40 protein-coding genes and 1 tRNA gene (1 of these 41 cut by a window edge) are annotated in these 42482 nt (G+C 62.9%); 16 read left to right on the top strand and 25 right to left on the bottom strand.

Annotated features, from left to right (window positions below):
• The first annotated feature begins 353 nt into the window (after window positions 1–353).
• The gene (locus BHMPCIPO_RS30675; RefSeq protein ID WP_173520593.1) at window positions 354–2321 is read left to right on the top strand and encodes a M23 family metallopeptidase; all 1968 of its coding nucleotides are present in this window, start codon (window positions 354–356) and stop codon (window positions 2319–2321) included.
• Between the two features lie 179 nt (window positions 2322–2500).
• On the opposite strand, the gene clpB is transcribed toward BHMPCIPO_RS30675, so the two are convergent.
• Both clpB and BHMPCIPO_RS30665 read right to left on the bottom strand, forming a co-directional pair.
• The gene (clpB, locus tag BHMPCIPO_RS30670; RefSeq protein ID WP_173520592.1) at window positions 2501–5107 is read right to left on the bottom strand and encodes an ATP-dependent chaperone ClpB; all 2607 of its coding nucleotides are present in this window, start codon (window positions 5105–5107) and stop codon (window positions 2501–2503) included.
• Window positions 5108–5378: 271 nt separating this feature from the next.
• Window positions 5379–6401, bottom strand: coding sequence for an NAD(P)-dependent oxidoreductase (locus BHMPCIPO_RS30665; protein ID WP_173520591.1), 1023 nt, complete (start codon window positions 6399–6401; stop codon window positions 5379–5381).
• Between the two features lie 129 nt (window positions 6402–6530).
• Between BHMPCIPO_RS30665 and BHMPCIPO_RS30660 the strand changes: the two genes are divergently transcribed.
• Window positions 6531–7115, top strand: coding sequence for a TetR/AcrR family transcriptional regulator (locus tag BHMPCIPO_RS30660; protein WP_173520590.1), 585 nt, complete (start codon window positions 6531–6533; stop codon window positions 7113–7115).
• 192 nt (window positions 7116–7307) lie between these two features.
• Here the strand turns inward: BHMPCIPO_RS30660 and BHMPCIPO_RS30655 are convergent, their stop codons facing one another.
• The 5 genes from BHMPCIPO_RS30655 to BHMPCIPO_RS30635 form a co-directional block, all read right to left on the bottom strand.
• Window positions 7308–7967 (bottom strand): DUF4167 domain-containing protein, encoded by a 660-nt coding sequence (locus BHMPCIPO_RS30655; RefSeq protein ID WP_173520589.1) that lies wholly within the window; start codon window positions 7965–7967, stop codon window positions 7308–7310.
• Window positions 7968–8300: 333 nt separating this feature from the next.
• Window positions 8301–9170: a peptide chain release factor N(5)-glutamine methyltransferase gene (gene prmC, locus BHMPCIPO_RS30650; protein WP_173520588.1), complete on the bottom strand. Its 870-nt coding sequence runs from the start codon at window positions 9168–9170 to the stop codon at window positions 8301–8303.
• Between the two features lie 3 nt (window positions 9171–9173).
• The gene (prfA, locus tag BHMPCIPO_RS30645) at window positions 9174–10256 is read right to left on the bottom strand and encodes a peptide chain release factor 1 (protein WP_173520587.1); all 1083 of its coding nucleotides are present in this window, start codon (window positions 10254–10256) and stop codon (window positions 9174–9176) included.
• Window positions 10257–10326: 70 nt separating this feature from the next.
• Window positions 10327–12594, bottom strand: a complete 2268-nt coding sequence (gene ptsP / locus BHMPCIPO_RS30640) for a phosphoenolpyruvate--protein phosphotransferase (RefSeq protein WP_173520586.1) — start codon at window positions 12592–12594, stop codon at window positions 10327–10329.
• 86 nt (window positions 12595–12680) lie between these two features.
• Window positions 12681–13955: an aspartate kinase gene (locus BHMPCIPO_RS30635; RefSeq protein ID WP_173520585.1), complete on the bottom strand. Its 1275-nt coding sequence runs from the start codon at window positions 13953–13955 to the stop codon at window positions 12681–12683.
• 645 nt (window positions 13956–14600) lie between these two features.
• On the opposite strand from BHMPCIPO_RS30635, the gene BHMPCIPO_RS30630 reads away from it, so the two are divergent.
• Complete coding sequence (locus BHMPCIPO_RS30630; RefSeq protein WP_173520584.1) at window positions 14601–16133, top strand: ABC-F family ATP-binding cassette domain-containing protein; 1533 nt, start codon at window positions 14601–14603, stop codon at window positions 16131–16133.
• Window positions 16134–16204: 71 nt separating this feature from the next.
• Here BHMPCIPO_RS30630 and BHMPCIPO_RS30625 read toward each other — a convergent pair whose 3' ends face one another.
• On the bottom strand, window positions 16205–16720 hold the full coding sequence (locus BHMPCIPO_RS30625; RefSeq protein ID WP_173520583.1) for a class I SAM-dependent methyltransferase: 516 nt from the start codon (window positions 16718–16720) through the stop codon (window positions 16205–16207).
• A gap of 150 nt (window positions 16721–16870) precedes the next feature.
• Here BHMPCIPO_RS30625 and BHMPCIPO_RS30620 point away from each other — a divergent pair, with 150 nt between their 5' ends.
• Window positions 16871–17422, top strand: a complete 552-nt coding sequence (locus BHMPCIPO_RS30620) for a dihydrofolate reductase family protein (RefSeq protein WP_173520582.1) — start codon at window positions 16871–16873, stop codon at window positions 17420–17422.
• A gap of 111 nt (window positions 17423–17533) precedes the next feature.
• Entirely contained in the window at window positions 17534–18280 is a 747-nt protein-coding gene (gene ubiG / locus BHMPCIPO_RS30615; protein ID WP_173520581.1) for a bifunctional 2-polyprenyl-6-hydroxyphenol methylase/3-demethylubiquinol 3-O-methyltransferase UbiG, read from the top strand.
• A 15-nt stretch (window positions 18281–18295) separates the two neighbouring features.
• On the opposite strand, the gene BHMPCIPO_RS30610 is transcribed toward ubiG, so the two are convergent.
• The 5 genes from BHMPCIPO_RS30610 to BHMPCIPO_RS30590 form a co-directional block, all read right to left on the bottom strand.
• On the bottom strand, window positions 18296–18862 hold the full coding sequence (locus tag BHMPCIPO_RS30610) for a GNAT family N-acetyltransferase (RefSeq protein WP_173520580.1): 567 nt from the start codon (window positions 18860–18862) through the stop codon (window positions 18296–18298).
• Between the two features lie 105 nt (window positions 18863–18967).
• Window positions 18968–19396 (bottom strand): DUF1178 family protein, encoded by a 429-nt coding sequence (locus BHMPCIPO_RS30605; RefSeq protein ID WP_173520579.1) that lies wholly within the window; start codon window positions 19394–19396, stop codon window positions 18968–18970.
• A complete protein-coding gene (locus BHMPCIPO_RS30600; RefSeq protein ID WP_173520578.1) occupies window positions 19393–20250 on the bottom strand; it encodes a carbon-nitrogen hydrolase family protein in 858 nt (285 codons plus the stop codon). Before BHMPCIPO_RS30600 ends, BHMPCIPO_RS30605 begins: the two co-directional genes overlap by 4 nt.
• An 87-nt stretch (window positions 20251–20337) precedes the next feature.
• A complete protein-coding gene (gene grxC / locus BHMPCIPO_RS30595) occupies window positions 20338–20595 on the bottom strand; it encodes a glutaredoxin 3 (RefSeq protein WP_173520577.1) in 258 nt (85 codons plus the stop codon).
• 47 nt (window positions 20596–20642) lie between these two features.
• On the bottom strand, window positions 20643–21419 hold the full coding sequence (locus BHMPCIPO_RS30590) for a ComF family protein (RefSeq protein ID WP_173520576.1): 777 nt from the start codon (window positions 21417–21419) through the stop codon (window positions 20643–20645).
• 58 nt (window positions 21420–21477) lie between these two features.
• Between BHMPCIPO_RS30590 and BHMPCIPO_RS30585 the strand changes: the two genes are divergently transcribed.
• Window positions 21478–22356: a class I SAM-dependent methyltransferase gene (locus BHMPCIPO_RS30585; protein WP_173520575.1), complete on the top strand. Its 879-nt coding sequence runs from the start codon at window positions 21478–21480 to the stop codon at window positions 22354–22356.
• A 33-nt stretch (window positions 22357–22389) separates the two neighbouring features.
• Here the strand turns inward: BHMPCIPO_RS30585 and BHMPCIPO_RS30580 are convergent, their stop codons facing one another.
• From BHMPCIPO_RS30580 to BHMPCIPO_RS30555, 6 genes are all read right to left on the bottom strand, one after another.
• Entirely contained in the window at window positions 22390–22563 is a 174-nt protein-coding gene (locus BHMPCIPO_RS30580; protein WP_173520574.1) for a Flp family type IVb pilin, read from the bottom strand.
• Window positions 22564–22620: 57 nt separating this feature from the next.
• Complete coding sequence (locus BHMPCIPO_RS30575; RefSeq protein WP_173520573.1) at window positions 22621–22941, bottom strand: hypothetical protein; 321 nt, start codon at window positions 22939–22941, stop codon at window positions 22621–22623.
• A 179-nt stretch (window positions 22942–23120) separates the two neighbouring features.
• Entirely contained in the window at window positions 23121–23534 is a 414-nt protein-coding gene (mutT, locus tag BHMPCIPO_RS30570; RefSeq protein WP_173520572.1) for an 8-oxo-dGTP diphosphatase MutT, read from the bottom strand.
• Window positions 23535–23538: 4 nt separating this feature from the next.
• Window positions 23539–24354, bottom strand: a complete 816-nt coding sequence (locus BHMPCIPO_RS30565) for a GNAT family N-acetyltransferase (protein WP_173520571.1) — start codon at window positions 24352–24354, stop codon at window positions 23539–23541.
• A 131-nt stretch (window positions 24355–24485) separates the two neighbouring features.
• Window positions 24486–25727, bottom strand: coding sequence for a bifunctional glutamate N-acetyltransferase/amino-acid acetyltransferase ArgJ (gene argJ, locus BHMPCIPO_RS30560; protein WP_173520570.1), 1242 nt, complete (start codon window positions 25725–25727; stop codon window positions 24486–24488).
• Window positions 25728–25946: 219 nt separating this feature from the next.
• A complete protein-coding gene (locus tag BHMPCIPO_RS30555; protein ID WP_173520569.1) occupies window positions 25947–26813 on the bottom strand; it encodes a peptidylprolyl isomerase in 867 nt (288 codons plus the stop codon).
• 243 nt (window positions 26814–27056) lie between these two features.
• Between BHMPCIPO_RS30555 and secA the strand changes: the two genes are divergently transcribed.
• Window positions 27057–29771 carry a preprotein translocase subunit SecA gene (gene secA, locus BHMPCIPO_RS30550; RefSeq protein WP_173520568.1) on the top strand — a complete coding sequence of 905 codons (2715 nt, stop codon included), beginning with the start codon at window positions 27057–27059 and terminating at the stop codon, window positions 29769–29771.
• A 154-nt stretch (window positions 29772–29925) separates the two neighbouring features.
• Here secA and BHMPCIPO_RS30545 read toward each other — a convergent pair whose 3' ends face one another.
• Window positions 29926–30159, bottom strand: a complete 234-nt coding sequence (locus BHMPCIPO_RS30545) for a hypothetical protein (RefSeq protein WP_173520567.1) — start codon at window positions 30157–30159, stop codon at window positions 29926–29928.
• Window positions 30160–30286: 127 nt separating this feature from the next.
• Here BHMPCIPO_RS30545 and BHMPCIPO_RS30540 point away from each other — a divergent pair, with 127 nt between their 5' ends.
• Window positions 30287–31678 carry a lipopolysaccharide biosynthesis protein gene (locus tag BHMPCIPO_RS30540; RefSeq protein WP_173520672.1) on the top strand — a complete coding sequence of 464 codons (1392 nt, stop codon included), beginning with the start codon at window positions 30287–30289 and terminating at the stop codon, window positions 31676–31678.
• The gene (locus tag BHMPCIPO_RS30535; protein ID WP_173520566.1) at window positions 31675–32949 is read left to right on the top strand and encodes a GNAT family N-acetyltransferase; all 1275 of its coding nucleotides are present in this window, start codon (window positions 31675–31677) and stop codon (window positions 32947–32949) included. Before BHMPCIPO_RS30540 ends, BHMPCIPO_RS30535 begins: the two co-directional genes overlap by 4 nt.
• Before the next feature lie 42 nt (window positions 32950–32991).
• On the opposite strand, the gene BHMPCIPO_RS30530 is transcribed toward BHMPCIPO_RS30535, so the two are convergent.
• Together BHMPCIPO_RS30530 and BHMPCIPO_RS30525 are read right to left on the bottom strand one after the other, a co-directional pair.
• On the bottom strand, window positions 32992–34632 hold the full coding sequence (locus BHMPCIPO_RS30530; protein WP_173520565.1) for an AMP-binding protein: 1641 nt from the start codon (window positions 34630–34632) through the stop codon (window positions 32992–32994).
• A 123-nt stretch (window positions 34633–34755) separates the two neighbouring features.
• Window positions 34756–34840 (bottom strand) — tRNA-Leu (locus BHMPCIPO_RS30525).
• A 216-nt stretch (window positions 34841–35056) separates the two neighbouring features.
• On the opposite strand from BHMPCIPO_RS30525, the gene BHMPCIPO_RS30520 reads away from it, so the two are divergent.
• Window positions 35057–35569, top strand: a complete 513-nt coding sequence (locus BHMPCIPO_RS30520) for a disulfide bond formation protein B (protein ID WP_173520564.1) — start codon at window positions 35057–35059, stop codon at window positions 35567–35569.
• A gap of 121 nt (window positions 35570–35690) precedes the next feature.
• Here the strand turns inward: BHMPCIPO_RS30520 and BHMPCIPO_RS30515 are convergent, their stop codons facing one another.
• Both BHMPCIPO_RS30515 and BHMPCIPO_RS30510 read right to left on the bottom strand, forming a co-directional pair.
• A complete protein-coding gene (locus BHMPCIPO_RS30515) occupies window positions 35691–36248 on the bottom strand; it encodes an HNH endonuclease (RefSeq protein ID WP_043623031.1) in 558 nt (185 codons plus the stop codon).
• 107 nt (window positions 36249–36355) lie between these two features.
• Window positions 36356–37003: a DNA-3-methyladenine glycosylase family protein gene (locus BHMPCIPO_RS30510; protein ID WP_173520563.1), complete on the bottom strand. Its 648-nt coding sequence runs from the start codon at window positions 37001–37003 to the stop codon at window positions 36356–36358.
• A gap of 54 nt (window positions 37004–37057) precedes the next feature.
• Between BHMPCIPO_RS30510 and gluQRS the strand changes: the two genes are divergently transcribed.
• Window positions 37058–37939 carry a tRNA glutamyl-Q(34) synthetase GluQRS gene (gene gluQRS / locus BHMPCIPO_RS30505; protein ID WP_246304744.1) on the top strand — a complete coding sequence of 294 codons (882 nt, stop codon included), beginning with the start codon at window positions 37058–37060 and terminating at the stop codon, window positions 37937–37939.
• On the opposite strand, the gene BHMPCIPO_RS30500 is transcribed toward gluQRS, so the two are convergent.
• The gene (locus BHMPCIPO_RS30500) at window positions 37928–38836 is read right to left on the bottom strand and encodes a YihY/virulence factor BrkB family protein (RefSeq protein ID WP_173520561.1); all 909 of its coding nucleotides are present in this window, start codon (window positions 38834–38836) and stop codon (window positions 37928–37930) included. The two genes, gluQRS and BHMPCIPO_RS30500, sit on opposite strands and share 12 nt — an antisense overlap.
• 180 nt (window positions 38837–39016) lie before the next feature.
• Between BHMPCIPO_RS30500 and BHMPCIPO_RS30495 the strand changes: the two genes are divergently transcribed.
• From BHMPCIPO_RS30495 to BHMPCIPO_RS30475, 5 genes are all read left to right on the top strand, one after another.
• Complete coding sequence (locus BHMPCIPO_RS30495) at window positions 39017–39850, top strand: SDR family oxidoreductase (RefSeq protein WP_173520560.1); 834 nt, start codon at window positions 39017–39019, stop codon at window positions 39848–39850.
• Window positions 39851–39874: 24 nt separating this feature from the next.
• A complete protein-coding gene (locus BHMPCIPO_RS30490; protein ID WP_173520559.1) occupies window positions 39875–40078 on the top strand; it encodes a twin transmembrane helix small protein in 204 nt (67 codons plus the stop codon).
• 67 nt (window positions 40079–40145) lie between these two features.
• Window positions 40146–40724 (top strand): cob(I)yrinic acid a,c-diamide adenosyltransferase, encoded by a 579-nt coding sequence (locus BHMPCIPO_RS30485; protein WP_173520558.1) that lies wholly within the window; start codon window positions 40146–40148, stop codon window positions 40722–40724.
• A gap of 63 nt (window positions 40725–40787) precedes the next feature.
• Entirely contained in the window at window positions 40788–41579 is a 792-nt protein-coding gene (locus tag BHMPCIPO_RS30480; RefSeq protein ID WP_173520557.1) for a rhomboid family intramembrane serine protease, read from the top strand.
• Window positions 41580–41870: 291 nt separating this feature from the next.
• Window positions 41871–42482: the 5' portion of an electron transfer flavoprotein subunit beta/FixA family protein gene (locus BHMPCIPO_RS30475; RefSeq protein WP_173520556.1), read on the top strand. 138 nt of this gene lie beyond the right edge of the window; 612 of the gene's 750 nt are visible here — the first part of the coding sequence; the start codon lies at window positions 41871–41873; its stop codon lies beyond the right edge, outside the window.

Genomic DNA, 42482 nt, shown 5'->3' with positions numbered 1-42482 from the left:
GATCGGGCTTATAGACCCACCCCCTCTCACACGTCAACAGACATTTTCAAAAAAAATGACAGATTTCTGACAAAGCCCGGAAACGCAGGACTTTGAGCCCCCAAAAAAGTTTTGCCTCCCCTCTTCGGCCTGTGGAGACACATTTTGGCCCTCACTTTTTCACAATCCGCCGATCTAAGCGAAATCGACGATGCGTCGCAGATTCTCTCGCGCGGGCAGGCTTGGGATAGCTGGGATATCGGCCCCCTCCCCTCCCCCGCGATTTGACTCCGTTACGCGAAAGATGCACATCTTCGCGCAACGTATCGCAGGCAAGAATACGGTTTAGAGAAATCGGGGACCCTCAGCTCGGCATGAACACCGACAAGAACATGGTCAGGTCGCTCGGCGACCAGCCGCCGATCCTTGCGCATGGCCGTCGCGCGCCCGACAGGCGCGAGATCTCCCTACGCTGGCTTTCCGGTACCTTTCTCACTGGCATCACCTCAAGTCTTCTCATGGGCGTTGCGCTTTTTGCCGCCCTCGACGGGCGGCAGCAGCTTGCGATCCCCGCCGAAGCCTATGCGGCGCTCGACGCCGCGCCGAATGGCGACGAACAGGCGCGTGCCGTGCGCGGTGGTCGCATCCTTTCGCCGAAGCTCGTCGCCAAGCCGGCCGACAAGACCGTCATGGAAGTCTCCACCATGACTCATGACGGCGAGAAGGAAGTGGTGCGCAAGCAGCCCTTCGTTCACGTCAAGATGGCGCTCGCCGCCAACCACCAACCCTCGGAAAGCTACCCGGACTTCGATCCGCTGGCGATCTTCTCCACCGACGAGGCGGACGAGGAATCCCCGGTCGCCCGCACCGGTACGCTCTATGGCTCGAATGTCGATTCCGAAGTGGCGCTGAAGACCGTCGATTTCCCGCTGCATGGCGGCGTTGCCTTCGACAGCTCGATGTCGCTCGAGGAGGTCGAGGAAAATGTCCGCACCAATGGTTCTGTCCTGACCGAGGGCAGTACGCAGGTCGCTTCGCTCTATTATGTCGACCCGCAGCGCTTCGCTTCCGAAAGCGACGGGCTTGACCTGCTTCAGGGCCTGACCGCCCGCATCGTCGAGCAGAACAAGAGCGACGCCGCCTACGAGACCATCGACGAGGAAAGCACCGAATACGCCGACGACATCATTCCGGTCAGACGCCAGACCGATATTGCGACGGTCATGATCAATGCCGGCTATGCCAAGGCACAGGCCGAAGACGCCGCCGGCTATATCGGCGACGCGCTCGGGGCGACGGAACTCAACGAAGGCGACGTTCTGCGCATCGGCATCATTCAGAACGGCGAAGCGCAGAAGGGCGAAGAGGCCCGCATCGTGCGCGCCACCATCTATTCGCGCAATCGCCATGTGCTGACGATGGCGGTCGACGACAAGGGGCGCTTCGTTCCGGGTGCGGAACCGCCGAAACTCGACGCGGTCGCCACCGCCTTCGATGACAACGGCGCACCCGTCATGACCAGCGGCCACGATTTGCCGCGGGTCTATGACGGCATCTACCGCGCCGCCCTTTCCTATGGCATGAGCGCCGACATGGTCGGCCTCGTCGTCAAGCTGCTCGCCAGCAACGTCGATTTCCAGGCGCAGCTGAAGCCGACGGACTCGCTTGAAGCCTTCTTCTCCGTGACCGACGAACGCGGCATGGCGACGGAAGATTCCGAGCTTCTCTATGTCCGCGCCAAGTTCGGCGATGCGGTCACGGCCTTCTACCGATTCCAGGACCCGGAAGACAATTCGATCGACTACTTCGACACCGAAGGCAAAAGTATCCGCCAGTTCCTGCTGCGCAATCCTGTGCCGAACGGCCATTTCCGCTCCGGCTTCGGCATGCGCCGCCATCCGATCCTCGGCTTCTCGCGCATGCATACCGGCGTCGACTGGGCCGCTCCGCGCGGCACGCCGATCATCGCCGCCGGCAATGGTGTCGTGGAGAAGGCCGGCTGGGATTCGGGCGGCTATGGCAACCAGACGCTGATCCGCCACGCCAACGGCTACGTATCCTCCTACAACCACCAGAGCGCGATCGCCAAGAACGTCAAGGTAGGCAGCAAGGTCGTCCAAGGCCAGGTCATCGGCTGGGTCGGCACGACGGGTCTTTCGACCGGTCCGCACCTGCATTACGAGTTGATCGTCAACGGCAACAAGGTCGATCCGCTGCGCATCCGCCTCCCCGGCGGCAAGTCGCTTTCCGGCGACGCGCTGGCGAAGTTCGAGAAGGAACGCGACCGCATCGACGAGTTGCTGAACAAGGACGGCGCCGGCGCTGAAGTCGCAAGCAACTAAAGCGGGGTCGCGATCTTTCAGACTCGCTCTTGCGCCTTAGGTTCTTGATATTTCGCATGTCGTTCGCACAAACCGTTGCGCACTTTGCGCGACATGCTCGGGGCGTCCCTCCCCTCTTCAAAAATCTGGCACAAATGAGAAGGCCGCCCCGAAGGACGGCCCCTGTCTTTGATGTCTTGTCAGGCGGCTTCCTTGTCCGTCGTCGCACCGCGCTTGAAGTTGAGGCGGTCGGAACCGGCGAGCACCTTCACGGTCGAACCATCCGGGAACTCGCCCTGCAGCATCTTCTCGGCGAGCGGATCCTGCACGTATTTCTGGATCGCCCGCTTCAGCGGACGTGCGCCATAGGCCGGGTCGTAGCCCTTGTCGGCCAGGAACGCGCGAGCATCGTCCTCGAGTTCCAGCGTGATCTTGCGCTCGGCGAGCAGCTTGCGCAGCCTTTCGAGCTGGATATCGACGATCGCGCCCATTTCCGAGCGGCGCAACCGGTGGAACAGGATGATCTCGTCCACGCGGTTCAGGAATTCCGGACGGAAAGCGGCCTTCACCACCTCCATCACCTGGTCGCGAACCACATCGCTGTCTTCGTTCTCGCCGAGACCGGTCAGATATTCGGCCCCGAGGTTCGAGGTCATGATGATCATCGTGTTCTTGAAGTCGACCGTGCGACCCTGACCATCGGTCAGGCGGCCGTCGTCAAGCACCTGCAGCAGCACGTTGAAGACATCCGGATGCGCCTTCTCGATCTCGTCGAACAGCACGACCTGGTAGGGCCGGCGGCGAACGGATTCAGTCAGAGCTCCGCCTTCCTCGTAGCCGACATAGCCGGGAGGTGCGCCGATCAGGCGGGCCACGGAGTGCTTCTCCATGTATTCCGACATGTCGATACGCATCAGCGCGGTTTCATCGTCGAAGAGGAACCGGGCAAGCGCCTTGGTGAGCTCCGTCTTACCGACGCCGGTCGGGCCAAGGAAGATGAACGAGCCGATCGGCCGGTTCGGATCCTGAAGCCCGGCGCGCGAACGCCGGACGGCGCGGGAGACCGCCTGCACGGCGTCACCCTGGCCGACGACCCACTTCGCCAGTTCGTCTTCCATCCTGAGCAGCTTGTCGCGTTCGCCTTCCAGCATCTTGTCGACCGGAATACCGGTCCAGCGCGAGACCACATGCGCGATGTTGTCGGGGGTCACGACCTCCTGCACCATAGGATTGGCATTGGCGTTTTCCTGGCTTTCGGCATCCGCAAGCTCCTTCTCGAGCTTCGGGATGACACCGTAGGTCAGTTCGCCGGCACGCTGGAACTCACCCTTGCGCTGGACGATCGCCAGTTCGTTGCGGGCTTCGTCAAGCTGCTTCTTGAGGTCAGCGGCGCGACCGAGCTTCTGCTTCTCCGCCTGCCAGCGAGCCGTCAGCGCCGATGCCTGCTCTTCGAGCGAAGCGAGGTCGAGCTCGAGCTTCTCCAGCCGATCCTTCGATGACGCATCGGTTTCCTTCTTCAGGGCCTCACGCTCGATCTTCAGCTGAATGACGCGCCGGTCGAGCTCGTCGAGTTCTTCCGGCTTGGAGTCCACCTGCATGCGCAGGCGCGACGCCGCCTCGTCCATCAGGTCGATCGCCTTGTCCGGCAGGAACCGGTCGGTGATGTAGCGGTTGGAAAGCGTCGCGGCGGCAACCAGGGCCGAATCCGAGATCCGGACCTTGTGGTGCTGCTCATACTTCTCCTTCAGGCCGCGCAGGATCGAGATCGTGTCCTCGACCGTCGGCTCCTCGATCATGACCGGCTGGAACCGGCGGGCAAGGGCAGCATCCTTCTCGACGTGCTTGCGGTATTCGTCGAGCGTGGTGGCGCCGACGCAATGCAGCTCGCCGCGCGCAAGCGCCGGCTTCAGGAGGTTGGAGGCATCCATCGCCCCGTCCGCCTTACCGGCACCGACCAGCGTATGCATCTCGTCGATGAACAGGATGATCTCGCCGTTTTCGGACTGCACCTCGTTGAGAACAGCCTTCAGCCGCTCCTCGAACTCGCCGCGGAACTTCGCGCCGGCAATCAGCGCACCCATGTCGAGCGCCATCAGCCGCTTGTCCTTGAGGCTTTCCGGCACGTCACCATTGACGATGCGGAGCGCCAGCCCCTCGGCGATCGCAGTCTTGCCGACGCCGGGCTCGCCGATCAGCACAGGGTTGTTCTTGGTGCGGCGCGACAGCACCTGGATGGTACGACGGATCTCGTCGTCACGGCCGATGACGGGGTCAAGCTTGCCTTCGCGCGCGTCTGCCGTCAGGTCGCGCGCATATTTCTTGAGGCTGTCGAACCCCTGCTCGGCATTGGCGCTATCGGCGGTGCGGCCCTTGCGGATGTCGTTGATCACCTGATTGAGCTTGGTCGGGGTCACGCCGGCCTTGGCAAGAATGCCGGAGGTTGCGGCCGAGCTTTCGATCGCAAGCGCCAGCAGCAACCGCTCGACGGTGACGAAACTATCACCGGCCTTCTTCGCGGCCTCTTCGGCGCTCGAGAAAACCCGGGCGAGCGGCTGCGACAGGTAAACGGAACCATTGCCGCCGGAAACTTTGGGAAGCTTGGCAAGTGCCGCATCATTGCCGGCACGCGCCTCGCGGGCGTCGCCCCCGGCGCGCTCGATCAGCGAGGCGGCCATGCCCTGATCGTCGTCGAGCAGCACTTTCAGCACATGCTCGGGCGTGAACTGCTGATGTCCTTGCGCCAGCGCATAGGTCTGCGCCGATTGCAGAAAACCGCGCACGCGCTCTGAATATTTTTCAATGTTCATACTTTACCTCCATAGCCCGGCAGGCCCATCTCGTGGCACCCGTCGGTGTTTCAGGATCAAGCTCCCGCATTCGGCAAGCTTGTCAGTGTAGAGCGATCCCCGCCTTGCGCCGGATCAACGCATCCGAAGCGAATATGGGGCACCGATTTTGGAAATTAAAGAGCCGGCCATGGTCCGTGGACGGAAATCTGCAACCGAAAAATGCGGCCGTCTGACGATTTCCCCGCGGCCGCATTTGCCCATTGAGAAAGCGAGAAACTCCGCGGCTTCGCTAAGCCGCGCTCATCGACCGTTCGGTGAAGGACGCGCCGAACTCCTTCATGCGCCGCACATAGTAGGCCGGGTCGATCAGAACCTCCGGGAGATAGAGACCGGGGGCCGACGCGTCGCCCCCTTCAAGGCCGAGCAAGCGTTCCACGGCGAGCGCAATGCCGAGGGCGGTCAGCGGTGCCTGGCCCTCCGGCTGCACGATCTCATGGCGATGATCGAGTGGCTGACCGTCCTTCCCCCGCCCCGCCATCTCGATCACGATTTCGGTCGAAAACGGCTCGCCGCGACGCCTGCTTGCGGATTCGCTATAGGCGAGGTCCAGCCGGATGTTGGCGGCATTCGTCCGGGCCGCAAGCGCCATGACGTCGAAAGGCGAATAGGCAACCGCATCGAGTTCGACACCGTCGACACTGACATAGCGTGCCTTGGAATCCTCGCCACCGGCCCAGTGGAGCCTGCCATCCTTGACCGTCAAAGCCGCCGGCGCAAAGCCGGTAATGCGATTGTAGTCGGCGAGCGCGGCCGGACCGCCCATGTCCTGTTCGTCGAGCAGGACCCCGATGCGGATCCGGTCGATCGCCGCATAGGCTTTCGCAAATTCGAGGATCGGAAAGACCGCGGCCCCGGCGAGCCAATGGCTGGCGAGCAGGATCGGCGCCTTGTCCGGCGCGTGGATATATTGCGCCATCTCCGGCCCCACCTCGAACGTGCCGCTGGACAGGCTGATATAGGGGATCCCGTGGCGCTGGGCGTAGCGCATGGAGCTCAGTTTCTCGTCCTTGAGGAAGATGACGACGGCGCTAAAGCGCGGCTCGTCGCCAAGGCCGAGATCCGGCCGTTCCAGATCGATGCTTACACCGACGGCGTTTCCCACCTCCCGCGCGACGGCCTCTGCCTTGCCGAGATCGCGGCCGCCGACGGCGACCGGCAACGTGGGCTGTAGCCGACGGATGATCTTCGCAGCCTGCGATCCGACGACTCCTGAACCGCCGATCATCAAAACAGGCAGAAACTTGCTTGACATCTTCCTATCTCCTAAACGAAAAGTGCCCGGTTGGCTATCGAACTTACCTTTAGTAAGTTACTATTGGTAGATAAGTTGCCGAGCACGGCTTTCAAGAGACGTGGCGACGCGAAAAGAGGATTGCGATCGATGGCCCCGACGAAAAGTCGAAAGCTCGCCAAACCCGAACGGCGTGCGCAATTGATCGAGACCGCCAAGGCGATCCTGCGCGAATGCGGAGCCGATGCCCTGACGCTCGGCCACCTCGCCGAGCGTGCCGGCGTCAGCAAGCCGATCGCCTATGAACATTTCGGTACGCGCGAGGGATTGCTGATCGCGCTGTCCCAGGAAATCGAGGATCGCCACGCGACCAAGCTGCGGACCGCGCTCGCCGGGGCACCGAAACAGCTCGGTGCGGTCGCCGACATCATCAGTTCGGTCTACATCGACTGTGCCGTCGATAGTGGTGAGGAATGGCAGGCGATTTCCGCAGCGCTGCGCGGCAATGCGGACATGATCGCGACGCAGCAGCAACAGGCCGACGACTATGTCGCCATGATCGAGGCGGCGCTCGGCCCCTTCGCGAAGATCTCCGCCGGCGATTTGCGTCTGCGCTGCACCGGTATCGCGGGGGCTGCGGAGGCGATCGGCCGCGAACTGATCCGAGGCCGGACCAACGAAACAGCCGCCAGTGCCAATCTTGCGGCATTGATCGTCGACAGCGTCGACCATTGATCGCCAACGGCTACTGCATGTCTCCTTTAATCGTAGCCGATTAAAGGACAAAAACATGCAGCACTTCAAAGTGCTACAGCGACCTTTGCGCGTCCGATAAGACGCGCGGCGCTGTAGGCAAAGAAAAACCCGGCCATGCAAAGCCGGGTTTTTGGCATGCCCCTGAATGGGCAAAGTCGTTGTCAGGCTCGCTTACTCGGAAGCGGCAAGCACCGGCGCTTCGGAGGCGGCATCGCCCGAAGGCTGGGCGTCGTCGGCAGCACCTTCCTGCGCGTTGCGGCGCGGACGGCGCGGACGCGGCGTATTGCGGCGGCGCGACGCAGCGCGGCCGGAGGCGGCCGGGGCTTCCTCTTCCATCGCCACTTCCGCCGGCGTACCCTCGATTACCGGCTGCGGACCCGTACCGTCGATAACGACGGGCTGCGGCTCGGCGGCAGGTGCTGCTGCAGGCACGGCAACCGGGGCCGGCATGTCGTCGATATAGACCTGATCCAGATCGTCCTGGTCCTGCTCGGATGCATCGTGGCCGCGGAAATCCTGACGGTCCTCGCGCTGGAACCGGTCCTGCATCTGCGCCTGTGCGGCAGCAATGATGCGGTTGTAGTGTTCGGCGTGCTGCAGGTAGTTTTCTGCCATCACCCGGTCGCCGGAACTCTGGACATCGCGCGCAAGCGCTGCGTACTTCTCGGCGATGTGCTGGGCAGTACCGCGAATCTTCACATCCGGGCCGGAGCTGTCGTAGGTCCGCGTCAGCGGGTTCGAGCCCTTGCGGTTGTGATTGTTGTTGTTTCCGTTGTTGTTATTGTTGTTATTCCGCCCGCGGCCGCGCTTGTTTTGCTGTCCTGGCCTCATAGTACATTCACCCGAATTCTCTTGATAATGATGATCATGTGGTTTCGTCTTCCGGCCGGATCCGTTCACGCCCGACAGAACACGCACCGCTGCGCTCGCACAACGGCGGCTTCGGCGCCGACTGACGTCAAATTAACAGGTACCCGCACAAGGCACTTGTTGAACCCTAGCAACTCTTTCTTGAGAGCAATCCCCGTGGCCAGGTCATACCGGAACGAATCTTAGGTCCATGACCTTCTGCCCAGTGCGCGGGCAAACTAGCCCGCTTCCTCTGGGATTCCAAGCCCTTTCTTTGCCTGAGCAAGAAAGAAGATGCGTCAGTGCAGCATTTTTTCAACGGTTGATGTCGCGTTCGAAGATCAGGACGCGGTCGTTACCGCCGAAATCCTTCGCCTCTTCACGCAGACGGAAATTTTCGGCGTTAAACAGCGCCGTCACCGCCTCTTTCTGGTCGAAACCGATTTCCAAGCCTATCACGCCGTTTGTCTCAAGATGATGACCGGCCCGAGAAGCGATGGCGCGATAGGCATCAAGCCCGTCTGCTCCGCCATCAAGCGCTGCGGCCGGGTCGTGAAGTCTCACCTCCGGCTCAAGCTCACGAACGACACTGGACCGGATATACGGCGGATTTGAGACGATCACGTCGTAGCGTCCGTCCACCTTTTCGTACCAGTTGCTGAGAAGCGGTCGGAACCGATCGGCAAGACCGAGAGCGGCTGCATTCGCCGTCGCCGTTGCCAGTGCGTCCTGCGATATATCGGTAGCCGTGCCCCTTGCTTCAAGAACCTGGGACAGCAGCGCGATACAAATCGCTCCGGTACCGGTGCCGAGATCAAGAAGGGCGCAACTCCCCTTTCGCGCCACCACCGCGCGCAGGTAGGGGATCATGCGATCGACGAGCGTCTCGGTATCCGGGCGCGGCTCCAGCGTTTCCTTCGAAAGCTTCAGCGGCAGGCCAAAAAATTCGCGTTCGCCAAGAATGCGGTAGACCGGTTCGCGTGCCAGTCGCCGCGCCACGGCCGCCCGGATCCTTGCGGCATCCGCCTCTGACACGGGTTCCCCGCCCCGCGACACGACCGCGCTCAGCGACAGGTCGAGCAGGCCGGAGATCAGATGCCGTGCATCGAGCGCCGCATGCTCGATGCCGCCCGCCTGCAGGCGATCGCGGCTTTCGGCGACGAGGCTTGCAAGCGTTTCGGTCATGGCTCAGCCCCGCTGTTCGCCGAGCTGCGCCAACTGGCTCGCCTGATAATCGGCGAGCAGCGCATCGACGACCTCGTCGATCTCACCCATCATCATCCGGTCGAGCTTGTAGAGCGTCAGGTTGATGCGGTGATCGGTCAGCCGGCCCTGCGGGAAATTGTAGGTGCGGATGCGCTCGGAGCGGTCGCCCGAGCCCACCTGGCTCTTGCGGTCGGCCGAACGTTCGCTGTCGGCGCGCTGGCGCTCCAGGTCGTAGAGGCGCGAGCGCAGGACCTGCATAGCCTTTGCCCGGTTCTGGTGCTGCGACTTTTCCGAACTGGTGACGACGAGCCCGGTCGGAAGGTGGGTGATGCGCACGGCCGAGTCCGTCGTGTTGACGTGCTGACCGCCGGCGCCCGACGAGCGCATCGTGTCGATGCGGATATCCTCGGGGCGGATCTCGATGTCGATGTCTTCGGCCTCAGGCAGCACGGCGACAGTGGCGGCCGAGGTATGAATGCGGCCGCTCGCCTCGGTCTCCGGCACACGCTGCACCCGGTGCACGCCGGATTCGAATTTCAGCCGCGAGAACACGCCGCGCCCGGAAACCGTCGCAATGATTTCCTTGTAGCCGCCGGCTTCGCCGTCGCTCGCCGAAAGCACCTCGACGCGCCAGCCTTTGGCGGCCGCATAACGCTCGTACATGCGAAAGAGATCACCGGCAAAGAGCGCCGCTTCCGATCCGCCGGTGCCGGCGCGGATTTCGAGGATCGCACTCTTCTCGTCGGCCGCATCCTTCGGCAGAAGCAGGATCTGGATTTCCTGCTCCAGCGTCTCGATCGTCGCTTCGACCTCGGGCTTTTCCATTTCGGCGAGATCACGCATCTCCCGGTCGGTCGACTTGTCGGCGAGCATGGCGGTGATGTCGGCAAGCTCGGCCGTCGCCTTCTCATAGGCGCGGATCTTCGTCACGACCGGCTGCAGCTCGGAATACTCCGAGGCAAGCTTGACATAAACGTCCGCAGCCGGGCCGGCAGACATGCGGGCCTCGATCTCACCGAACCGCCGTTCCAGTTCGCGCATCTTTTCAACGGGAAGCTTTGCCAAGTCTCACTCCAAATGCGTCTCCCCTCGCCCGGATCGGGTCCGGACGAGGGTCACGACGCGTCATATCAGTCTAAACCGGAATGCCGTTTTCCGCGGCGAAATCCACCAGCATCTGGCGAATAGGCGTCTGGTCGTGCGTGTCGTCCAGCGCCGCGTTCAGCGCGGCAGCAAGCTTGCCGGCGTCGAGCGCCAGCAGCATCGCCTTGACCGGTCCTACCGCCGTCGGCGACATCGACACCGAACGGAAGCCTAAGCCCAGCAACGCCATGGCTGAGAGCGGCTTGCTCGCCATCTCGCCGCAGAGCGTCACCGGGGTATCGTGCCGGTCGCCGGCGCGCACGATGTCGCGCAGGATCCTGAGGAACGGCCGTCCCAACACGTCGAAACGATCGGATACGCGGGCGTTGCCGCGGTCGACCGCCATCGCGAACTGGAAGAGATCGTTGGAGCCGACCGAGACGAAATCCACTTCAGTCATCAGTTCGTCGAGCTGCCACAGCAGCGCCGGCACCTCCAGCATGGCGCCGAACTGCAGCTTGCGCGGCAATTGTTCACCAAGCTTCGACTGCCGCTCGATTTCCTTCTGCAAGAGGTCGCGCGCAATCCTGAGCTCGGAAACCTCGGTGACCATCGGCAACATCAGCTTGAGCTCGGCACCGGCCGCAGCGCGGAGCATCGCGCGAAGCTGGGTCCGCAGAAGACCCGGCCGGTCCAGCGACAGTCGGATCGCCCGCCAACCGAGCGCCGGGTTTTCCTCTTCCGCCGCGCGGAAATAGGGAACGACCTTGTCGCCGCCGATGTCGAGGGTGCGGAAGGTCACGGGCTTGCCGCCCGTCTGTTTCAGCACATTGCGATAAAATGCTTCCTGTTCTTCCGCCTTCGGCATCGTCGAGGCGATCATGAACTGGAGTTCGGTGCGGAACAGGCCGATGCCCTCGGCACCCGCCTCGTTCAGATGCGGCAGGTCGACGAGCAGACCGGCATTCATCTGCAGCGTGATGCGCTTGCCGTCCTTGGTCAGCGGCTCGACATCCTTCAGCGCCCGGAACTGCGCCTGGCGCCGCGCCCGGAAGCGAACCTTTTCCTCATAGGCACGCTGCAGGTCGGCGAGCGGCCGCAAGTGCACCTTGGCATCGTCGCCATCGATGATGATCGCATCGCGGTTTTCCGCGAGCGCCACGGCACCCGTCGCCTGGCCGACGACCGGTATCCCCATGGCACGGGCGACGATCACCACATGGCTGGTGACGGCGCCCTCTTCGAGCACCAGGCCGCGCACGTTTTCACGCGGATAGTCGAGCAGTTCGGCAGCGCCCATGGCGCGGGCGACGATCACCGCATCGGTCGGGAAGTCGCTCGCCGAAAGCTTGGCACCATAACCGGAAAGCTGGCGCAGCAGGCGGTTCGCAAGATCGTCGAAATCGTGCATGCGCTCACGCAGATACGGGTCCGTCAACCGGATCATGCGCGCCTTGGTTTCGCTCTGGACGCGCTCGACCGCCGCTTCCGCCGTCAGGCCGTTGCGGATCGCCTCCTCGAGCTTGCGCACCCAGCCCCGGTCATGCGCGAACATGCGGTAGGTTTCGAGCACCGCCCGGTGCTCGCCCTCCATCGACACGTCGCGGCGCGACAACATGTCGTCGATCGAAATGCGCAGCGACCCCAACGCCTCGGCGAGCCGCTGCAGTTCCTGCTCGGTATCCTCATTGAGGAGGTTCGTGACGACGATCCTCGGCTCATGCAGCACGACATAGCCGAGGCCGATGCCTTCGCCGTAGCTGTTGCCCTCGATCGAGACCGGGCGCGAGAGGTCGAGTTCGAGACCCGGCTTGGTGATCTTCTTCAGTTCACCCGTCGCCACCATCTCCGCGAGAACCATCGCGGTCGTCTCGAGCGCCTCAACCTCGTCCTCGCGGTAGTTGCGCATCGCCTTGTTCTGCACGACGAGAACCCCAAGCGCACGGCCCGTGCGCAGGATCGGCACGCCAAGGAAGGAATGGTAGATCTCTTCGCCGGTCTCCGGCAGGTAGGTGAAGGCCGGGTGCGACTGGGCGTCGGAAAGATTGAGAGGCCGCGCAGAGGCGGCAATGGTGCCGACGAGGCCCTGCCCCATCTTCAACTGCGCCAGGTGGACGGCGGCCTTGTTCAGACCTTCCGTCGCGTAGAGTTCGAGCACGCCGTCGGAACGCAGGACGTAGACCGAACACACTTCCGCAACCATGTTCTGCGCGATCTGGCGCACAATACGGTCAAGGCGCTCCTGCGGCTCCAGCGGTTCCGCCATAAGCTCGCGCAACCGCTTGAGGAGAACGCGCGGACCTGCGGAAAGGTCTCTCATCGCGTAGGGTCTCCGAAATAGAGTAGACGGCGGCAGCCGGACGCGCGGCGTAAACCGCCGCGAATCCCAAATCAGTCGCCTGTCGATTAACTCTTATCGAGACCGTAAGCGGAATGCAAAGTGCGAACCGCCAATTCCGCATAAGGACCGTCGATCAGGATCGAAATCTTGATCTCGGAGGTGGTGATCGCCTTGATGTTGATGCCCTTCTCGGCGAGTGCGCGGAAGGCCGAAGCAGCGACACCGGCGTGGCTGCGCATGCCGATGCCGATGACCGACACCTTGACGAGGCCAGCCTCGGACTGAACGACGTCGTAGCCGATCTTTTCCTTGTTGTCGCCGAGCACCTTCAGCGCCTTGTCGACGTCGCCCGACGGAACCGTGAAGGTCATGTCGGTCTTCGAGCCGTCCTCGGAAATGTTCTGGACGATCATGTCGACGTTGATATGGGCTTCGGCGAGCGGTCCGAAGATCGCGGCGGAGACGCCCGGCCGGTCGGCGAGACGGCGCAGCGAAATCTGGGCTTCATCCTTGGCATAGGCAATGCCGGTTACGACTTCCTGTTCCACGATCTCATCCTCATCACAAATCAGCGTACCGGGCGGGTTGAGAAGGTCACCCATGCCCGGCGCATCGGGATCTTCGAAAGACGAACGCACGAAGGTGCGGACCTTGTGCACCATGGCGAGCTCGACCGAGCGCACCTGCAGCACCTTGGCGCCGAGCGATGCCATTTCCAGCATTTCCTCGAACGCGATTTTCTTCAGCCGCCGCGCCTTCGGCTCGATGCGCGGGTCGGTCGTGTAGACGCCATCGACGTCGGTATAGATGTCGCAGCGGTCGGCCTTGACCGCAGCGGCGATCGCCACCGCCGAGGTATCGGAGCCACCGCGGCCGAGCGTGGCGACGCGATTGTCCGGGCCGAGGCCCTGGAAGCCGGCGACGACGGCCACCTGGCCCTCGCCCATGCGGCGGATGATTTCGGCACCCTCGATGTCGAGGATGCGTGCAGCGCCATGGGCGTTGTCGGTGCGGATCGGGATCTGCCAGCCCTGCCAGGAGCGGGCGTTGATGCCCATCGACTGCAGCGCGATTGCAAGAAGACCCGAGGTCACCTGTTCGCCGGAAGCGACGATCGCGTCGTATTCGCGCGCGTCGTAGAAGGGCGAGTTGGCGCCGGTGGCCTTCGGCATGTTCTGCACCCAGCCGACCAGCTCGTTGGTCTTGCCGGACATGGCGGAAACAACGACGGCGACTTCATGGCCGGCATCGACCTCGCGTTTCACATGGCGGGCGACATTGTGGATGCGGTCCAAATCAGCGACGGAGGTTCCGCCGAATTTCATCACGATGCGTGCCATGTGCCTCTACCGGTACCCAATTTTGCGCGCGCGAGGCGCGCGTGACAGGAAAGCCCCCGCCGGCGCCCGACGGTCAAAAAGCTTGGGAGACTTCTCGGACATCGGCAGTCACCGCTTCGGGGAGCGGAAAGTCGCGGCGTCTCTTAGCGGATCAGGGGGCCGCACGCAATGGCAAGCGGACACAGATTCGGGCCTCGCCGCCGGCTCGGACAGGTCCGTTTCGCAACAATATTGCCAAAGGGACGGCGTGACGGAAATATCCGTGCCGCGGAAGCCTGCAATGCCGCGTTGAAAATTACCGGCGCCGATGCTAAACGTGCACTCGCAACTCGAATTCGAGAAAGGGGGGCTGCGCGTGATTACATTCTTCCGGCACCACCGCCAGCGTGGCCCCGTCCAAGCCCTGCAGATGCGTTTGCAGGGCTGACCGGACATACTTCGCAATCTCGCGAACCTATCCCTGGTCTGCCCAGAGTGATGCAGCGCGGAACCTTATCGGTTCGAACGCCTACATCGTCTTCCATTACCGAGTGACGGCCCGAGTGCAGCAACCTTGCTGTCGCGGGCTCGACCATCCGCCAGCCACGGCATGAGCTTGCCGCCCACGGATCTCTCACCGTCGCTCGCGCAGTCCAGAGAACGACCATGGCCTTGATCAATATCCGCAACCTCGGCGTCAGCCTGAGCGCACCGCTTTTCTCCAACCTCAATCTCTCCGTCGCCGCAGGTGATCGCATCGGCATCGTCGCCGCGAACGGCCGCGGCAAGTCGACCCTTTTGAAATCGATCGCCGGCACCTTCGACCCGACTGCCGGCGAAATCACGCGTTCGCGGGGCCTGACCATCGGCCACGTCGAGCAGAACGTGCCTGCTTCCCTCATGCCTCTCTCCTTCCACGAAGCCGTTCTCTCTGCCCTTCCGGCCGATCAAGCGGAAAACGAAAGCTGGCGCGTCGACATCGTGCTCGACTCCCTCGACGTGCCGGAGGCTCTGCGCCGACGCTCTGTCTCGGAACTGAGCGGCGGCTGGCAGCGGCTGGCACTTCTCGCCCGCGTCTGGGTCACCGATCCGGATGCGCTGCTGCTGGACGAGCCGACCAATCACCTGGACCTCGCCAAGATCGCCCGGCTCGAAGCCTGGCTGAACGCCCTGCCGCGGGACGTGCCGGTGCTGGTCGCCAGCCACGACCGCGCCTTCCTGGATGCGACCACCAACCGCACGCTGTTCTTGAGGCCCGAGCAGTCGCCGATCTTCGCGCTTCCCTACTCACGCTCGCGCGTAGCGCTCGACGAGGTCGATGCCTCCGAGGAGCGGCGCTACCAGCGCGACATGAAGGTGGCACAGCAACTCCGCCGCCAGGCCGCCAAGCTCAACAATATCGGCATCAATTCCGGCAGCGACCTGCTGACCGTGAAGACGAAGCAGTTGAAGCAGCGGGCCGAGCGGCTGGAGGACGCAGCGAAGCCTGCGCATCAGGAGCGTTCCGCCGGCGCGATCCGGCTCGCCAACCGCGGCACCCACGCCAAGATCCTGGTGACGCTCGACGATGTCGCCGTCGAAACGCCGGACGGAACCCCTCTCTTTCGCACCGGCAAACGCTGGATTTGCCAAGGCGACCGCATCGTCCTGCTCGGCGAAAACGGCACCGGCAAGACGCGGCTCGTCAACCTCATCCGCGCTGCGATCGAGGAGCCCGGGCGTGCACCGGAAAGCCTGAAGGCGACGCCCTCGCTCGTGCTCGGCTATAGCGACCAGGCGCTTGCGGGATTGTCCGACGACGAGACGCCACTTGCCGCACTCTCCCGCCGCTTTTCGCTCGGCGATCAAAGGGCACGCACCCTGCTCGTCGGTGCCGGCGTCGGCATCGACATGCAGGAAAAGGCGATCGGCCGGCTCTCCGGAGGCCAGAAGGCACGCCTCGCCATGCTGGTCCTGCGCTTGAAGGAGCCGAATTTCTACCTGCTCGACGAGCCGACCAACCATCTGGACATCGAGGGCCAGGAGGCGCTCGAGGCCGAGTTGCTCAAGCACGAGACGAGCTGCCTGCTGGTGTCCCACGATCGCAGCTTCGTCCGCAATGTCGGCAATCGCTTCTGGCTGATCGAGAAGCGGCGTCTCGTCGAAGTCGAGGACCCGGAGGATTTCTTCGCCTCCGCTGCTGCGAGCGAGCTCGGGTAGCGACCGCGTCAGCGAAGCCGCACTCATCGCATCAGTGACGTCCGCGAAAGGCGGGCGTCACCAATCGGATCCTAGAAAGGCGGCCGGGCGATCACGCAGGCAACCTCGCCACCATCGAAGACATGCGTCAGCCGCGCTTCGACGATCCATCGATGGCGAAGGACCGCGGCTTCGAGCCGCGCGGCGACCTCGTCGGCATCTGTGGACGGCTCGTCATGCAAGAGAAAGAGCCGTCCTTCCGGCTTCAACAGCCGCGCCAGCGCGGCAAACTCACGGATGGGATCGCCCCGCGTGAACAGGCCGACGCGCATCGCGAATGCCTTGTCGAAACGACGACCGCCCAGATCGAGTGCCCCAAGGTCAGCAATCTGCAAAGTGGCCCGACCGGCAGCAACATATCGGTCGTTTCGCCGCGCCGCCGCCGCGATCATGGCGGGCGAACGATCGATGGCCACGATCTCTCCGTCGACGAGCCGCTCGCAAACCTTCGTCACCGCAACGCCATGGCCGCAGCCGATTTCGAGAAGCTGATCCGAAGGCTGCGGCGCAACGACCTCGACTGCCCAGCCGATTCTGTCCAACGACATCTGAATTCCCCTGCATCGCAGATTCGACGAAATTAGCACGGTGACGTGCTTCGACGCGAACCAATCTGATGCAATAATAAAACCACTTGCAAAACGGTATCAGTTTTGACAGTCTCCTCCAAACACACGCACTGCAACGGGAGAAAGACAATGCGCAAGGTCATCATGTGGGACATGGTCAGCGTCGATGGCTTCTTCGAGGCGACGGGGCATGACATCAGTTGGTTCGTCTTCGAGGACGAACTCGCCGCCTATATCGGCGAAACGCAGCTCGAAGCCGACACTTTGCTTTTCGGCCGCGTGACCTATGAAATGATGGCCGCCTACTGGCCCTCCGCCGAAGGCGACATCGCCACCTTCATGAATGGTGTCGAGAAGTTCGTCTTCTCGCGCACGTTGACATCCGCCGATTGGCACAGGACAAGGCTCGTGACCGGCGACGCCGCCAAGGAAGTCGAGCGACTGAAGCAACTCGATGGCGGCACGATCTTCGTATTCGGCAGTGCGGATTTCGCAGCAGGGCTGATCGAGAAGGGCCTCGTCGACGAGTATCGTCTCGGCATCAATCCGGTGCTTCTGGGTAGCGGCGTGCCCCTGTTCAAGCCGGGCCTGAAGCGGACGAAGCTGAAACTGACCGACACACGCCCGCTGAAATCGGGACTAGTCATCCTGCACTACCAACCGGAGGCGGACGCGCTGTAGGGGACAGGGCATCGCTCCCGCCTGATCTGCGCTCATCTGGCCCATCGCCGGCTCTTGACTTCCCTGCCTGATCGTCCGACTTCACCAGGGAAGATGCAAGGAGACGGCGACATGAGCGAGACCGCACGCACGACGATCGACCAGAGCGAGGTGGACCGGTTTTCCGCCATGGCCGCGGAGTGGTGGGATCCCACCGGCAAGTTCAGGCCACTGCACAAGTTCAACCCCGTTCGCCTCGCCTATATCCGCGACAAGGTGGCCGAGCATTTCGGCCGCGATCCCAGGGGCCCGCAACCGCTGAAAGGTCTGCGGCTGCTCGATATCGGCTGCGGCGGCGGTCTTCTGTCGGAGCCAATGGCGCGCATGGGCGCCGACGTCCTCGGTGCCGATGCCTCCGAGAAGAACATCGGCATCGCCAAGACGCACGCGGCCGGAAGCGGCGTGGCGGTCGACTATCGCGCCGTGACCGCGGAAGCGCTCGCCGAAGCCGGCGAGAGCTTCGACATCGTGCTCAACATGGAAGTAGTCGAGCACGTTGCAGACGTCGATTTCTTCATGACCACCTGCGCCCACATGGTTCGCCCCGGCGGCCTGATGTTCGTCGCCACCATCAATCGCACGATGAAGGCAGCGGCACTTGCCATTTTCGCGGCCGAGAACGTGTTGCGCTGGCTGCCGCGCGGCACGCACCAGTACGAAAAGCTCGTGCGCCCGGATGAGCTGGAAAAGCCGCTTGTGGTCAACGGGCTCGAAGTCACCGAGCGCACCGGCGTCTTCTTCAATCCGCTCGCCAATCAGTGGAACCTGTCCAAGGATATGGACGTCAACTACATGATCGTCGCCAAGCGCCCGCTGTAAACGCTGCCGGCGGGTTCAGCCGGCCTGCCGACGCTCCTGCCATTCACGCCTCAGCAGCGCATAGACGAATTCGTCGCCCCAGCTACCGTTGAACCGGTCGTTCTCGATCAGATGCGCCTCCCGGCGCATGCCGAGACGTTCCACGACACCGACGGAACCTTTGTTGAGCGCATCGAGCCGAGCGAAGATCCGGTGAAAGCGCAGCGTCGAAAAACCGAGATCGAGCACGGCCCGCATCGCCTCGGTCGCGTAGCCCTTGCCGGCAAAGACGGGGTTGAAGATGTAGCCGGTCTCCGCCTGCTCCGCCGTCCGGCTTGCGAGCTTCAGCAGCACCTCGCCGATCAGGGCGCCATCCTCCTGCCGCTCGACGGCAAAGACTGCGACATCTCCGTCTTCGTCGAGGCGCGGCTTCGACGCCTTGACGAACTTCGTCCGCGCCGCCACTTCGTCCAACGGCTCGGCATAGAGGTAGCGATAGACTTCCGGCAGCCGATGATAGGCGAAGAAGGCGGGAAAATCGTTGGGCGCGAATGGCCTGATGACGAGCCGATCGGTGGAAATGCGTAGCTCGGACAATGTCATTGACTGAAAATCTCCCATTGCGAAACCGCGAAATGGGAAGCAAGACGTTGTTTTTAAAGAGCCGTCGGCCAAGTTTGCAGCATCGGTCAGGCGTTGGATCGCGCGTCAGTTGGCCTCGTCCGGCAAGATCGGCAGCGGCGCGACCGCAATTCCTTCTTCGAGAAGCTCCACGGCCTCTTCCGCCGTCGCCTTGCCGATCAGTCCGCGTTCCTCCGCTTCGCCATAGTGGATCTTGCGCGCCTCCTCGGGAAAGCGCTCGCCGACATCCTCGGCGTTCTCGCGCACGGTCTTTACCAATTCGCGGATCTTGGCGATCGTTTCCTTCTGCGCCTGGTCCATGATCACCGCCCGCGTTGCCTCCTTCTTGCGTGCGGTCGCGACCGACGGCGCCATCAACTGCTTGGCAACGGACGTTGAATTGCAAGAGGGACAGGAAACCAGCTTGCGGCCGACCTGGCGGTCGAAATCGTCACTCGATGAGAACCACCCCTCGAAGGAATGGCCATTATCACAGGAAAGCGCATAGCGGATCAAGCGGCGACGCCTCCTTTCCCGGTTGGCGCCACTTCGTCGAGCACGAAACTGCGGGCGTTCTTCAAATTCGGTATCTTGGCGCGTGCCGAATGCACGGAGGCGACATCGATTTCGGCAAGCACGATCGCCTCACCGGTCGAGCCGGCCGAAGCAAGCACCCTGCCCCAGGGATCGATGATCATCGAGTGGCCGAAGGTCTCGCGCCCGTCCTCATGCGTGCCCCCTTGCGCGGCAGCGATGACGAAGAGGCCGTTCTCGATTGCACGGGCACGAAGCAGGATTTCCCAATGTGCCTCGCCGGTCTGGCGTGTGAAGGCGGCGGGCACCGACATGATCTCGGCGCCGGCGACCGCCTGCTGCCGGAAAAGCTCCGGGAAGCGCACGTCGTAGCAGATGGTGAAACCAAGCTTGCCGAAGTCGAGATCGGCAATCCGTGCCGTGTTGCCGGGCTGATAGGCGGCGCTTTCCCGCCAGCTTTCGCCGTTGTCGAGGTCGACGTCGAACATATGGATCTTGTCGTAGTCGCAGATCTTCCTGCCGTCCGGCCCGAACAGCAGGCCGCGATTGGCGATCTTGCCGTCGGCAAGCGCGATCGGCGTCGAGCCGACATGGAGATAGATGCCCAGTTTACCGGCAAGCTTCGCGGCTTCGCTGGCAATGATGTCGTTTGCCTCGTCCTTCAGGACCGCGCGCAGAGCCGCCCGGTCTCGCTGGAGCGCGCCGGTCATTTCCGGCGTCTGGACATAGGTCGCGCCCTGGGCAGCTGCCTCGCGCACCAGTCGCACCATCGTCTCCGCATTCTTGCGCGGATCGACGCCGGAACACATCTGAATGGCTGCGGCCTTGAAGGTCATCTTGCTTTAACTCCTGGCGCACGCCGCTGCAGAGCGAACAGACGCTCTCGCTCTAGCGACTTGCAAAACATCGGGTCGTCAGGCGCGTCAGGCGGCAAGCATGGCGTCGAGCTTGCCGGCTCGTTCCAGCGCGTGCAGGTCGTCACAGCCGCCGACATGGATGTCGTTGATGAAGATCTGCGGGAACGTCGTGCCGCCGTGCGCCTTCTCGATCATCACCTGCCGAACCGTCGGATCATAGGTAGCGTCGTGTTCGAGGAAGGACACGCCCTTGGTTTCCAGTAGTTTCTTGGCGGCCGAACAATAACCGCAGAACTGACGCGTATAAATGACCACTGAAGCCATGATCCTGGTTCGCTCCTTCGCCGGCAATCGTGCCGGACAACTGATTGTCATATAGGACCGGATATGGCTCTTGCAAAGGTCAAAACCGTGACCGGCCCGGCTCCCGCCCGTTTCAGCGCGCGGGTCGCTGCCGAGACGGTTGCACCGGTCGTATATACATCGTCTACGAGAACGACGCTTTTCCCACGGAGACCCGCTTTGCCGCTTTCCGAGACCGCGAAGGCGCCGCGCACATTGTCTTCACGGGCCTGCCGGGCAAGACCCACCTGCCGGCTCGTGCGTCGGATACGCATGAGCACATCGGCCTGGTAAGGCCTGCCGGAGAGCCGCGCTATGGCCCGTGCCAGTTCCGCCGATTGGTTGAACCTGCGCCTCCAGAGCCGAAAGGCATGCAATGGCACCGGAACGATCGCGTCGGCCGAGGCCACCGCACCATCGCTCGCCCGGATCATCCACTCCGCCATCATCGGCGCGAGATCGGTGCGGTCGCGATACTTCAGCCCATGCACCAGATCGCGGGCGATGCCCTCATGGATTGCGACCGACCGCAGACGATCGAATGCGGGCGGATTGGCAATGGCTTCCGGCGAAACCGAGCCCGGCCCATGGTCGACCGAAAACGGTGTCCCGAGAACATCACAATAGGGGCGCTCGATCAGCGGCAGGGTCGACCAGCAAGGCGCGCAAACCGCGCGATGATTGCCAACCATTCGGCCGCAGCCGCAGCAGACTGGCGGATAAACGAGATCGACGACCCCGAAGACGAGCCCCCGCAGAACGCGCCCCCACCCCTCCTCCGGAAACCGCGGTCTCTCCCATGCCATGCTGTTGACTTTGAACCTCCGAAGGTCTCTTTGCTGGCGAGCTTGCGGAGACAGTATCGTGGAAAAAATCTTTGACCAGAGCCTCGTTGAGGCACATCGGGCAAGAGCGCTCAGAAACGCCGATCCGAAAGCCGGCTTCCTTCTCGATATCGTCGCACAGGAACTCGCCGAACGGGTCAGCGTGGTCGAACGTCACTTCGACCGCGCGCTGGAACTGCACGGCTATACCGGGCAAACGGCGCGGAACCTCATGGCAACCGGCAAGATCGGTGCCGTTGAGCGCGTGGAAACGGATGCGCGTTTTGGCTCCGACCAGGCACCGGTAACGATCGCCTCGCTCGAAGAGGTTCCGGGCGAAGCGGAGAGCTTCAACCTGGTGGTTTCGCCGCTGTCCCTGCACCTGACCAATGACACGCCGGGCGCCTTCATCCAGGTTCGTCGGGCGCTGCAACCCGACGGGCTCTTTCTCGCCGCCATCCCCGGCAGCGGCACGCTGCAGGAACTGCGCGAGGCGCTTCTGGCCGCCGAGGCGGAGCTGACGGGCGGCGCCAGTCCGCGAGTCATTCCCTTCGCCGACGTCCGTGATATCGGCGCCCTGCTGCAACGCGCCGGTTTCGCGCTGCCGGTCGCCGACACAGAAACCTACACGGTGCGTTACGATTCGCTGTTTGCCCTGATCCGCGACTTGCGCGCCATGGGCATGACCAGTCCACTCACGGCACGAAGCCGCGTGCCCGTCTCGCGGCGCTTCTTCCTGCGGGCCGCGGAAATCTATGCCGAACGTTTCTCCGACCCGGACGGCCGCGTTCGCGCGACATTCTCGATCATCTACCTGTCCGGCTGGGCACCGCATGAAAGCCAGCAGAAGCCGTTGAAACCAGGCTCGGCGAAGCAGCGGCTTTCGACTGCACTCGGCACGAAGGAGCAGCCGCTCTGACGGACGACGGCGGCGTTCGTTCCGGCGAGGTCTTCAGACCTGTGCGTTCTGGAATGTCGTCGCCAGCAGGTTGAGGACGGCGGTGAGCGCGTCGCGGACCTGTTCGAGACCAAGAAGCAGGCTGACGGAGATGATGGCAGCGATGAGGCCATACTCGACCGCGGTGGCAGCGCTTGCGTCGCGAAAGAGGCGTCTCAGCTTTTCCATGCGTCCCCAGTCTGGTTCGTGTTCCGAAACGCACCGGAAAACCCGGATGGCGTTAGGTCAGCACCCGCTCTTGCGGCCGTCCGCATCGATGATGCAGACCGCCCCAGGCATTTCCTGCAGCACGCTGCGCCGTACCGTGTAGCGCTTGGTAGTCCCGCTCGAAGGGATGGAGCCGGTGGAAATGTTGTCGTAGTCGACGGGCGTGTTCGCCATGATGCGCCTGTCGTTCTTTGAAGACAGCATCGGCGTGAGGATCAGCGTCAGCGCGATCACTGCCGTTCCAAACAGCAGGGACAGATTGAGCACACCCGTCCGGCGGGACTGATTGTTCATCAGATCCTTTTCCTGAACCGTGCTCCAGAAATCGTCGTCCACCATCCCAGCCTCACAAACGCACAAAGCACGGCGAACGCAAGCGCCCTTCCCAAGCTTGGTTCCACCCTACTGCCTGAAATCAATACGCCGTTCACCAACTATGCGTACCGAAAATGAATTGAGCTATCTTTGCGCGAGGGAGATAAACGATCGATTAATAATCGATCAGATTTCGGGTAGGTTCAGAGCAAATCCATAAGAAATGGTATCAACGGCTCGTCCGCCGGCGGCATCGGATAGTCGCGCAAGGCCTTCGGCCGCACCCATTTGATCGCCTGGCCTTCCCTCCCCGTCGCCACCCCTTCGTAACGCCGGCAGATATAGAGCGGCATCAGCAAATGGAAGTCCTCATAGGTGTGACTGGCGAAGGTCAGCGGCGCGAGACAGGCGACCTTGGTGCGGATGCCGAGTTCCTCGTCCAATTCACGGATCAGGGTTTCCTCGGGCGTCTCGCCGGCCTCGACCTTGCCGCCCGGAAACTCCCATAGACCGGCCAGCGATTTGCCTTCCGGCCGCTGCGCCAGCAGGATACGGCCGTCGGCATCGACCAGAGCACAGGCGGCAACGAGCACGATCTTCTTTCCGTTGACGTCCATGACCTCAAGCCCCAGGCGCTCTGTAGATGTAGCTGTAGACTTCGGAGAAACCGGCGCCACGATAGAGTGCCAGCGCCGCGCTGTTCTCCGCCTCGACCTGCAGCCAGGCTTTCCTGGCGCCGCGCAGCCGCGCCCAACGCAAGCAGACGTCGAGCATCGCCTTGCCGACGCCGCGCCCGCGGACCCGTGCGTCCACGGCAAACTGCATGATGCCGGCGAGATCGTTGTCCTGAACGACGAGAGCCACGGCGGTAGGCCCGGTCTCGGCATCTTCGAACAGGAAGAGGCCGCTTTCCGGCTTGATCGCACTGATGATCTCGGCGAGCGCGGCCTTTCTCTTCGGATCGCCCTTGGCGATACCGATACAGGCATCGACGAAGCGGCCGGTGTCCTTGATCGGCAGATGGTCAATGCCGCCGCCGAATTCACGCTCGGCAAGATCGGTCGTCATCACCAGGCTGCGACTGAATGCCGTCCAGCCTTCCGCATCCATATGGGCAACGAGTTGCGGCGGGGTCAGCGGCGTCTGGCGCACGGTCAGGGATCGACCGTAGTCGGCAAAACGCCTGGCCGCCTTTTCAAGGCGCGCCGGGATGTCGCGATAGTCGGATGGATCGAGCGGGTTGACGGAGTTGAGACGCTTGGAATCATGCCCAGCATTGAGCCGGATCAGCCAGCTGCCGTCATATTGCACTGACGCTGCCGGCCAAGCCCGGAAGCCCACGGCTTCGAGACGGCGCACGCTCGGGAGATCAACCATTACCGCTTCCCCACCTTCGGCCGCGACGTTGCCCGCCGGCCGGGTATCACTCGATGTCATCTTGTTACCCCTACTGCATGCCTCCTCAAATCGACCACGATTTAAGGAGGCATGTAGAAAATCAAAGTTCTACAGCGACCTTTGCGCGTCTGGTGAGACGCGCGGCGCTATAGTCAGGCTGGACCGGAACCTCAGCTCCGGTAGTCGCCGTTGATCTCGACATATTCCTTCGTCAGGTCGCAGGTATAGACCGTAGCGCGGCCGGACCCGAGGCCCATGTCGACGCGGATGGCGATGTCCTCGGCCTTCATGACGGCAGTGGCTGCCGCTTCCGAATAGGTGGGATCACGCTCGCCTTCGACGGCCACGCGCACATCGCCGAACCAAATCGCCAGCCGATCGCGTTCGGCCATCTCACCGGACTTGCCGACAGCCATGACCACGCGCCCCCAATTGGCGTCCTCGCCGGCGACGGCGGTCTTGACGAGCGGCGAGTTGGCGATGGAGAGCGCGATGCGCTTGGCCGCCGCGTCGTTCTCAGCGCCTTCGACCGTGACTTCGACCATCTTGCGCGCGCCTTCGCCATCACGCACAACCTGAAGCGCCAGGTCGCGCAGCAGGTCGTTCAGCGCCAGGCGGAAGGCGTCAAGGCGCGGATCGGCCGCGTCGGCGATTGCGGGTTGCCCATCGACTGCCGCCGCACCCGTCGCAAAGAGCATCAGCGTGTCGGAGGTCGAGGTGTCGCTGTCGACGGTGACCGAGTTGAAGGTCGGGCCGACGCCGGCCGAAAGCAGAGCCTGCAGCGCTGCCGGGGCAATGTCTGCGTCGGTCACCACGAAGGAGAGCATGGTCGCCATGTCGGGCGCGATCATGCCGGCGCCCTTGGCAATGCCGTTGATCGTGACCTTGACGCCGCCGATCTCGGCCGTGCGGGTCGCGACCTTCGGATAGGTGTCCGTCGTCATGATCGCCTTGGCGGCTTCGAACCAGAAATCTTCCTTGCCGGCAACAGCCAAATCGTCGAGCACGCCGGCGAACTTGGTTGCATCAAGCGGCTCGCCGATGACGCCCGTGGAAGCGAGGAACACTTCGCTTTCCTTGCAGCCGACAGCCTTCGCCGCCGACTTCGCGGTCAGCTCCGTCGCCTCGCGTCCCTTCTTGCCGGTGAAGGCATTGGCGTTGCCGGAGTTGACGACGACGGCGCGGGCGACGCCGCCGGCAAGGTTCTGGCGGCAGAAATCGACCGGAGCGGACGGGCACTTGGAGCGGGTGAAAACGCCGGCGGCGGCGGCCGGCTTGTCGAACACCATCATCAGCACGTCGGTGCGGTTCTTGTACTTGATGCCGGCGGCAGCGGTCGCCATGCGGACACCGCGTAGGGACGGCATTTCGGCGAAGGTTTTCGGAGCGAGCGGGGAGACTGAGCCGGACATGGGAAACCTGCTGTGACGTGTTGGGACCAAGGCACTTCCAGGAAAGCTGCGCAGCGGCCTTCCGTCAGGAAATGCGTAAGAACAAAGATCTGGAGCGGTTTACAACCGAACCCGCTCCCGATCCATCTTGCGACAAATGCCCGAACGGTTTTCACCGCCGGGCATCAGCAAAAAGCGGTGATGGCAGGCCCCGCCAAGGGCAGGACCTGCCGATCGAATTTACTTGGCTTCCTGAGTTCCCTGCGCCTTGTTGGCCTCGTCATAGGCCTTCTTCAGGGCCGGATCGGAAATCTCGACGCTTGCATCCTTCTTGGCGGCAGCAAGCAGCTCAACGTATTTGTCACGCATGACAAGCTGACGAACCTGCGGTTCGACCTGCTCCAGCGTCGGCGGAGCTTGCGGGCGCTTGTCTTCGATCAGGATCACGTGGAAGCCGAACTGCGTCTTGACCGGGGTCTTGGTGTAGGCGCCCTTTTCGAGAGCGAAGGCAGCCGTTTCGAATTCCGGCACCATGCGGCCCTTGGTGAAGTAGCCGAGATCGCCGCCATCGTCCTTGTTCGGATCGGAAGACTTCGCCTTGGCCAGTTCGACGAAGCTCTTGCCGGCGTCGAGTTCCTTGATGATTTCCTTGGCCTCGTCCTCGGTCTTGACCAGGATATGGCGAGCCTTCACCTCTTCCTGCGCCGGGATCGCCGCGATCTCCTTGTCGTAGCGCGCCTTCACCTCTTCCTTTGTGATCGCGTCGACCACGTGCTTCTTGAAGTAGGCGTTGTGCAGTTCGCGCGCGGTCAGGTAGGCGACGCGCTGCTTGAAGGTCGCATCATCCTGCAGACCTTCCTTTTCGGCCGTCTTCGACAGGAGCTTGACGTCGATGATCGCCGACAGCGCGGCGGCGCGCTTCTGCTCTTCCGGCATCTGCTGAAGCTGCGGGTCAAGGCCGCCCAGTGCGAGATTGAGCTCCGACTGATGCACTTCCTCGCCGCCAACCTTGGCGATCACCGGATCGGCGTCTTCCGCCCGCGCGCCACCATGAGCGGCCATCGCCGCAACCAGTGCCGCAGCAGCCAGGGTTTTCAACTTGGACATGCTCACTAACCTTTCACTTTGGCCTTCCGCGCGATTGCGTCCGGCTCGTAGCGGCTGCACACCACCAGAATGTGGCGGTTCTGTAGCCGTCCGGCAGCGCAAGTGCGTTGACATAATTCGACCCCCCTCTTATCTGTCACGCAACCTCGCGTCCAGAACAGTTTCCGGGCGTTTCGCGGCATTGCGCGGTTTTTGCGGCGCGGCCATGGGACCCCAGGCAACAAAAAAGAAAGGACCATCCGTATGGTCAGTCTCGGCGGCCTAGCCCGCAAGTTGTTTGGTTCCGCCAATGATCGCCGCGTCCGCGGCTACCAGGGTCGGGTGGATGCCATCAACGCTCTTGAAGCCGAAACGAAGGCTTTGTCGGATGAGGCGCTCGCAGCCAAGACGGTGCAATTCCGCAAGCAGCTGGAAGAGGGCAAGACGCTCGACGATCTCCTGGTACCGGCCTTTGCGGTCGTGCGCGAAGCCGCTCGCCGCGTCCTCGGCCTGCGCCCGTTTGACGTCCAGCTCATCGGCGGCATGATCCTGCACGAACGCGCGATCGCCGAAATGAAGACCGGTGAAGGCAAGACCCTCGTCGCGACCCTCCCCGTCTACCTCAATGCACTTGCCGGCAAGGGCGTACACGTCGTCACTGTCAACGACTACCTCGCCCAGCGCGACGCCGGCACCATGGGCCGCATCTACGGCTTCCTCGGCATGACGACCGGCGTCATCGTCCACGGCCTGACCGACGAGCAGCGCCGCGACGCCTACGCCTGCGACATCACCTATGCGACCAACAACGAACTCGGCTTCGACTATCTGCGCGACAACATGAAGTACGAACGCGGACAGATGGTCCAGCGCGGTCACTTCTTCGCCATCGTCGACGAGGTGGACTCGATCCTGGTCGACGAAGCCCGCACGCCGCTGATCATCTCCGGTCCGCTCGACGACCGCTCCGATCTCTACAACACGATCAACGATTTCATCCCGCTGCTTTCGCCCGAGGACTATGAAATCGACGAGAAGCAACGCTCCGCCAACTTTTCGGAAGAAGGCACGGAGAAGCTTGAGAACCTGCTGCGTCAGGCGGGTCTCCTGAAGGGTGAAACGCTCTACGACATCGAAAACGTCGCGATCGTCCATCACGTCAACAACGCGTTGAAGGCCCACAAGCTCTTCACCCGCGACAAGGACTACATCGTCCGCAACGGCGAGATCGTCATCATCGACGAGTTCACCGGCCGCATGATGCCGGGACGGCGCTATTCCGAAGGCCAGCACCAGGCGCTCGAAGCCAAGGAAAAGGTGCAGATCCAGCCCGAGAACCAGACGCTCGCCTCGATCACCTTCCAGAACTATTTCCGCATGTATTCCAAGCTTGCAGGCATGACCGGTACGGCGGCGACCGAAGCGGAAGAGTTCGGCAACATCTACGGCCTCGAAGTGGTCGAAGTGCCGACCAACCTGCCGATCAAGCGTATCGACGAGGACGACGAGGTCTATCGTACCCAGGGCGAAAAGCTGAAAGCCATCATCGACGAGATCAAGTCGGCACATGAGCGCGGCCAGCCGATGCTGGTCGGCACGACCTCGATCGAAAAATCCGAACAGCTTGCCGATCTCCTCAAGAAGTCCGGATTCGGCAAGTTCCAGGTCCTGAACGCCCGCTATCACGAGCAGGAAGCCTTCATCGTCGCTCAGGCCGGCGTGCCGGGTGCGGTCACGATCGCCACCAACATGGCTGGTCGCGGTACCGACATCCAGCTCGGCGGCAACGTCGACATGCGCATCCAGCAGGAGCTTGCCGACGTCGAACCGGGTCCGGAGCGCGACCAGCGCATCGAAGCGATCCGCGCCGAAGTGCAGAAGCTGAAGGAGCAGGCGCTTGCTGCCGGCGGCCTCTACGTTCTCGCGACCGAGCGTCACGAGAGCCGCCGCATCGACAACCAGCTTCGCGGCCGTTCCGGTCGTCAGGGCGACCCGGGCCGTTCGAAGTTCTATCTGTCGCTCCAGGACGACCTGATGCGCATCTTCGGCTCTGACCGCATGGACAGCATGCTGCAGAAGCTCGGCCTCAAGGAAGGCGAAGCGATCGTCCATCCCTGGATCAACAAGGCGCTCGAGCGCGCCCAGAAGAAGGTCGAAGCGCGCAACTTCGACATCCGCAAGAACCTCCTGAAATACGACGACGTTCTCAACGATCAGCGCAAGGTGATCTTCGAGCAGCGCATTGAGCTGATGGATGCCGAAAACGTCACGGAAACCGTGACCGATATGCGCACCGAAGTCATCGAGGACATGGTCAGCAAGCGCATCCCAGAGCGCGCCTACGCCGAGCAGTGGGACGTCGAGGGCCTGAAGGCCGACGTTCAGCAATACCTCAATCTCGACCTGCCGGTCGTTGAATGGGCTGCCGAGGAGGGCATCGACGAGGCCGATATTCTCGAACGCGTCACCGCCGCTGCCGAGAAGGAAGCGGCAGATCGCGCCGAACGCTTCGGCCTCGAGATCATGCAATATGTCGAACGCTCGGTCGTGCTGCAGACGCTCGACCATCTCTGGCGCGAGCATATCGTCAACCTCGACCACCTGCGCTCGGTCATCGGCTTCCGCGGCTACGCACAGCGCGATCCGCTGCAGGAATACAAGTCCGAGGCCTTCGAACTGTTCCAGGCCCTGCTCGGCAACCTGCGCCAGGCGGTAACCGCACAACTCATGCGCGTCGAACTGGTGCGCGAAGCAGCCGAAGCGCCGCAGCCGGCACCGCCGGTCATGCATGGCCACCATATCGATCCGCTGACCGGCGAAGACGATTTCGGTGGCGGCGCTGGAACGCTTCTCGCCCCCGCTCCCGTGCAACGCGATGCGAAGGATCCGTCGACTTGGGGCAAGGTCTCGCGCAACGAACTTTGCCCCTGCGGTTCCGGCAAGAAGTACAAGCACTGCCACGGCGTCTACGAGGCATAAGCGAGACAAGGGATAGCTTGGGTTTCGCGCCCATGCCCTTTGCAGGAAATGCCGCCTTCGGGCGGCATTTTCGTTTCCGGTTACCGCGTCCCAAGGCGCAGAGGCGGGCAGCGGCTATCAGAAACTCAAGCGCAAGCAGCCGATCTGAAAGCCCTTACCGATCGAACGACTTGGCGTAGGCGATCAGGTTTTCGAGCGCGTGAATGCCCGTGCGATTGATGTGGCGGCGGCCGAGCGTTGTGTTGATGCGGAAGGCGAGCTCTTCGGCATCGGCCGTTTTCAGATCAGAAAGCCGCTCGATGCCGATCTCCTCGAGATAGCCGATCATGCGTGGGCCGATCGATTTTGCCCGCATCATCCGTTCTCGCTCACCATCGCTTATCGGCATGGCCTCGTCTCGCCAATACAACCGCACTGAACCGTTTGTTAACGCTGTTCTGGCAGTAGTGAAACCCTGTATTGCGTAATCTCAGGGTGTTCTCGTGTTCATGGCGGTATGTCAAACGGCCGGACGAATGCTGCCGTCGGCGATGAGACACCGCTTGTCCGCGATGATCGGCGCGGTTGTTGCCATCTTGAGCGGCTCCGACCTGAAGAACACGGCTCGCCGCATGGCGCTCGTCGCCTTCACGGTTCGCATCCTCAGCGCAGCCATCGCTTTCCTGTCGCAGATCATCCTGGCCCGGATGATGGGCGAGTTCGAATACGGCATCTTCGTCTTCGTCTGGGTCCTGGTGATCCTGTTCGGCAGCCTCTCCTGCGTCGGCTTCCATTCCGTCGTGATCCGCTTCCTGCCGGAATATCAGGCGACTGCCGCGCTCGACGAAATCCGCGGCGTGACGACGACAGTGCGTGTTTTCGCCCTCACCTCCGCCACCGCGGTCGCCGTCGTCGGCTTGCTCGGCATCTGGCTCTTTTCAGAGCACATCGAGGCCTATTATCTCGTGCCGCTCCATCTCGGCCTCTTCACCCTACCCATGATCGCCCTTGGCGACGTCATGGACGGAACGTCGCGGGCCCATGGCTGGGCGCTCTCCGCCATGAGCCCCACCTTCATCATTCGCCCGCTGCTGGTCCTCGCCTTCATGGTGCTGGCGGTCTCGGCGGGCGCGCAGCACACGGCGCAAACCGCCATGGTCGCGGCCATGGCCGCCGCCTATGTCACCACCGTCTCGCAGTTCCTCGTGCTGACCTATCGTCTCCGCTCACGCTACGTGGAAGGGCCCCGGCGGATCGAGCTTGGCCGCTGGCTCCGGGTTTCGATCCCCATCTTCCTGGTCGATGGTTTCGGCTTTCTGCTGACCAATTCCGACGTCGTGATCGTCGGCCTCTATCTCGATCCCGATGACGTTGCGATCTATTTCGCCGCCGCCAAGACCATGGCGCTGGTGCACTTCGTCATGTTCGCCGTCAAGGCGGCGGCCGGCCCCCGCGTTTCGAACGCCATGGCCCGTGACCGCAGGCAGCTCGCGGGTATCGCGATCGAAAGCGCGCGTTGGGCCTTCTGGCCGTCGCTGCTGGTCGGCGCGCTGGTCCTGCTCGCAGGCCCGTTCCTGCTCTCGCTCTTCGGGCCTGCCTTCGTCACCGGCATGCCTTTGATGATGATCCTCTTCGGCGGCATTCTCGCCAAGGCCTTCGTCGGGCCGGCGGAAACGCTTCTGACCATGGCGGGCCAGCAGACACTCTGCGTGATCCTTTACGCCGGCGCGCTGGTCGCCAACATCGCACTCAATCTCAGCCTCATCCCTCTCCTCGGACTGACCGGCGCCGCCCTTGCAACCGCAGGTGCAATGTTCGTCGAGGCGATGTTGCTGCATATCGCCGTCCGGCATACCTTCGGCTTCGCGCTCTTCGCCTTTGCGAGCGTGCGGGCCGGCAATGATAACAACGGGACTGTCCATCCATGATCGGCAATACCAATCTTCCGAGCGATGCAAACAGCCGGGCCGCCCGAGTCCTTGGCGGTCTGGCGCAACCTGGCGATGCAGGCCCGACCGCGGAACATATGATCGAAGTCGGCCGTCCTGGACGCCATCTCGCCATCTACCCGGCGAAGGCCGGCTACGATCTGCAGCGCGAACTCGACTTCCTGTCGAACCGGGCCCTGGAACCGAACGTTTTCTTCACCGGGCGCTTTCTTGCCCCCGCAATGCCCCGTCTCGAAGACCGGGTGATCCGCCTTGCGATCATGCGTGACAACGATGAACGCCGCAGCCGGCTGCGGTTTCTGATGCCGTTTTCGATCGAGAAGCCGGGCTTCTCGATCGGCGCGCCGATCATTCGCGCGTGGTCGAACCCTTTCGGTCCGCTCGGCGTCCCGCTGCTTGACGCAGAGGATGCGGCAGAGACCCTCGACAATCTGTTCGAGGCCTTTGCCGCCCCCTCCGGCGGCTTGCCCTCGGTGCTCGTCCTTCCCGACATGCGCCTCAACGGCAAGGTGGCCCGCCTCACCCGCGCCGTCGCCATCGGCCGCAACCTGCCGCTGACGGTAACGGATACCCACAGCCGCCCCATGCTCGAAAGCCTGCTCGACGGGCCGACCTATCTGCGCAACGCCATCAGCCCGGCGCATTTCCGCGAGTTGCGGCGGCAGTGGAACAACCTGGAAAAACAGGGCGCGCTGAACTATTCCGTCGCCCGCCAACCCGCCGAGATCCGCCTGCGCATGGAGGAATTCCTGGCGCTCGAAGCGTCCGGATGGAAGGGAAAGGGGCGCAGCGCCATGGTGCTCGACCGGTTCCGTGCGGCCTTTGCCCGCGAAGCGATCACCAATCTTGCCGATGGCGACAGCGTGCGCATCCACACGCTCGACCTCGATGGCCGGGCGATCGCATCCATGGTGGTGTTCCTGATGTCGGGCGAGGCCTATACCTGGAAGACGGCCTATGACGAACGCTATGCCAAGTTCTCCCCGGGCAAGCTGCTGCTGGCCGAGCTGACGGAATGGCATCTCGACGATGCCAACATCGCCCGCTCCGATTCCTGCGCCGTGCCGGATCACCCGGTCATGAGCCGCTTCTGGCAGGAGCGCGAGGAGATGGGCACGCTGGTCATCGGCCTTGAGCAGACCCGTGACCGCGAAGTGCGCCAGGTCGCGGCCCAGCTCCACCTCTACCGCAACACCCGCAACATGGCGCGCATGCTGCGCGACAAGATCAAGGCACTGGCCGGGCGCTAAATTGAGAGCCGTTCCGGCTAAGCCGCGCGGCCGGCCGCGGCCTCAGTCGCCGCGCGCCTCCGCTGCTGCCCGTTCACGCAGGAACCGTCTGATAACCTTGCCCGAGGTCGTCAGCGGCAAGCTGTCGACGAAGGTGATTTCGCGCGGATACTCGTGCATCGACAGCCGGGTTTTCACCCACTCGCGAATGGACGCCGCGACCCGCTCGTCACCATCGACGCCGGGCCGCAGGACGACAAAGGCCTTGACGATCTCCGTGCGGACGGGATCGGGTTTGCCGACAGCAGCGGCCAGCTGCACATCCGGGTGACCGGCAAGGCAATCCTCGATTTCGCCGGGACCGATGCGGTAACCCGACGAGGTGATGACGTCGTCATCGCGGCCGAAGAAGGTGAAATACCCCTCCTCGTCCATCACGCCCTGGTCGCCCGTCGTCATCCAGTCGCCGATGAACTTCTTCTCGGTCGCCTCATCGTTCCCCCAATAGCCGAGGAACATCACCGGATCCGGCCGCTTCACCGCCACCTGGCCGACACTGCCGGGCGGCAGTTCGTGACCCTCGCCGTCGATGATCGCCACCCGGTGGCCGGGTGCCGCCTTGCCCATCGATCCAGGCTTGACGACGCCGAGATCGGCGGCCGAAGAGATGACGATGTTGCACTCGGTCTGGCCGTAGAACTCGCTCACGTCGAGGCCGAGCGCTGCCTTTGCCCATTCGTAGGTTTCGCGACCGAGGGATTCCCCCGCCGAACCGATGGTCCGGAGATTGAGCCGGTAGCGCTCGCGCGGCCTCTCCACTGCCTTCATCAGCCGGAGCGCCGTCGGCGGGATGAAGGCGTTGCGCACGTCCATCTCTTCCAAGATACGAAACGCCGTATGGGGGTCGAACTTCTGCGCCGGCGACGACACGACGGGCACGCCATGCAGCAGCGACGGCAACAGTGCGTTGAGCAGCCCTCCTGCCCAGGCCCAGTCCGCCGGCGTCCACATCCGGTCGCCAGGCTGCGGCAGGAAGTGATGATGAAACTCGAATCCCGGCAGATGGCCGAGCAGCACCCGGTGCCCGTGCAGCGCGCCCTTCGGCGGCCCCGTGGTGCCCGAGGTGTAGATCATCAAAGCCGGATCGTCCGGGCCGGTATCCGCCGGCACGAAGCCAACGGGATCACGCGAGGCAAGCGAAGAAAAGGCGATCGTACCCGGCTGCGGCTGATCTTCCGCCAGCACGACCAGACGCAGCTCCGGCAACCGATCCCGGATTGCGGCCACGCGCTCGAAGCCAAAGTTGTTGGTGACGACAGCCGAAACACCGGCGTCACGCAGCCGGTATTCGAGCGCCTCGACACCGAAGAGAAGTGCCAGCGGCAGCGCGATGGCGCCGAGCTTATAGATCCCCGCGTGGGCGATCGCCGCTTCAAAGCCCTGCGGCAAAAGGATCGCGACCCGCTCGCCGGGCGCAATGCCCTCGCCTGAGAGCCCTTTTGCAAAGGCGGAAGATTGCCGGGCGAACGCGCCATAGGTCAGTGCCCGATGGGCGCCATCGGGGTCGAAATGCTGAAGACAGACGCGCTCCGGCTCGCGTGCGGCCCGGGCGTCGCTGACCGCGACGCCGATATTGAACTTTTCCGGGATCTGCCAGCGGAAGGCGCGGTAGAGTTCGTCGTAGGTCTCGATTTTCGGTAACATGACGCTGCCATGACAGATTTGTGCTGCAGCGCACCTAACACCTTCGTCAGCGTCTGTTCAATGACCGCGGTGGCGGTCAGGCATGTGGGACCGACGATGGGATGTGAAGAAAGTGTATTGTGGTGGTGCCCCATGCCGGGGTCGAACCAGCACTCCTTTCGGAACTCGATTTTGAGTCGAGCGCGTCTACCAATTCCGCCAATGGGGCTCAGGGAAATGCGATATCAGCGGCTCGGATTTACACGAAGGATTTCGCGATGGTCAACCATCATTTTCAAGATGCCACGCGGACAATCACGAAAGCGTGCGGACCTGTCGCGGCCACCCACGATTTACAGCGCGCGCGATCCTGCCTAAGAAGACGCCATCCAGTTTGCACTGCGGCAGGTGCCGGTTCCATAGGCCTGCCGCCCCCGAGGTATAGATGATCGACGCCGCCACCCAATCCCGCCAACATCTGCTGATCGCCATTGTCGTGACCCTCGGCATGGCGGCAACCGTCGGCGGGGCGCTCGGCTTCGAGCATATTGGCGGCTATATCCCCTGCGCGCTCTGCCTGCTGCAGCGCGACCCCTATTACTGGGGCATTCCGATCGGCATCCTCGCCATCATCACCAGCGCGCTGAAACTGCCCGTGTGGCTGACGCGCACGCTGCTCGGCGTCGTCGGCATCCTGATGCTCCTCGGTGCCGGCATGGGCGCCTATCACGCCGGCGCCGAATGGCATTTCTGGGAAGGGCCATCCACCTGCGCCACGACGGCGCAGGGCGTGTCGTCCAATGTCGGCGACCTGCTCGGCGATCTCGATTCGAAGCATGCCCCGTCCTGCACGGAAGCCGCATTGCGGGTGTTCGGCCTTTCCTTCGCCGGATGGAACGTGATCGCCAGCCTGATCCTCGCAGCGATCGCGCTTCGCGGCGCTGCAAGGGCGCGCTGATCCCGGATCGCTCCAGGAAAACGGACACCATCGCGTGACAACCCGACGAGGGGTTGGCGAACGCACGCACCTGCCCTGCTCCCGCTTCCGGGCTTGATCCGGCAAGAAGGCACGAACAGCGTCAGGGCTGCAGTTCGACGTCCCAGTAGAGATAGTCCATCCAGCTTTCATGCAGATGGTTCGGCGGAAAGAGCCGGCCGTTGTTGTGCAGGTCCTGTACCGTCGGCTGGTAGGGCCTCTGGTGCGGGAACATGCCGGCCTGCTTCGGCAGCTTGCTGCCCTTGCGCAGATTGCAGGGAGAGCAGGCTGCGACGACGTTGTCCCATGTCGTCTGGCCGCCGTGAGCGCGGGGCACCACGTGATCGAAGGTGAGATCGTCGGGCGAACCGCAATACTGGCATTCGAATTTATCGCGCAGGAACACGTTGAACCGGGTGAAGGCCGGGTGGCGCGAGGGCTGCACGTAGCTCTTGAGGCAAACAACGCTCGGCAGTCGCATCGAGAAACTCGGAGACGACACCGAATGTTCGTACTCGGCAAGGATGTTTACACGGTCAAGGAAGACTGCCTTGATCGCGTCCTGCCAGGACCAAAGCGACAAGGGGTAGTAACTCAGCGGCCGATAGTCAGCGTTCAAGACGAGCGCTGGTAAGGCCTGTGGTGAGACTGCAATCGTCAAGCGTATTCTCCTGATCGATTCGGCATCTGCACCTTCTATATTAGGCCCGTTGCAACAGGATTGTGAAGCCGGAAAGAAAAATGCGCTCGCTGGATTCGCTTTTTCCTTCAAGGTGTCACAGGAACAGCATCGCGGCGCATTTCCTGTGCGTAATAGGCCCAGAAGAGCCGCGCGGCGACGCTGCGCCAGGGCGACCAGGAGGCGGCGAGCGAATCAATTTCGCGTGCGGTCGGGCGCAATTCGAGACCGAGGCCGTGGCCGATCGCGTTCTGCAGCGCGACGTCGCCGGAGGGGAAGACGTCCGGGTGGCCGGCGCAAAACAAGAGATAGACCTCCGCAGTCCAGCGTCCCACGCCCTTGATCGCCGTCAGATCCCGGATCGCCTCGGTCGCTTCGGCGTCGCAGATCGCATCGAGATCGATCTCGCCTCCGACCACCACATCGGCGACACGACGCAGCGCATCCGCCTTGGCGCGTGAAAGACCGATTGCGCGGCAGTCCTCGTCGCTGAGCGAAATCACCCCTGATGCCGTGACCTCGCCGAGCCTCTCCTCCATCCGCCGCCAGATCGCCGCGGCACTCGCCTTCGAGACCATCTGCGACACGATGATGCTGGCAAGGCCGCGATAGCCGGGATCGGTTCGCCGGAGCGGCACCGGCCCGGCCTTGGCGACCACGTGCTCCAGGCGCGCATCCAGCATCACCAGACCGGAAAGCCCGGCTTCGATATCCTCATGTGTCCGGATGATCCGCATGACGCCTCCACAAAGCGGATGATTTTTATACCCCTTCCATGGCAAAGGAAAAGGATGCCAGACACGCCACCCGTTTTCCGCTTTGCCCCCAGCCCGAACGGCCTGCTTCACCTCGGCCATGCGCTTTCCGCGGTGCTGAACCACGACATGGCGAAGGCCACGAACGGCCGCTTCCTGCTGCGCATCGAGGATATCGACCAGACCCGTTGCCGCCCGGAATTCGAGGTCGCCATCTCCAGGGATCTCGCCTGGCTCGGCCTTAACTGGGAGCGCCCCGTGCGCCGCCAGTCGGACCACCTCGATGCCTATGCGTCAGCGCTCGAACGACTGAACGAGCTCGGCGTGGTCTACCCTTCGGTCATGACCCGCGGCGAGATCAAGGCGGCCGTCGCCGAGGCCGAGGCCGACGGCCGGACCTGGCCGCGCGATCCGGACGGCACACCGCTCTATCCCGGTCGCGAACGCATCTATTCAGCAAGCGAGCGAGCAGCCTTGCTCGCAAGCGGCAGAGCCTATGCCTGGCGGCTCGACATGCAGAAGGCGATCAGCCTCCTCGGGGGAATCCCTCTCACCTGGGACGAGAGTGGCGCCGGGCCAATGGGCGAAGCCGGCGTCATCCTGGCCGACCCCGCCGCCTGGGGCGACGTCATCCTGTCGCGCTCCGATGCACCGTCGAGCTACCATCTGTCCGTCGTCGTCGATGATGCGCTGCAGGGCATCACCCATGTCGTGCGCGGCCGCGATCTCTATCATGCGACTTCCGTGCACCGGCTGCTGCAGCGGCTTCTGGACCTGCCGCAGCCGCTTTATCACCACCACCGGCTGATCCTCGGACCGGATGGCCGCAAACTGTCCAAGAGTAACCAGGATACCGGCATTGCGGCTTTCCGCGCCGCCGGCCGCACTCCGGAAGAGGTCCGGGCGTTAATCGTCTAGATCCTGTTCTTCGCGAACGGCCTCGTTTCCATTGCGGAACTGAAAGCTCCGCCGCACCATGCGCTTGACCCGGTATTTCAGGATCGCGGCATTGATCTCGGCGCCGATGATGAAGATGGCCGCGATCATGTAGAGGAACACGAGCACGATCATGATCGACGCTAGGCCCGCATAGGTCGAGACATAGGTGGCGAAGGTCGCGAGATAGGAAGCGAAGGCGTAGGCGCCGATCGTCCAGCAGATGAGCGTAAGCACAATGCCGGGGAGCACGTCGACCACCTTGCGGTGGCCGTCGGGCAGCCAGAGATGCGACACCAGAAGTCCACCGGTCAAGACGACCAGAGCGAGCGGCAGGCTCCAGTTGTCGACGGTTGCCAGGACGCCGCCGAACCAGGGCCACCATTCTCCGGCGTAACGCACCGCCAGCGGCACTGCGACCAGGAGGATGCTGAGCGCCGCCAGGATCAGCACGCCGGCGAGCACGAAGCCAAGGCTCGCGAGCCGGGTCACGTACCAGTAGCGGCTTTCACTCACGCGGTAGGCGCGGTTCAGCGAGACGCGCAGCGCCTCCACGCCGTTGGAGGCGAAATAGGCCGCGGCTAGAACGGAAACGGTCAAAAGTCCACCGCGCGGGATCGTCAACACCCGTACGATCTCGTCGGCGACAGGCTTGGCGATGGATTCGGGCCAGGCGTCGAATATCAGGTGCACGGCCGTTTCGGCGAACTGATCGGCGCCGAGAAAGCTGCCAAGTGCGGTGCCGAAGATCAGAAAGGGAAAGACGGCAAGCAGCGACGACAGAGCCACGTGGCTCGCCATCGCCCAACCGTCATCAAGGCTGAAATGCCAGAGCGCATCGAACACGACTTTCCAGGTGATGCGTATGAACGCTGGCATTCCATTCCAATCCTAAAGGGCCCGAGACCGCACACTCCGGCGCCGCCGTCCGGTACCGTTTCCTTGGCTTGACACGATCGCAATGGCGACAACGCTGGCGGGTTCCGGCTTGCGCAATTCAATTGTATCCCGCCGATGAATATGGGAAACGGAGGCAGGATTTCTACAGGAATCGATCGGATGACTGATCGCCCCACAATCATTGTCACCGGATGTTCGTCCGGGATCGGCGCCTATTGCGCGCGCGCGCTCCATGCCGATGGCTGGCGGGTCTTTGCCACCGTGCGTCGGGAAGAAGACCGCCAGTCTCTTGAGGCCGAAGGCATCGAAACCTTCCTGATGGACTATACCAAGCCGGAAACCATCGCCGCCCTGGCCGACACGGTGCTCGCGCTTTCCGGCGGACGGATCGACGCGCTGTTCAACAACGGCGCCTATGGCCAGGCGGGTGCGGTCGAGGACCTGCCGACCGAAGCGCTTCGGCTCCAGTTCGAGACCAACGTCATCGGCTGGCATGACCTGACGCGGAGGGTGATCCCGGCCATGCGGGCGCGCGGTAGCGGCCGCATCGTGCAGTGCTCCTCCATCCTCGGCATCGTGCCCTATCGCTGGCGCGGCGCCTACAACGCCTCCAAGTTTGCAATCGAGGGGCTGTCGCTCACCCTCAAGATGGAACTTGCCGGCAGCGGCATCGAGGTGAGCCTCATCGAGCCCGGGCCGATCGCCTCCAAATTCACGACCAACGCGATCGCCTATATCGAGCGCTTCATCGACCTCAAGAATTCGGTGCACCGCGTCGAATACGAACGACAGATGCGGCGCCTCCGGGGCGAGAGCAAACCCGCCCCCGGCAAGCTCGGCCCGGATGCGGTTTATGCGGTTTTGAAGCACGCGCTGGCAGCAAAGAAACCCAAACCGCACTATATTGTAACAAGGCCCGCCAGGCAGGGCGCGCTTCTGAAAAAACTCCTGCCGGCTGCATTGTTTTATCGCATCATCGGCCGACTTGGCTGAAGTAGAATTGCAAGGAAGAGTTCGATGTCCAGCTTCTTTACCGGCCTGACCCTGTTCATCATGGGCTTGGTCGTGATCGTTCTGATCCGTGGTCTCCTGAACATGGCGAAGGGCGGCAGCGGCAACACCTCCAACAAGCTGATGCAGGCACGCGTCCTGTTGCAGGCGATCGCGATCGTCCTGATCATGGTGACGCTGTGGCTCACCGGCGGCGGTCGCCCGACCTAGATGACGCAATTCCGGACGGAAAGCCGTTTCACACCTTTCCTGGAATTGCTGAGGATCGTGACGATAGATGGTGAAGCTCAACAAGATCTACACCCGGACGGGTGACAATGGCACCACCGGGCTTGTTGCAGGTCCGCGCCGCCTCAAGAGCGACCTGCGGGTCGATGCCTATGGCGCGGTGGACGAGACCAACGCCTTCGTCGGCCTGGCGCGACAGCACACGGCCGATATGCCGGCGCTCGACGACACGCTGATGCGGATCCAGAACGACCTCTTCGATCTCGGCGCAGATCTGGCGACGCCGGATACGGGAGAGCCGCCGCAATATGAGCCGCTTCGCATCGTGGCAGCACAGGTGACCTGGCTCGAGACCGAAATCGACCAGCTGAATGCCGAACTCGAACCCTTGCGTTCATTCGTGCTTCCGGCCGGCAGCCCCGCTTCCGCTGCGCTGCATGTCGCCCGCACCGTGGCGCGGCGGGCCGAGCGGCAGATGGTGGCGCTCGCCAATGTCGAAAGCGAGATCGTCAGCGCCGAAGCGATCGCCTACATCAACCGGCTCTCCGATTTCCTGTTTGTCGCGGCGCGCTCGGCAAATGACAAAGGCCAAGCCGACGTCCTTTGGGTTCCCGGAAAAAACAGATAACGTCCGCTTCCATAAAGTTCCCCGCGGGGAACCTTGGCATGATCCGCGCTTCGGGGAGACCGCATGTTCATACCGCTTCACGATACGAACGCCCTGAAGCACATCAAGGTCCAGTATGTCACGATCAGCCTGATCGCCATCAACATCGCCGTCTGGCTGATCACCGGGCCGATCGCCTCGGAAGAGTTCGCCAACGCGGCCATTCTCGGTTTCGGCTATATCCCGGCGCTCATCTTCGACTATGCTCAACTCGATCCCTCGCTGGTCATCGTTCCCGACGGCTTCACCTTCGTCACCTATTCCTTCCTGCATGGCGACGTCATGCATCTGGCGATGAACATGCTGTTTCTCTGGGTGTTCGGCGACAATGTCGAGGATGCGCTCGGGCATTTCCGCTTTCTGCTCTTCTATCTCCTCTGCGCCGCCGCAGGGGCGCTCGCCCATGGACTCTTCGACCCGGCCTCCGAAGTACCGCTGATTGGCGCCTCCGGCGCGATCTCCGGCGTCGTTGCCGCCTATTTCCTTCTGCATCCGAAGGTGCGGGTCTGGGTTCTGGTGTTCTTCCGCATCCCGCTTCCCCTGCCAGCCGCCATTCCGCTGGCCTTCTGGATCGGCCAGCAGTTCTTCATGCTGGTCGTCGATCCCGGCAGCGGCGTTTCGTGGAGCGCCCATGTCGGCGGCATTGTCGCCGGCCTCGTCCTGGTGGTCATTTTGCGACGCCGCGACGTGCCGCTTTTCGACCGCACCATCGTCACGCCGCGCGCCGTCCGGCACAAGGCGGAGCCGGTTGCGGCCGGACAGGAACTGCCTGCGGATGCGACAAAACCGCCGATGCCCTGGGGACGCCAGACCTGAGCACGCCCTCGCCTCTCCCACGCATTCGACGCGGATTGGGCGCCATTTCAAGGACTTGCCTGCCACTGGCCCTGCCTTGACGGCCTGCAGACAACCGGCCCTGGAGGCCGCTTGCCATTTGTCAGTCTTACGTGTACGTAAACGTCATTCCAATTCTCGGGGTTATATCGATTTAGCGCCATGCACAGCGATTGTAATTGGAGAAAAAACGCGTATCGATGTCGCCAACCGACAATCAGGCGGCTCCGTTAAGGCGCATTTTCCTGCGAAAGCTCTTGGAGGGAAGAATCCATGAAAATACTTGTGACGGTGAAGCGGGTGGTTGACTACAACGTCAAGATCCGCGTGAAGGCAGACGGTTCGGGCGTCGAGCTTGCGAACGTGAAGATGTCGATGAACCCCTTCGACGAAATCTCGGTCGAAGAGGCGCTCAGGCTGAAGGAAGCCGGCAAGGCGAGTGAAGTTATCGTCGTTTCCGTCGGTCCGGCCAAGGCCGAAGAGACGCTCCGCACCGCGCTCGCCATGGGCGCCGACCGCGCCATCCTCGTCGAGACCGAAGACCAGGTCGAGCCGCTCGCCGTCGCCAAGATCGTCAAGGGTGTGGCCGAGGCCGAACAGCCGGGCCTGATCATCGTCGGCAAGCAGGCAATCGACGACGACTCGAACCAGACCGGCCAGATGTTGTCGGCCTTGCTCGGCTGGGCCCAGGGCACCTTTGCCTCCAAGGTCGAGATCGGCGACGGCAAGGCAACCGTGACGCGCGAAGTCGACGGCGGCCTGCAGACGATCGACATCAAGCTGCCGGCGGTGGTCACCACCGACCTGCGCCTGAACGAGCCGCGCTACGCCTCTCTGCCGAACATCATGAAGGCGAAGAAGAAGCCGCTCGACAAGAAGACCCCG

The sequence above is a fragment of the Ensifer sesbaniae genome (genome assembly GCF_013283665.1).
GTDB lineage: Bacteria > Pseudomonadota > Alphaproteobacteria > Rhizobiales > Rhizobiaceae > Ensifer > Ensifer sesbaniae.
Note: the sequence above shows the minus strand (reverse complement) of the source record. Positions and strands in the feature narration are given on the sequence as shown.

Bases quoted from the DNA above. Each gene is read 5' to 3' on its own strand.
- BHMPCIPO_RS30655 (WP_173520589.1), bottom strand. From the start codon at position 7,967: ATGAGGCCAGGACAGCAAAACAAGCGCGGCCGCGGGCGGAATAACAAC.
- argJ (WP_173520570.1), bottom strand. From the start codon at position 25,727: ATGTCCGGCTCAGTCTCCCCGCTCGCTCCGAAAACCTTCGCCGAAATG.
- BHMPCIPO_RS30480 (WP_173520557.1), top strand. From the start codon at position 40,788: ATGTTCATACCGCTTCACGATACGAACGCCCTGAAGCACATCAAGGTC.
- BHMPCIPO_RS30510 (WP_173520563.1), bottom strand. From the start codon at position 37,003: ATGCGGATCATCCGGACACATGAGGATATCGAAGCCGGGCTTTCCGGT.
- ubiG (WP_173520581.1), top strand. From the start codon at position 17,534: ATGAGCGAGACCGCACGCACGACGATCGACCAGAGCGAGGTGGACCGG.
- BHMPCIPO_RS30545 (WP_173520567.1), bottom strand. From the start codon at position 30,159: ATGCCGATAAGCGATGGTGAGCGAGAACGGATGATGCGGGCAAAATCG.
- BHMPCIPO_RS30660 (WP_173520590.1), top strand. From the start codon at position 6,531: ATGGCCCCGACGAAAAGTCGAAAGCTCGCCAAACCCGAACGGCGTGCG.
- BHMPCIPO_RS30540 (WP_173520672.1), top strand. From the start codon at position 30,287: ATGCTGCCGTCGGCGATGAGACACCGCTTGTCCGCGATGATCGGCGCG.
- BHMPCIPO_RS30530 (WP_173520565.1), bottom strand. From the start codon at position 34,632: ATGTTACCGAAAATCGAGACCTACGACGAACTCTACCGCGCCTTCCGC.
- BHMPCIPO_RS30675 (WP_173520593.1), top strand. From the start codon at position 354: ATGAACACCGACAAGAACATGGTCAGGTCGCTCGGCGACCAGCCGCCG.
- BHMPCIPO_RS30535 (WP_173520566.1), top strand. From the start codon at position 31,675: ATGATCGGCAATACCAATCTTCCGAGCGATGCAAACAGCCGGGCCGCC.
- BHMPCIPO_RS30610 (WP_173520580.1), bottom strand. From the start codon at position 18,862: ATGACATTGTCCGAGCTACGCATTTCCACCGATCGGCTCGTCATCAGG.
- ptsP (WP_173520586.1), bottom strand. From the start codon at position 12,594: ATGAGAGACCTTTCCGCAGGTCCGCGCGTTCTCCTCAAGCGGTTGCGC.
- prmC (WP_173520588.1), bottom strand. From the start codon at position 9,170: ATGACCGAAACGCTTGCAAGCCTCGTCGCCGAAAGCCGCGATCGCCTG.
- BHMPCIPO_RS30600 (WP_173520578.1), bottom strand. From the start codon at position 20,250: ATGACCTTCAAGGCCGCAGCCATTCAGATGTGTTCCGGCGTCGATCCG.
- BHMPCIPO_RS30620 (WP_173520582.1), top strand. From the start codon at position 16,871: ATGCGCAAGGTCATCATGTGGGACATGGTCAGCGTCGATGGCTTCTTC.
- BHMPCIPO_RS30630 (WP_173520584.1), top strand. From the start codon at position 14,601: ATGGCCTTGATCAATATCCGCAACCTCGGCGTCAGCCTGAGCGCACCG.
- secA (WP_173520568.1), top strand. From the start codon at position 27,057: ATGGTCAGTCTCGGCGGCCTAGCCCGCAAGTTGTTTGGTTCCGCCAAT.
- BHMPCIPO_RS30580 (WP_173520574.1), bottom strand. From the start codon at position 22,563: ATGGAAAAGCTGAGACGCCTCTTTCGCGACGCAAGCGCTGCCACCGCG.
- grxC (WP_173520577.1), bottom strand. From the start codon at position 20,595: ATGGCTTCAGTGGTCATTTATACGCGTCAGTTCTGCGGTTATTGTTCG.
- BHMPCIPO_RS30665 (WP_173520591.1), bottom strand. From the start codon at position 6,401: ATGTCAAGCAAGTTTCTGCCTGTTTTGATGATCGGCGGTTCAGGAGTC.
- BHMPCIPO_RS30490 (WP_173520559.1), top strand. From the start codon at position 39,875: ATGTCCAGCTTCTTTACCGGCCTGACCCTGTTCATCATGGGCTTGGTC.
- BHMPCIPO_RS30520 (WP_173520564.1), top strand. From the start codon at position 35,057: ATGATCGACGCCGCCACCCAATCCCGCCAACATCTGCTGATCGCCATT.
- BHMPCIPO_RS30635 (WP_173520585.1), bottom strand. From the start codon at position 13,955: ATGGCACGCATCGTGATGAAATTCGGCGGAACCTCCGTCGCTGATTTG.
- BHMPCIPO_RS30590 (WP_173520576.1), bottom strand. From the start codon at position 21,419: ATGGCATGGGAGAGACCGCGGTTTCCGGAGGAGGGGTGGGGGCGCGTT.
- mutT (WP_173520572.1), bottom strand. From the start codon at position 23,534: ATGGACGTCAACGGAAAGAAGATCGTGCTCGTTGCCGCCTGTGCTCTG.
- BHMPCIPO_RS30565 (WP_173520571.1), bottom strand. From the start codon at position 24,354: ATGACATCGAGTGATACCCGGCCGGCGGGCAACGTCGCGGCCGAAGGT.
- BHMPCIPO_RS30555 (WP_173520569.1), bottom strand. From the start codon at position 26,813: ATGTCCAAGTTGAAAACCCTGGCTGCTGCGGCACTGGTTGCGGCGATG.
- BHMPCIPO_RS30500 (WP_173520561.1), bottom strand. From the start codon at position 38,836: ATGCCAGCGTTCATACGCATCACCTGGAAAGTCGTGTTCGATGCGCTC.
- BHMPCIPO_RS30485 (WP_173520558.1), top strand. From the start codon at position 40,146: ATGGTGAAGCTCAACAAGATCTACACCCGGACGGGTGACAATGGCACC.
- BHMPCIPO_RS30625 (WP_173520583.1), bottom strand. From the start codon at position 16,720: ATGTCGTTGGACAGAATCGGCTGGGCAGTCGAGGTCGTTGCGCCGCAG.
- gluQRS (WP_246304744.1), top strand. From the start codon at position 37,058: ATGCCAGACACGCCACCCGTTTTCCGCTTTGCCCCCAGCCCGAACGGC.
- clpB (WP_173520592.1), bottom strand. From the start codon at position 5,107: ATGAACATTGAAAAATATTCAGAGCGCGTGCGCGGTTTTCTGCAATCG.
- BHMPCIPO_RS30495 (WP_173520560.1), top strand. From the start codon at position 39,017: ATGACTGATCGCCCCACAATCATTGTCACCGGATGTTCGTCCGGGATC.
- BHMPCIPO_RS30575 (WP_173520573.1), bottom strand. From the start codon at position 22,941: ATGGTGGACGACGATTTCTGGAGCACGGTTCAGGAAAAGGATCTGATG.